We start from the raw sequence: 41,416 nt of genomic DNA, 5'->3' as shown, positions 1-41,416 counted from the left end.
GGAGCGCCCTTGAGGGACCGGCCCGCCACGAAGAGACGATGAGACCGGCGGGAAACCACCAAACCCTCCCCGATCCGGATCACGGGCACCCCGCCCCACCCGCCTGCGCATCGCCGCCGCCCCTTCCGAACCGCCCCGCCCGCCCCCCGCCCCCGCAGCCCCCCCCACACCCGTCAAATGCCGTGGCTGAGGCCCGTCGTGGGGTCGTGGTGGATCAGGGTGGGCAGGTTCGGGTGGTACCGGGTGGTTTCGCCGGTGAGCAGCACGCGGCGTCCGCAGGCCGTGCCCACCTCGGTCAGGAAGCGCAGCACGGCCGCCACGTCGGCTCCGTCGACGACGTCGTCCGGCCACAGGGAGAACTCGATCTCCTCCTCGTCGTAGGGCAGCGCGCAGAACCACACGCCGTCGAACCGGGCGCGGAAGGCGAAGTTCGTTCCCTGCCCCTCCGGTTCGTCCCACTGGGCGCGGAAGAGGTCGGCCACGGCGGGCCGTACCGGATCGAGCTGGGCGTACGGATGCTCCACCTCGGTCACGTCGGCCACGGACCGCAGGTGGTCGAGGACCGCGATCCAGTCAGCGCGTTCGACGTCGAGGACCCGGATGTCGCGCAGGCTGCCGTCGACCAGGAAGACGTCGCACATCCACGGCTCGGGAAGGCACCGCGCACGGGCCTCGTGTCCGTGGACACGGCGGCAGTCGGCGTGCGACGCGTCCGATCCCCCGCTCCCGCGACGGTCCTGCGCCTCAACGTCCCCCATGCGGGAAGCGTACGTCCGCCCCCGCTCCCCACGCCCCGCTTCCCCCGCTCAACTCCCTACGCCCCGCCCAGCCGTTCCACGAAGCCCGCCACCGCCTCCCGGACGCCCTTCGGGGTCCAGGTCAGGCCCGGGGCGGTGACTTCGAGTTCCGTCATCGCCAGGCCCGGGGGGCCGTCGGGGGACCAGCGGCGGAAGAGGACCGTGCCGGTGTCCTCGGCGAGGCGCAGGCCCGCTTCCGTGAGGCGGTCCGGCTCGTAGGGGAGCCACACCTGGAACTGGTGGGTGTGCGGCACCTCCGGGTTGATCCGGAACCAGGGCAGGCCGGCCTCGGCGAAGCCCTCCCGCAGGGCCTCGGCGACCATCCGGGCCCCGGCGACGTAGGACGGCAGGCGGGGGAGTTCCTCGGCCAGGCCGGCCAGGGCGGACAGGGCCTGCGGGAACTGGCGGAAGATCTGGCCCCCGTACCGGTGGCGCCAGATCCGGGTCTCCTCGACGAAGGCCCGGGAGCCGGCCAGGGCGGCGCCGCTCAGGCCGCCGAGCGACTTGTAGAAGGAGACGTACACGGAGTCGGCGAGCGCCGCGATCTCCGGCAGCGGTCGGCCGAAGTGGACGGTGGTCTCCCACAGCCGGGCTCCGTCGAAGTGGACCACGGCGTCCCGCTCCCGGGCGGCGTCGACCAGCTCCGTCAGCTCCTCCCAGGCGGGCAGCAGGAACCCGGCGTCGCGCAGGGGCAGCTCCAGCATCAGGGTGCCGAAGGGCTCCGGGTGCTCGCGGACCTCGGCGGCGGTGGGCTGGCGGGCCTCCGCCACCGGGTGGACCGTGCGCAGCCCGGAGACGACGGACAGGGCGCCGCCCTCCCAACGCTCCGGGTGGCTCATGGGGTGCAGGGCCACGACCGGGCTCCCGGTGCGGCCGGCCCAGCAACGCAGCGCGATCTGCTGGGCCATCGTTCCGGAGGGGAAGAACGCGGCGTCCTCGGTGCCCAGCAGTTCGGCGACGCGGCGTTCCAGGTCGCCGACGACGCCGTCGCCGTACAGGTCGGCCGGCGCGTCCATGTCGTACGGGGCCTCGGCGAGCCCCGCCAGCAGTTCACCGACCGTGGGCTCCAGCAGGCTGTGCGAGAGGGTCCGGTCGGCCCCCCGCCATGCCGCCAGCAGCCGCTCCCCGCGTTCCGCGTCGTCAGTCATGCCCCTGATCATCGCCGATCGCCCGCCCGCCCCGAGCCCCCGGAGCCGCCCGCCCCCGCCCCCGGGGGCCCGTCCTCGCCGCCGATCGCCCCCGCCCCCCAGGGGCTAGCATGGCGGCGTATCGTCCGGTACCCCCCGCGGACTGGAACGGAAGGCTTTCCCCGCGTGAACGCACCCCATCAGACGGAGTCCCGGGATCCGTCCGACCGCCCCGCCCGGCTCGCCGTCGGCGTCGTCGGCGCAGGTCGTGTCGGCCCCGCCCTGGCCCGGGCCCTCCAGCAGGCCGGGCACCGCCCCGTCGCCGTGTCCGCCGTCTCGGACGCCTCCGTGCGCCGCGCGGAGCGGATGCTGCCCGACGTACCGGTCGTGCCGCCCGCGCAGGTGCTGGAGCGGGCCGACCTGGTCCTGCTGACCGTCCCGGACGACACCCTGCCCGGGCTCGTCGAGGGGCTCGCCGAGACCGGGGCCGTCCGGCCCGGCCAGCTCCTCGTGCACACCTCCGGCCGGTACGGGACCTCCGTGCTGGACCCGGCCCGCCGGGCGGGCGCCCTGCCGCTGGCCCTGCACCCCGCGATGACGTTCACCGGCACCGAGGTCGACGTGCAGCGCCTGGCGGGCTGCTCCTTCGGCGTGACCGCCCCCGACGAGCTGCGGCTCGCCGCGGAGGCCCTGGTCATCGAGATGGGCGGGGAACCCGAGTGGATCGCGGAGGGCGACCGTCCGCTGTACCACGCGGCCCTCGCCCTCGGCGCGAACCACCTGGTCACCCTGGTCGCCCAGTCGATGGAGCTGCTGAGCAAGGCGGGCGTCGAACACCCCGACCGGATGCTCGGCCCGCTGCTCGGCGCGGCCCTCGACAACGCGCTGCGCTCCGGTGACGCCGCCCTCACCGGGCCCGTCGCCCGAGGAGACGCCGGTACCGTCGCCGCGCACGTCTCGGAGCTGCGCAAGCACGCCCCGGCCACCGTCGCCGGCTACCTGGCGATGGCCCGCACCACCGCCGACCGGGCCCTCGCGCACGGACTGCTCAAGCCCGAGCTCGCCGAGGACCTGCTGGGCGTCCTCGCGGACACCGGCGCAGGCCCCGGGACCGGCCCCGGGGACGCCGCCGAACCGGAGGGTGACGAGCGATGACCGGCCCGCTCCTGCTGAACACCGCCGCAGAGCTCGACGCGCTTCCCCGGACCGGCCGCCGCGCCGTCGTCATGACCATGGGCGCCCTGCACGAGGGCCACGCCACGTTGATCCGTACCGCCCGCGAGGAAGCCGGCCCGCGGGGGCAGGTCGTGGTCACCGTCTTCGTGAACCCGCTCCAGTTCGGCGCGAACGAGGACCTCGACCGCTACCCCCGCACCCTCGACGCCGACCTCGTGATCTGCGGGGAGGCCGGAGCGGACGCCGTCTTCGCGCCCGCCGTCGACGAGGTCTACCCGGGCGGCGCCCCGCAGGTGCGGGTGGCGGCCGGACCCATGGGGGAGCGCCTCGAAGGGGCCACCCGCCCCGGCCACTTCGACGGCATGCTCACCGTCGTCGCGAAGCTGCTCCACCTCACCCGCCCCGACCTGGCCCTCTTCGGCCAGAAGGACGCCCAGCAACTGGCCCTGATCCGGCGCATGGTGACCGACCTGAACTTCCCCGTGGAGGTGGCCGGCGTACCGACCGTCCGCGAGGACGACGGTCTCGCGCTGTCGTCCCGCAACCGCTACCTCTCCGCCGAGGAGCGGCGTACGGCCCTGTCCCTGTCCCGGGCCCTGTTCGCGGGCCGCGACCGGCTCGCCGCCCAGGCCGCGCTGCGCGCCCGCGCCGAGGCCGCCCCGGCGAGCGACGAGCGGGCGACCGCCCTGGCCCGGCTCGGCGAGATCCGCGCCTCCGCCGACGCGCACGCCGTGTCGGCGGCGCGCTCCGGACTGCCGGACGCGGTACGGGCGGCGGCCCGCCACATCCTGGAGGAGGCGGGCCGGCACGAGCCGCCGCTGGTGCTGGACTACCTGGCGCTGGTGGACCCCCAGGACTTCGCCGACGTCGGCCACGGCTTCACCGGACGGGCCGTGCTGGCCGTCGCGGCGAAGGTCGGCACGACCCGGCTGATCGACAACATCCCATTGGAATTCGGAGCACACGCGTGAGCACCACAGGCAGAGGCCCTGCGCACAGCAGCGGCACCGGAACCGGCATACGACTGCACGCCCCGGCGCCCGGCTGGGCCGTCGAAGCGGACGTCGTGGTCGTCGGATCCGGTGTCGCGGGGCTGACCGCGGCGCTGCGCTGCGCCGCCGCGGGCCGCCGTACGGTCGTGGTGACCAAGGCACGGCTCGACGACGGCTCCACCCGCTGGGCGCAGGGCGGCATCGCCGCGGCGCTCGGCGACGGCGACACCCCCGAGCAGCACCTGGACGACACCCTGGTCGCGGGCGCGGGCCTGTGCGACGAGGCGGCCGTCCGGCTCCTCGTCACCGAGGGTCCCGACGCGGTGCGCCGGCTGATCGCGACCGGAGCCGTCTTCGACACCTCGGCGGAGACCGGCGAGATAGAGCTGACCCGTGAGGGCGGCCACCACCGGCGCCGCATCGCGCACGCGGGCGGCGATGCCACCGGCGCCGAGATCTCCCGGGCCCTGGTCGAGGCGGTCCACGCCGCCGGCATCGAGACCGTCGAGAACGCGCTGGTCCTGGACCTGCTCCAGGACGCCGAGGGCCGTACGGCCGGCGTCACCCTGCACGTGATGGGCGAGGGCCAGCACGACGGCGTCGGCGCCGTCCACGCGCCGGCCGTGATCCTCGCGACCGGCGGCATGGGCCAGGTCTTCTCCGCCACCACCAACCCGTCGGTCTCCACGGGCGACGGCGTGGCCCTCGCCCTGCGCGCGGGCGCCGAGGTCTCCGACCTCGAATTCGTGCAGTTCCACCCGACCGTGCTGTTCCTCGGCGCGGACGCCGAGGGCCAGCAGCCCCTGGTGTCGGAGGCGGTCCGCGGCGAGGGCGCCCACCTCGTCGACGCGGACGGCGTGCGCTTCATGACCGGGCAGCACGAGCTGGCCGAGCTGGCCCCGCGCGACATCGTCGCCAAGGGCATCATGCGCCGCATGCAGGAGCAGGGCGTCCAGCACATGTACCTCGATGCCCGGCACTTCGGCGCCGAGATGTGGGAGCAGCGCTTCCCGACGATCCTGGCCGCCTGCCGGTCCCACGGCATCGACCCGGTGACGGAGCCCATCCCGGTCGCGCCGGCCGCGCACTACGCCTCCGGCGGCGTACGGACGGACCTCCAGGGCCGCACCACGGTCCCCGGCCTGTACGCGTGCGGCGAGGTGGCCTGCACGGGCGTGCACGGCGCGAACCGGCTGGCCTCGAACTCCCTCCTGGAGGGGCTGGTCTTCGCCGAGCGGATCGCCGACGACATCGTCGCCCGCACGCCGTCCGGCAGCCGCCCCGAGACCCCGGCGCCCGCCACCGGCCCCCTCCAGCCGGCCGAGGCGCGCCACGAGGTCCAGCGGATCATGACGGACGGCGCGGGCGTGCTCCGCTCCGCCGCCTCGCTGGCCGCGGCCGCCGAGGCCCTGGAGACCCTGTACGCGAGGGCGCTGGGCGAGCTGGAGAGCCACGGCAAGACGGCTGTACCGGGGGTGGAGACCTGGGAGGCGACGAACCTGCTGTGCGTGGCGCGGGTCCTGGTCGCCGCCGCCCAGCGGCGCGCGGAGACCCGCGGCTGCCACTGGCGCGAGGACCACCCCGACCGCGACGACGCCGACTGGCGCCGCCACCTCGTGGTGCGACTGTCGGCGACGCGCAAGCGCGCCCTGGTCGTCACCCCCACCGACTCGGCGGACTTCCCGTCCGTCGACGTCCCCCTCAACCCCCCGAGCATGGAGCAGTGACGTGAGCACCCCCGAACTTCCCCTGATCGACCAGAACGAAGGCGGCTGCGGCGACGACTGCGGCTGCGGCGAGGGCGAGGAGTCCGGCCTGGACCCGGCGCTGGCGCAGCTCCTGGAGGACGCGGGCCTGGACCCGATCGAGGTCGAGGACATCGCGCACATGGCGCTGTCGGAGGACCTGGACGGCGGCGTCGACGTCACCACCGTCGCCACCGTCCCCGAAGAGGCCGAGGCGATCGCCGACTTCGTGGCCCGCGAGGACGGCGTCGTGGCGGGCCTGCGCATCGCCGAGGCCGTGTTCTCCGTCGTCTGCACGGAGTCCTTCGAGGTCGAGCGGCACGCCGAGGACGGCGACCGGGTCGCGAAGGGCGACGTACTGCTGTCCGTGCGCGCCCGCACCCGTGACCTGCTGACCGCCGAGCGCAGCGCCCTGAACATCCTGTGCCGGCTGTCGGGCATCGCGACGGCCACGCGCCGCTGGGCGGACGTCCTGGAGGGCACCGACGCGAAGGTCCGCGACACCCGCAAGACCACGCCGGGCCTGCGCTCCCTGGAGAAGTACGCGGTCCGCTGCGGCGGCGGCGTCAACCACCGCATGTCGCTGTCGGACGCGGCGCTGGTCAAGGACAACCACGTGATCGCCGCCGGTGGCATCGCGCAGGCCTTCAAGGCCGTCCGCGAGGCCTTCCCGGAGGTGCCGGTCGAGGTCGAGGCCGACACGATGGACCAGGTCCGCGAGGTCGTGGACGCGGGCGCCGACCTGATCCTGCTGGACAACTTCACCGTCGAGCAGACGAAGGAGGCCGTCGCCTTCGTCGCGGGCCGCGCCACCCTGGAGTCCTCGGGGCGGCTCACCCTGGAGACCGCCCGCGGCTACGCGGAGACCGGCGTGGACTACCTGGCGGTCGGCGGCCTGACGCACTCCTCGCCGATCCTGGACATCGGGCTCGACCTGCGCGAGGCGGTGTAAGCGGTGCTCCTCACCATCGACGTGGGCAACACCCACACGGTCCTGGGCCTGTTCGACGGTGACGAGATCGTCGAGCACTGGCGCATCTCGACCGACCCGCGCAGGACGGCCGACGAGCTGGCCGTCCTGATGCAGGGCCTGATGGGGATGCACCCGATGCTCGGCACCGAGCTGGGCGACGGCATCCACGGCATCGCGATCTGCGCGACCGTGCCCTCCGTCCTGCACGAGCTGCGCGAGGTCACCCGCCGCTACTACGGCGACGTCCCGGCGGTGCTGGTGGAGCCCGGTACGAAGACGGGCGTGCCGATCCTGATGGACAACCCGAAGGAGGTCGGCGCGGACCGCATCGTGAACGCGGTCGCCGCCGCCGAGCTGTACGGGGGCCCGGCGATCGTCGTCGACTTCGGTACGGCGACCACCTTCGACGCGGTGTCCGCGAAGGGCGAGTACGTGGGCGGGGTGATCTCCCCGGGCATCGAGATCTCGATGGAGGCGCTCGGCGTGCGCGGGGCGCAACTGCGCAAGATCGAGCTGGCCCGGCCGCGGAACGTCATCGGCAAGTCCACGGTCGAGGCGATGCAGTCGGGCGTGGTCTACGGGTTCGCGGGCCAGGTCGACGGGATCGTCGCCCGGATGTCCAAGGAGCTCGCGGGCCCGGGCGGCGACCCGGACGACGTGCGCGTCATCGCCACCGGCGGGCTCGCCCCGATCGTCCTCGGCGAGTCCTCGGTGATCGACGACCACGAGCCGTGGCTGACGCTGATCGGCCTGCGGCTGGTGTACGAGCGCAACGCGCCCAAGTTCGCCTGACGCGCGGTTCCCGCGCCGCGCCGGCGCGCGTGCCCGACGGCCCCCGCCCACCCGGTCGGGGGCCGTCGCGTGTCCGGCCCCCGGCGCCGCCCCCACCCCGGTCAGGTCGATCGGCTTCGAACCGTCGGCTTCGAACCGTCGGCTTCGAACCGTCGGCTTCGATCCGACGGGTCGGCCCGGGCGGCGTCGTCGGACGCACGGGCTCCCGCTCCCGAGGTGACCGATCCGCGCCGACCCCGCGGCGGGGCCCTTCATACGGCGTTGGTAATTTTTGCGCTGTGATTTTGGCGGAAATGGCCGGAGTGCGACTCGGGCGGGGATAGCGTGCCGGTCGAGAACCCCCTGACCCTCGTCCACGGCGGAGGAGACACGATGACCGAGAACGCCGCCCGGCCTGCCTGGCAGAAGTCGTCCTACTGCGGCGACGGGGACGCCTGCGTCTACGTCGCGGCCGCCCCCGGGAGGCTCGTACGGGTCGCCGACCGGGCCGACCCCGCGCACCTCGTGATGGCCACCACGCATGCCGCCTGGGCCGATTTCCTGCACTCGGTGAAGACCCCCGACTGAGAGCCGCCCGGGAACGGGCGGGCGATCGCCGGAGGACGGTTCGAGGGCCGCGTGAGGCGCCGGAATGCGGCGCCGTCGGCGCCTCACCGCTGCCCACCGGCATCCGCACCGGCGCCCACCGGCATCCGCACCGGCGCCTCACCGGCATACCCGCCGGTGCCCTGCCGGGTTCCCGCAGCGGTCCCGCAGCGATCCCGCCGCGGTTCCCGCCGCGCCGAAATTCCCCACCCTGGGGGGATTTTGTCCGATTAGCGCGTATCTTCGGCGCATGCCCACGCCCTACGGATCCCGCGGCGGCATGGCGTTCGGCGCCGCCGAGCTGCTCGTGCTCAGGCGCCTCCTCGCCCACGCCCTCCAGCCCACCTCGGCCCCCCTGACGGCCGCCGAGGTCCAGGATTGCCTGCGCCTCGCGGCGTCGGTGGACGACGCGGTAGCGGAGGCGGGCCGGCTCAGAGCCTTCCTGCTGGCCGATCTGGCCCGCTACCGGGACGCCCTTCCCGGCAGCCTCCCCGGCTACCTGGAACTGCTCCAGGACGCCCTGGCCGCCGGGTACGAGCCGGTCCCCGACGACCTCGCGGCCCTGCGCGCCCTGCGCGGCAACCCCGTCGCGGCCGCGGTCCTCGCCCGGGCCCGGACCGTCGCGGAGCGCTCCGTACGCCGTCGCCTGTCGGCCGCCGCGCCCGCACCCCGCACCCGACTGCTGGCCCTGGCCGGCGGCCGCGACGAGGCCCGCCCGGCCGGCGACCCGACCCCCGGGCAGCCCCGCTCCGCCGGGGCCCCGACCTCGGGGCAGCCCCAGCCGAAGCCGACCCCGGACCGCAAGCCCGAGGAGCCGCGCCCCGGGCAGCCGGCGCGGCCCGTCCCGACACCCGGCGAGGTCTTCCCGCCGCGCCGCAAGCCGACCCCGCCGCCGGCGGCCGGACGCGCCGTCGGCTAGGTCGCGACCGGCGAGGGGCCGTGGGCCCCTGCGCCGCGCGACGCACCGCTCCGGACACCGCCACCCGGCACACCTTTCCGGTCACGGCACTGGCTACGCTGGGGGCATGGACTACGTATCCGCGCTCGTGCCCCCCGTCGTGATGGCCGCGTTCTTCATCGCTCTCGTCGTGACGATCGTGAAGAGCCAGGGCGGTGCCAACAAGAACAAGGAAGACGCCGCCGTCGACGCCGTGATCGCCCGCGCCGAGGCCGCCCAGCAGCCGCAGAAGTAGCGGCGCGACCAGGGGCGCACACAGGGGCGCGTGCAAGGGCCCGCACAAGGGCGCGACCGGCGGCGCGCGCGACCGCGGCGGGCGCCCCGACCGCGGCCGTCGAACCGGTTGGCCGCGCGTTGCCCGACGAATGGTCGGGCAATTCGGTCGATTCCGCACTATCGTGCTGTTGTGCCTCGCCCCTTGGGAGAACTCGAAGACGCAGTCATGACGCGGGTGTGGCAATGGAACCGCCCCGTCACCGTTCGGGAAGTCCTGGAAGACCTCCAGCAGGAACGGTCCATCGCGTACACCACGGTCATGACGGTTATGGACAATCTCCATCAGAAGGGCTGGGTCCGCCGGGAAGCCGAAGGCCGCGCCTATCGATATACGGCGGTCTCCACCCGCGCCGCCTACTCGGCCGCACTGATGAACGAAGCCTGGTCGACCAGTGACAGCCCGGCCGCCGCTCTCGTCGCCTTCTTCGGCATGATGTCCCAGGAACAGCGCGAAGCCCTCCGCGACGCCATGCGCGTAGTTCAGCACGACGATCCGGGGACTCCCGCGGATCCCGAGCCCGCCCCCGCCGAACCGGAAGGGGAGTCCGGCGCGCACGAACCCGAGCCGGGGCGATAGCGTCCGGGTATGGGAGAGCTTTCCGCCGCAGACGCGAAAACAGTGACCATCCGCCGCGCGCGCACCCGTGATGTTCCGGCGCTGCGCCGCCTGCTCGACCAGTACGTGCAGCAGCGGATCCTCCTCGACAAAGCCCCGGTGGTCCTTTACGAGGACATCCAGGAGTTCTGGGTCGCGGAACGCGACGACGACGGTCAGGTCGTGGGGTGCGGGGCTCTCCACGTCATGTGGGAAGACCTCGCGGAAGTACGCACACTCGCCGTCGACCGCGAGTTGAAGGGCGTCGGCGTAGGACATCAGGTGCTCGCCAAGTTGTTGGAGACGGCCCGTCGGCTCGGGGTGAGCCGGGTATTCTGCCTGACCTTCGAAGTGGACTTCTTCGCGAAGCACGGCTTCGTCGAGATCGGCGAGACCCCGGTCGAGACCGATGTCTACATCGAGCTCCTGCGTTCCTATGACGAGGGTGTCGCCGAGTTCCTCGGTCTCGAACGAGTGAAGCCGAACACCTTGGGCAACAGTCGGATGCTTCTCCACCTGTGAACGATCACGACGGCTTTTTCAGGGCCCCGACGCCCTGTGGCCTATGTCCGAATCGCGCACGTTTCCCGCCTTGTTGCGCTCCTGAACCTCTCGCCGGGGGTTTGTGTTTTCCTGGCAAAAGCGGTTTCCTTTCCGCGTACTGCATTTTCGATGAAAGGAAATCCGGTGGCACAGAAGGTTCAGGTCCTTCTTGTCGACGACCTCGACGGTGGCGAGGCGGACGAGACCGTGACGTTCGCTCTGGATGGCAAGACCTACGAGATCGACCTCACCACCGCCAACGCTGAAAAGCTCCGCGGGCTGCTCGACCCGTACACCAAGAGCGGCCGCCGCACCGGCGGACGCGCGTCCGCCGGCCGTACGAAGGGCCGCGCCGCGGCTTCGTCCGGCAGCCCGGACACCGCCGAGATCCGCGCATGGGCGAAGGCCAAGGGTCTCAGCGTGAACGATCGAGGCCGCGTTCCGGCCGAGATCCGAGAGGCCTACGAAGCCAGGGGCTGAGGCGTACGCCGCCACAGGCGGGCGCGGTGGCATTCCGTCGCCGCCGCGGCCACCAGTCGTACGAGTCCGGGACCGGAGCTCCGTTCGGGACCGGGTAGGGACGGCAGCGATGCCTCGCACCCCAGCTCGGGGGGCCGCAGCCACACGGCGGCCCCCCGAGGGCTTTGCGACCACCCCGGCGGTACGGGAGCGGTGATCCTGCCCCCGATGCCCACGGCGTCGAGGTCGAGGGGCACCCCGCCCCACTCCAGCCAGTCGAGCAGCGCCTCCAACTCCTCGGCGGACCCCGGAGCGACCAGGAAGCGCATCCTGCGCCCCATCAACGCCACCGGACCGGTGGGGACGGGCCTGCGCAGCACCTCGGCCCCGGCATCCGCCGGCAGCTCCAGCACGTCGAACCGGACACCGGTGACGAGCTGTGCGGGAGACCCGCCGGCCGGCTTCCAACCGAGGACGCCCTCGTACCAGTGGGACCACGCTGCGTGGAGGTCGTGCTCGGGCGGGACACGGGGCGGCGGCACGCCGACGGAACCGACGGGGCCGGCGGAACTGACGGAGCTCGCGGAGCTGACGGCCATGCCCGAGCAACTCCGCGGAACGCTCCGGGGTTACGCAGTGCGGCGGAAACAATGCGGAACGTAAACGTCCGCAGAGTGGAGTCCCACATTCGGGACACAAGCGTGTTCGCCCGTAGCGGAGGGAACGGTGCCCACCGGCATGGAGTGTCAGTCCTTACGGGTAAGACATTCCTAGTGGATCGGGGCGACACGCTGATTTGGGCGGCTTCCGTTCGCCATCGGCGTACACCTGTGATGGGTATCTGCCTGGCCTGCGGGAACATCGTCTCGCAGGATCGGGTTGGAGCAGTAGTCGGCTCTTACAGCCGGTTTTCCTCACCGATGTGGGGGTGAGCCGTGGACGGATGTCGGCAGTTGGAATGAGCTGTCCCGCCTCACGGGACTAGCATGCGGTAGGACAGGGCGGGGACCGACCCCGAACTGCCCGACCGCTCTGAGGAGCGATAAACGATGTTCGAGAGGTTCACCGACCGCGCGCGGCGGGTTGTCGTCCTGGCTCAGGAAGAAGCCCGGATGCTCAACCACAACTACATCGGCACCGAGCACATCCTCCTGGGCTTGATCCACGAGGGTGAGGGTGTCGCCGCTAAGGCCCTGGAGAGCCTCGGGATTTCGCTCGAGGCTGTTCGCCAGCAGGTTGAGGAGATCATCGGTCAGGGGCAGCAGGCCCCGTCCGGCCACATCCCCTTCACCCCGCGGGCGAAGAAGGTCCTGGAGCTTTCGCTCCGCGAGGCCCTCCAGCTCGGCCACAACTACATCGGCACCGAGCACATCCTGCTCGGCCTGATCCGCGAGGGCGAGGGCGTCGCCGCCCAGGTCCTCGTGAAGCTGGGAGCCGATCTCAACAGGGTCCGGCAGCAGGTCATCCAGCTGCTTTCCGGCTACACCGGAGGCGGCAAGGAGTCGGCCACGGCAGGCGGCCCGGCCGAGGGAACCCCCTCGACCTCGCTCGTCCTCGACCAGTTCGGCCGCAACCTCACGCAGGCCGCTCGTGAATCCAAGCTCGACCCGGTCATCGGGCGCGAGAAGGAGATCGAGCGGGTCATGCAGGTGCTGTCCCGCCGGACCAAGAACAACCCGGTCCTCATCGGCGAGCCCGGCGTCGGCAAGACCGCCGTCGTCGAGGGCCTGGCCCAGGCGATCGTCAAGGGCGAGGTGCCCGAGACCCTCAAGGACAAGCACCTCTACACCCTCGACCTGGGTGCGCTGGTGGCGGGTTCCCGCTACCGCGGTGACTTCGAGGAGCGCCTGAAGAAGGTCCTCAAGGAGATCCGCACCCGCGGCGACATCATCCTGTTCATCGACGAGCTCCACACCCTCGTGGGTGCGGGCGCCGCCGAGGGCGCGATCGACGCCGCGAGCATCCTGAAGCCCATGCTGGCCCGTGGTGAGCTCCAGACCATCGGTGCCACCACGCTCGACGAGTACCGCAAGCACCTCGAGAAGGACGCGGCCCTCGAGCGCCGCTTCCAGCCGATCCAGGTGGCGGAGCCTTCCCTCCCCCACACGATCGAGATCCTCAAGGGCCTGCGCGACCGCTACGAGGCCCACCACCGCGTCTCCATCACGGACGAGGCCCTCGTCCAGGCGGCGACGCTGGCGGACCGGTACATCTCGGACCGCTTCCTGCCGGACAAGGCGATCGACCTGATCGACGAGGCCGGCTCCCGGATGCGCATCCGTCGGATGACCGCGCCGCCGGACCTCCGCGAGTTCGACGAGAAGATCGCGGGCGTGCGCCGCGACAAGGAGTCGGCCATCGACTCCCAGGACTTCGAGAAGGCGGCTTCGCTCCGTGATTCGGAGAAGCAGCTGCTCGCCGCGAAGGCCAAGCGCGAGAAGGAATGGAAGGCCGGCGACATGGACGTCGTCGCCGAGGTCGACGGCGAGCTCATCGCCGAAGTCCTCGCGACCGCGACCGGCATTCCCGTCTTCAAGCTCACGGAGGAGGAGTCCTCCCGCCTCCTGCGCATGGAGGACGAGCTCCACCGTCGCGTCATCGGCCAGAAGGACGCCATCAAGGCGCTCTCCCAGGCCATCCGCCGTACCCGTGCGGGTCTGAAGGACCCGAAGCGTCCCGGTGGCTCGTTCATCTTCGCCGGCCCGTCCGGTGTCGGTAAGACCGAGCTCTCCAAGACGCTCGCCGAATTCCTCTTCGGCGACGAGGACGCGCTGATCTCCCTCGACATGTCGGAGTTCAGCGAGAAGCACACGGTTTCGCGTCTCTTCGGTTCGCCCCCCGGCTACGTGGGCTACGAAGAGGGCGGCCAGCTGACCGAGAAGGTCCGCCGGAAGCCGTTCTCCGTCGTCCTCTTCGACGAGGTCGAGAAGGCGCACCCGGATATCTTCAATTCCCTTCTCCAGATCCTGGAGGACGGTCGTCTGACCGACTCCCAGGGCCGGGTCGTGGACTTCAAGAACACGGTCATCATCATGACGACCAACCTGGGTACGCGGGACATCTCGAAGGGCTTCAACCTGGGCTTCGCCGCCCAGGGCGACGTCAAGACCGGTTACGACCGGATGAAGGCAAAGGTCAACGAAGAGCTCAAGCAGCACTTCCGGCCCGAGTTCCTCAACCGTGTCGACGACACGGTCGTCTTCCACCAGCTCACGCAGGAAGACATCATCCAGATCGTCGACCTGATGATCGCCAAGGTGGACGAGCGTCTCAAGGACCGCGACATGGGCATCGAGCTCAGCGGTGACGCGAAGATGCTCCTGGCCAAGCGTGGCTACGACCCGATCATGGGTGCGCGCCCGCTGCGCCGGACCATTCAGCGCGAGATCGAGGACCTGCTGTCGGAGAAGATCCTCTTCGGTGAGCTGCGTCCCGGTCACATCGTGGTCGTCGGCGTGGAGGGTGAGGGCGAGGAAGCCAAGTTCACCTTCCGCGGCGAGGAGAAGTCGGCGCTGCCCGACCTCCCCCCGATCGAGGCGACGGGCTCCGGCCCGGACCTCTCCAAGGGTGCGTAGGCGCTAGCCGCTGGTTGGCAGGACAAGGGGCGGCCCCGGGACTTCACAGTCCCGGGGCCGCCCCTTTTCCGTTGCGGGGGCAGGCTCCGGGGTCCTGCCCGCCCCGGGCGGGCCCGGCCCGGCCTCCGGCGTGGGCCCCCGGGCCGTCCCGGCTCTCGCGGTGGCCTGCGGCCGTGGTCAGGGGCCGCTCCCCCCCCCGCCTCATCCCTGCGCCCCCGGAGCGGGCTCCGTCCCGGCCCTGTGTGGGCGCCTGGCCCCGGCGCTGGTGCGGGCCCTGTCCGAGCCTTGGTGTGGGCCCAGCACCGGCCCTGGGGTGGAGCCCCGTCCCGGCCGGCGCCGGGGTCCTCGCGCAGTTCCTTCACCAGGGCCCGGCCTTGGCGGGGAGCCCCGCACCGGGCCGGGGGTCGGGGGAGTGGGTGTGGGCAGGGTGGGCAAGGGGGTGGACAGGGCGTGGGGGAAGGGGTGTTGGTCGTGGTGACCCGGGTCTCAGTGGGGGGTGGGGGCCGGTGACAAGCCGCACAGAACAAATCGGACCTACTAGGACCTCTCGTAGATTTTGACGTCCCTTTTGTCCACCTCCAGGCCCAGCCTGGGAGGCGTCAACAGGAAGCTTGTCCTCCGGTTCGCTACGAGTCCGGGTAGTAACGGGGACGTTTGGGGAAGTCCGGGGGCTCGGGTTACCAAGGTGGAGCAAGCCCGGCACCGACGGCTTCACGCCGCAGAGCCGGGTCCTTTCTTGCCCGATTCACTTCCTTGTCCCCGGCCCCGGAGGTCTCCACATGTCCGCGAACCGCGTCAGCACCCGTCGTACCCGTCTCGCCGTCGTCGCCACCGGACTCGGTGCGGTGCTGGCTCTCGGGGCCGGAGCGAACGCGGCCTTCGCCGACACGGCGCCGGCCGCCGTCTCCGGCACCGCCGAACTGGTCGCCGTCCAGGCCCAGGCGCAGGCCAAGGCCGCCGCCAAGGCCGCCGGTGGCAAGAACACCACCTGGAAGAAGCCGGTCAAGCGCTACACGCTCTCCGCGACCTACGGCAAGGGCGGCAGCATGTGGTCGCACAAGCACTCCGGCCAGGACTTCGCCGTCCCCGTCGGCACCCCGGTGGCCGCCGCTGCCGCCGGCACCGTCGTGAAGGCCGGCCCGAACGGTGGCGGCGACGGCCCCGCCTACGGCAACGCCATCGTGATCAAGCACGCGAACAACAAGTACTCCCAGTACGCGCACCTGTCGAAGATCCAGGTCAAGGTCGGCCAGAAGGTCGGCGCCGACCAGCGGATCGCGCTGTCCGGCAACACCGGCAACTCCAGCGGCCCGCACCTGCACTTCGAGATCCGCACCACCCCGAACTACGGCTCGGCCATCAACCCGGTGACCTTCCTGCGCAACGCCGGCGTCAGCCTCTAAGGGATCGTCGACGCCGCGCCCGCCCCAGGGGCCGTACGGGCTCCGGGGGGCGCATGCCGGCAGGGGATCAGATCAGCCACGCGTGCGTCGGCTTGGTCCTCTTGTCGAGCTTGTTGTTCTTCAGCCCCGTGATCTGCTCCTGGCCCAGGGCCTGGCCGAAGACCCGGATGTGGTCGAGCGGCCCGTCCCACGCCGCGCTCCAGATGCCGTGGTGGCGCGCCCGGCCCAGCTGGAGCGGCCCGGGGCCCGCCCAGATGCCCGAGACCTGCGCCTGGCCGACCATCTTGTCGTCCACCCAGAGCGCGATCGTCTTCTTCTCCGCGTCGTACGTGCCCGTCAGCAGGGCCCAGTTCCGGACGGTCTCCACGTTGTCCGCGACGACCTGCTGCGCCGTCGCCGCCTGGCCCTTGTCGCCGGTCTGCACGCGGAACACCCAGGCCTTCTTGCCGTTGACGACCTCGAAGCCCAGCTCGAACGAGTACGAGACCCCGTCGCCCTGGCTCACCGCCATCCGGGAACCGGTCTCGGCCACGTTGTAGGCACGGGTCGAGACGGTGAAGCTCTTCGTGACGTCCACGGCCGCCTCGGCGCCCTGGGCGTACGAGTCGTCCGTGCCCTTGAACCTGACCTCGGTCCGCTTGGAGAGTTCACCCAGCGAGGCGCCGGGGCCCAGGGCGATGCCCATCCGACCGTTGCGGTCGCGCAGCAGGTTCGGCTCGCCGGCCACCGTGGGGGAGTCGTCCTCCGGGGTCTTCGACTCGGGGGGCTCCGAGGACTGCTCCGAAGGGCTCGGTGAGCCCGAGGCCGCCGCCGTCGGCTTGTCCGTGGGTTCCCCGGACCCCTTGAGTAGGAAGAACGCCGTACCCGCGGCCACCAGCACCACGGCCAGCGACCCGATCCCGACGGTCAACAGCCGCCGCTTGCGCTGCTGCGCCTCGCTGCGGTCGGCCATCGCCTGCCAGTCCGGCTGCGAGGACGAGGCGAAGGACTCCGGCGCGGGTCCCGGCCCCGGACCGAACGGCTCCGCCGGCGGGAACGGTTCCGCGGGCGCGAACGGCTCCGCCGGCGGGAACACCCCCAGCGGCCGGCCCGGCTGCGGCTGCCCCTGCGGGGGCTCCTGCTGGTACGGATTCGGCTGCGCGGGCCCCGGCACGCCGGAACCGGGCTGCCCCGAGCCCGGCCGGCCGCCGTACCCGCCGGGTATCCCCTGCGGGAATCCGTAGCCGCCGCCGCTCCCGGCGGCGGGGTCGGGCTGGGGGCTGTGCGGGCGATCCGTACCGTCAGTCATGGCACGGATGCTAAAACATCGCCGCGACCGAACGAACGGCCGATGGTTCCGATCCGGTCGCGATCCGCCCGGGCCCGCGCGGACCCAGGGGCGCTCCGGCGCCCCAACTCACCCCGGCAGCTTGATGATCGGGAAACTCCCCGTCGCCGTCGGCGCGTGCTCCGGCAGCCACAACACCGCCACCGCGCCCGCCGACGCCCCCTCGCCGTCGGCGCCGCCCGGCGCCGCGACGTTGCGGAACGTCAGCCGGGCACCCAACACCCGCGCCTGGCCCTCCGCGATGGTCAGGCCCAGCCCGTGCCCGACGCCCGCCCGGTCCGTCGACCCGGTCCGGAAACGGCTCGGGCCCTCCCGGAGCAGGGCCTCGGGGAAGCCCGGCCCGTGGTCCCGGACGCGCACGACGCGGCCCTCGATGTCGACCTGGATCGGCGGTTGCCCGTACCGCGCGGCGTTGGCCAGCAGGTTGCCGAGGATCCGCTCCAGCCGGCGCGGGTCGGTGCTGACGATCTCGTCCGCGACGATCCGTACGCCCGCCTCGGGCATGAGCGACGTCACCCGCCGACTCACGAACTCGCCCAGCGCCACGTCCTGGAGCTCGGCCCGCTCGGACGCGCTGTCCAGCCGGGCCACCTCCAACACGTCCTCGACCAACGCCCGCATGGCCTGTGCCCGGTCCCGTACGAGCTCCGTCGGCCGGCCCGGAGGCAGTAGTTCCGCCGCGGTGAGCAGGCCCGTGACCGGGGTCCGCAGCTCGTGCGCGATGTCCGCGGTGACCCGCCGTTCCGCCTCCAACCGCTGCTGGAGGGCGTCCGCCATGGCGTCCACGGCCCGCGCGAGGTCGTCCGTCTCGTCCCGTACGACGCCACCGACGGCGTCCCGCACCCGGACCTCGGGGTCCCCGTGCGCCACGCGCTGCGCGGCGGCCGCCGCCTTGCGCAGGCGGCGCGAGATCTGGCCGCCGATGAGCACGCCGAGCGCCGAGCCGCCGATGACGACGGAGAGGGAGCCGACCACGAGGGCCTGGTCCAGGTCGCGCACCATGTTGGCGCTCTCCCGGAAGGGGTGGTGCAGGGAGAGCACCTGCCCGTTGCCGAGCGGGACGGCGGCCCACACCTCGGGCGCCTTGCGCGGGTGCTCCTGCACGTAGGTGCCGCGTCGACCCGAACGGGCCTTCTCCCGCAGCTGCGGGGGCAGTTCGGGGTCGTTGAGCTTGGCCCCCCAGATGGGCTTGCGGCCCATGTCGGCGTTGCGCGTGGCGATGTACTGGACGCGTTCCAGTTCGGCGTCGCGGGCGCTCTCCAGCATCGACACGCGGGCAGCACTGTGCACGACCAGGCTCAGCGCGACCGCGGTGAGGGCGCCCACGGCGGCGATGGCGAGTGTGATCTTCCAGCGGATCCCCGTACGGAGGGTGAAGCGCCTCATGCCTTCAGCTTGTATCCGAAGCCCCGGACCGTCTCGATCCGGTCCTGACCGATCTTGGTGCGCAGTCGTTGGACGTGGACGTCCACGACGCGGGTGTCGCCGCCCCAGTCGTAGTCCCAGACGCGTTCCAGCAGCCGGTCGCGGGAGAGCACGGTGCCGGGCGCGGAGGAGAACTCCAGCAGCAGCCGCATCTCGGTCGGCGTCAGGGCCACGGCGGCGCCCGCCCTGCGGACCTCCATGCCCTCGGTGTCGACCTCCAGGTCGCCGAAGGAGAGCACGCCCCGCTCCCCGGCAGCCCCCTCGCCGCCGCCCTGGCCGCCGTTCTGCGGTCCGCCGGCGTGCCCGAAGCGGCGCAATACGGCGCGGATGCGGGCGACGAGCACGGAGCCGTCGAAGGGCTTGGTGACGTAGTCGTCGGCGCCCGCCTCCAGCCCGAGGACGACGTCGATGGAGTCGGCGCGCGCCGACAGCATGATCACGGGGACGGTGGACTCGTCGCGGATGCGGCGGCACAGGCTCACGCCGTCCATCCCCGGGACCATCACGTCCAGCAGGGCGATGTCGGGCCGGTCGGCCCGGAAGGACTCCAGTCCGGACAGCCCGTCGGGCATGGCGGTGACCACGAACCCGTCGCGCTCCAGCGCCAGGGTCGTGGCCTCGCGGATGACGTCGTCGTCCTCCACGAACAGCACATGGGTCTCGGCCATGCCCAGCCTCACTTCAGTTCTTCTGCGTCAGGGCCGGTGCGGGCTGTCCGCCGCCGTCGACCACGTTGCTGTACTCCGTGTGCACACGGTCCTGCTCGGTGAACTTCTCCCCGTTCCAGCGGTACGTGATCACGTCCTCGCCGGAGGGGTAGGCCAGGGCGTCGCCCTTGCCGTAGACCTGTTTGATGAGCATCAGGTCGCCCCGGTCGATCTCCGCGTAGACGGGGGACTGTTCGTCCGTGAACACATTCTCGTACTTCCCGCCGTCGGCCCGGTACACGTACGAGCCGAGCCCGAGGGCGTCCGCGCACGACAGGACGTTGACGACGACGTCCACGGAGCCGCCGCCGGTGACCTTCCCGTAGCTCACGTCGATCGGGTACTCCTTGCCCGTGCAGGGCTTCAGGTCCCGTTTGACGGCCGGGCTGACCTTGGGGTCCGCCTTGAGGAGGGCCACCGCGTCGACCTTCTTGAGGGGGCTGCCGGACGCCGAGGCGGGCGCGTTGCCGGGCGGGACGGGGGCGGTGTCCGCGCCCTCGGAGGGCCGGGCCGTCCTGGCCACCTGGTCCGTGTGGGCGGGGCCGCCGTCGCGCAGCCCGCTGCCGCCGGTGGAGCAACCGACCGCGAACAGCACGGTGCCGACGAGGACGACCGTCCCCGCCGACACCAGTACGAGCGGCCCCCTCCCGGCGCGGGCCGGGGGGGAGCCTCTGTCACTCAGGTCTTGGCCGTTCAGGCCGCGCACCGCTCCCGCCCCTCGTACCGGCTGGTGTGGTCGCCGCGTTCGAGCGCGCGCATGTCCAGGTCACGGCTCTCCAGCTCCTGCCGGAGCCGGGCCAGTGCGCGGTGCAGGGTGCTCTTCACGGTTCCCGTCGACATCCCGAGCGCCGCGGCCGTCTCCTCGGTGCTCATCTGCTCCCAGTGTCGCAGGACGACCACACTGCGCTGCTTGGGCGCGAGCACCTTGAGGATGTCCATGAGGAGGGCGCGGTCGGCGCGCTGGTCGGAGCCGTCCTCGACGGACGCGTCGGGGAGCTGCTCGGTGGGTACCTCGTCGAGCTTGCGGGCCCGCCACCACTCGGTCCGGGTGTTGATCATGACGCGGCGCAGGTAGGCGTCGGCCAGGGACTTGTCGGCGATGCCGTCCCAGCGGCCGTAGGTGCGCACGAGGGCCGTCTGCAGGAGGTCCTGGGCGTCCGTGGGGTCCGGGACCAGGCGCCGGGCACTGCGCAGCAGCGCGTCCTGCCGGGTGCGTACGTACTCCTCGAAACCGAGCACCTCGCCGTGCGCCATCTCTGACCGCCTCCGCTGCCGTCCAACCGTCTCCGCCGTCTTACGGATCCGAAGGTACGGAGGGGTTGTCACGGCACTGTGCGGGTGAGCCTTCGGTGGACGCACGGACAGCCGTAGGTTGTGTAACAGTGCCGTTGAGCTGCGGTTTCCCGGCTCGAAGCGGAATGGTTGAGTCAGCTACGAGCCGGGTTCGAGGAGTGCGCGACCGCCGCGGATTCAGCTCTGCGGCAACCGGTACATGCCCTGCGCGAGCGGCTCCACCAGTCCGTCGGAGACCAGTCCGTCCAGCGCCCGGGCCCGTTGCACCGGTTCGTCCCAGACGGTGTCGAGGACCGCCTGCGGAACCGCGCCGACCGCCTCGCGCAGGACCGCCAGCAGTTTGCCGCGCACCTGCCGGTCGGTGCCGGCGTACGTCTGCCCGCGCCGCGGCGGACCGTCGTGCGCGGGCTTCCCGGCGAGCCGCCACGCGCACAGTCCCGCCACTGGGCAGCGGACGCAGTCCGGGCTCTTGGCGGTGCACACCAGGGCGCCCAGCTCCATGGAGGCGGCCGCCCAGCGGGCCGCCGTCCCCTCGTCCTCGGGCAGCAGGGCGCGGGCGAGGCGGCGTTCGGCGGCGGTGGTGGCGTTCGGCGGGTACTCGACCCCGGTCGCGGTGCGGGCGAACACCCGGCGCACGTTGGTGTCCAGCACCGCGTGCCGCTGCCCGTACGCGAAGGAGGCCACGGCGGCGGCCGTGTACTCGCCGATCCCGGGCAGCGCCAGCAGCTGCGCGTGCTCGCGCGGTACGTCGCCGCCGTGCCGTTCCGTTATCGCGACGGCCGCGCCGTGCAGGCGCAGGGCCCGTCGGGGGTAGCCGAGCCGCCCCCAGGCGCGGACGGCCTCGCCGGGGGCCTCGGCGGCCAGCGCGGCCGGCCGGGGCCACCGGGCGAGCCACTGCTCGTACACCGGCAGGACCCGGCTGACGGGTGTCTGCTGGAGCATGAACTCGCTGACCATGACCCCCCAGGGGCCGGCTTCGGGCCGGCGCCAGGGCAGGTCGCGGGCGTGCTCGTCGAACCACGCGATGACGGGGGAGTGCAGCGCGTGGGAGACGTCGGGGGAAGGAGTGGTGGATGCAGTCATGGCAGACGGCATCCTGGCACGTTTCGGGCTCAGCGCGCCGGGCCCGGCCCGGTGAACCAGACGGCCACGGGGGCTCGGCTCGCCCGTACGGCGGCCACGAGCCGACTCATCACACCGGCCAGGGCGACCATCAGCAGGGCGCCGAGCGAGACGCCCAGCAGCAGGCCCATCGCCACGTCGTGCGGGTAGTGCACCCCGACGAAGACCCGGGAGAAGGCCATCAGCACGGCCAGCGGCAGCGTCCACACGGCCAGCCGGCGCGCGGCCATGGCCAGGCCCACGGCCGCCCCGCCCGCGATGGCGGAGTGGTTGCTCGGGAAGGACCAGTCGCCGTAGGGCGGGCAGGCGATCAGTGAGGCGGCGGCCCCGGCGACGGCGCGGCAGGGCCGTTCCTCGTCGACGGTCGACTTGACGGTCTCGGAGGCGACGTAGGTGAGGGCGGTGACGAGCGGCGCCAGGACGGCGAGCGCCACGGTCCGGTCGTCGTGCCCGCGCGAACGCCACCAGACGGCTATGAAGAGCACACCGAAGAGCAGGAGCCCGTATTTGGTCTCGGCCTCGAACGCCGACTGCACCCAGGGGGGCGTGTCTCGGGCGAAGTCGGTGATGTCGCGGTAGAGGTCGGAACTGTCCATGGTCACAGACCGTACTCAAGGCCGGATCATGGTCGCATCAGACCCTTGGCCGGAACTTTGCGATCCGCTCTGCTCCCGCAGGATGATCATCGGCAAAACCTGCCGGTTGTGCGGCATGGGGGGCGCTGATCGCGGCGCGAGTTCTCGTAAGGTTCGGTGCGTGGGATCTATGCGCAATCCGGTCGGGCCGCTCCCCTCTTCCATCTACTGGCGACGGAGGGCCGTGTTGGCGTCCGTTGTGGCGCTCCTCGCCCTCCTCGCCGTATGGACCGTCAGTTCCGGCGCGGGCAAGTCGAGTACGAACGGCAAGGGCGGGGACGGCTCCGGCCCGCAGGGCACGATCACGGCGGGTCCGTCCCCGTCGGGTCCGGCGATCAGTCAGGCCCCGGGCGGACGCGTCGAGTCGAGCGCGGGCTCCGGCACGGGCTCCGGCGCCGACGGCGGCGCGGGCAGCGCCGGCAAGAACGGCGAGCCCGGCGGCGGCAACGGCTCGGGCGGCAGCGCCGGTTCGGCCGGCTCCGCGGGGTCGGCCGGCTCGGGCGGCGCCGGTGGCGGGGCGCAGGTGCCGGCGGACTCCCCGCTGCCCACCTGCCCGGCGCCTTCGCTGCGGTGGGAGGTCAAGAGCGTCAAGAACGAGTACGAGACGAACGAGAAGCCCCGTCTCGAACTGCTCGTCCGCAACACCTCCGGCAGCACCTGCAAGGTCGGACTCGGCCCGAAGCAGGCGGTCCTGACGATCATCCAGTCCACCGGCGCCAAGGCCGTCTGGTCCTCCGGCGACTGTCCGACGGGCGCCGCCGACGTGTTCTTCCGGGTGCCGGCGCAGGGCGAGACGAAGCAGTCCCTGGAATGGGACCGCAAGTTCAGCGCCGCGGACCAGTGCCAGACGCCGCCGGCGGGCAGCGCGACCCCCGGCACCTACATGGTCGAGGTCAAGGCCCCGGGCATGCCGGTGGCGCAGGCGTCCTTCGTCCTGAAGCAGGACTGAAGCAGGACTGACGGGGGCGCCTCGGCGGCGCCTGGGGCGTCGAGGGGGTCAGACGTAGCGTTCGAGGATGGAGGACTCCGCGAGGCGCGACAGGCCCTCGCGGACGCTCCGGGCGCGGGCCTCGCCGACGCCGTCCACCGTCTGGAGGTCGTCGACGCTCGCCGCGAGCAGCTTCTGCAGCCCGCCGAAGTGCTCCACCAGCCGCTCGATGATCGCCCCCGGCAGCCTCGGCACCTTCGCCAGCAGCCGGTAGCCGCGCGGCGAGACCGCCGAGTCCAGGGTCTCGGGGGAGCCCGTGTAGCCGAGGGCCCGCGCCACGATCGCCAGTTCCAGCAGCTCCGGGTGCGTCAGCGCGTCCAGCGCCGGGAGCGCCTCCTCCACCGTGCGGGAACGCTTCGCCGTCGGTTCCGGGACGTAGTCGCGGATCACCAGCTCCCGCTCCTGCTCGATACCGACCGTCAGCTCGTCCAGCTGGAGCGACAGCAGTCGCCCGTCCGTGCCCAGTTCGACCACGTACTCGGCGATCTCGGTCGCGATCCGGCGGACCATTTCCAGCCGCTGGGCGACCGCGGTCACGTCGCGGACCGTCACCAGGTCCTCGATCTCCAGCGCGGAGAGCGTTCCGGCGACCTCGTCGAGGCGCAGTTTGTACCGTTCCAGCGTGGCCAGGGCCTGGTTCGCCCGCGACAGGATCGCCCCGGACTCCTCCAGGACGCGCCGCTCGCCGTCCACGTAGAGCGCGATCAGGCGCATCGACTGCGACACCGACACGACGGGGAACCCGCACTGCTTGGACACGCGGTCCGCCGTGCGGTGCCGGGTGCCCGTCTCCTCGGTGTGGATCGACGCGTCCGGCACCAGCTGCACGCCGGCCCGCAGGATCTTGGTGATGTCCTTGTCGAGGATGAGCGCGCCGTCGAGCTTGCAGAGCTCGCGCAGCCGCGTCGCGGTGAACTCCACGTCCAGCACGAAACCGCCGGTGCACATCGCCTCGACGGACTTGTCCATGCCGAGGACGATGAGCCCGCCCGTGTTGCCGCGGACGATCCGCTCCAGGCCGTCACGCAAGGGCTGACCAGGTGCGACCGCGCTCAGCGAGGCGCGCATCATGGCCTCCTGCTTGGAGCTCGCGCCCGACTTGCCGGATGCTGCTGCCCCGTCCTTGGCTGCCACTGCACTCCTCCGGTCGCGGGTCGTACCGCCCCGCGCCACGGGCACGAGGGCGTGCGGACGGCCGGGCGGACCAGCGCAAAGTCTACCGGCGCGGGCTGTGCGCCCGCCGTGCCTTGGCCCGTACCCGTGCCGCGGATGCCTTCGCACGGCCCCTGACCTGCTGCCCCGCCGGTTGGCGGACCCTGGGATTCCGCTCCGGGTCGGTGTTCGGGGGCCATCGGCCGGCGGGGCCGCGCTACTCCGCCCCGCGCTCCTTGGCCGACGTACGGGAACGGCCGCGCGGCAGCGCCCGCAGCGCCTCGCCCATGTCCGCGACCTCCGTCACCTTCATGCCCGCCGGAACCTTGCCCGGGTCCGCCGGCACCAGCGCGTGCGTGAAGCCCAGCCGGTGCGCCTCCGCGAGCCGGCGCTGCACGCCGGTCACCCGCCGCACCTCACCCGCGAGGCCCACCTCGCCGATCGCCACCAGGTTCTTCGGCAACGGCACGTCACTGGCGGCCGAGGCCAGCGCCAGTGCGATCGCCAGGTCCGCGGCCGGCTCGGTCAGCTTCACCCCGCCGACGGTCGCGCTGTAGATGTCCCGCTTGCCCAGCGCGGTGATCCGGCCGCGCTGCTCCAGCACCGCCAGCATCATCGAGACGCGCGAGGTCTCCAGCCCGGACGTGGTCCGGCGGGGGGAGGGGATCTGCGAGTCGACGGTCAGCGCCTGCACCTCGGCGACCAGCGGACGCTTGCCCTCCAGGGTCACCGTCAAACAGGTCCCGGGCACCGCCTCGGCGCGCCGGGTGAGGAAGAGGCCGCTCGGGTCGGCGAGCCCGGTGATGCCCTCGTCGTGCAGCTCGAAGCAGCCGACCTCGTCGGTGGCGCCGTACCGGTTCTTCACGCCGCGCACCAGGCGCAGCCGCGCGTGCCGGTCGCCCTCGAAGCTCAGCACCACGTCGACCAGGTGCTCCAGCAGGCGGGGGCCCGCGATGGCCCCGTCCTTGGTGACGTGGCCGACGAGGATCGTGGACATGCCCCGTTCCTTGGAGGCCCGGATCAGCGCCCCGGCCACCTCGCGCACCTGGGCCATGCCGCCGGGCGCGCCGTCGATCTCGGGGGAGGCGATGGTCTGCACGGAGTCCAGGACCAGCAGGGAGGGCTTCACGGCGTCGAGGTGGCCCAACACCGCCGACAGATCGGTCTCGGCGGCGAGGTAGAGGTGGTCGCTGAGGGCGTTGATCCGGTCGGCCCGCAGCCGCACCTGGCTCGCCGACTCCTCACCGGTGACGTACAGGGTGCGGTGGTCCCCGTTGGCCGCCTTCGCCGCGACGTCGAGCAGCAGCGTCGACTTGCCGACGCCCGGCTCCCCGGCCAGCAGGACGACGGCCCCGGGAACGAGGCCGCCGCCGAGCACGCGGTCCAACTCGTCGACCCCGGTGCTGCGGGCCGTCGCCGTCCGGCCGTCGACCTGACCGATCGGCAGCGCGGGCGAGGACACGCGCCCGGCCGCGGTGGTCCGTACGGCGGGGGCGCCGCCCATCTCCTCGACCGTCCCCCAGGCCTGGCACTCCGGGCAGCGCCCGAGCCATTTCGCGGTCGTGTAGCCGCACTCGGTGCAGCGGTAGGACGGCCGGTCCTTGGCGGATGAACGAGCGGTGCGGGCAGCCATGCGCCCACGGTAGCGGCAGGCACCGACAACGCCGGGCGGAGCCGGTCGTCAGGGCGGCTGTCAGCGCAGTGGCGATCTGTTCACCCGTAAGGACTAAAACTGCTGAAGGCTTCCGGGCCGTCACCGGCGCGCCGCCTACGGTCGCCAGGTGAACAGCAGCAACCAGCGACACCCCGCATCGCGCACCGGCGCACACCGGGCGCACGGGCGCACGCCCGCCGCGGGACCGACGGGGAGCGCGCGCGCCCCTGCCGACGGGGCTGCCGAGTGGCCCGAGGGGACGGGTCCCGAGCGGACGGGCGCGGCCGGTGCCCCGGACGCCGTCGTCGAGCAGCCGGTCCCACCGACCCCACCGACCCCGGCGACCCCGGCGACTTCACCGCCGGAGCCGACCCAGCCGCCGCCCTTCCGTCACGAGCCCTACCTGGACGGCCTGTTCACGTACTGCCTGTCGGTGCTCTGCGACCACGACGCCGCCACCGACGTACTCGGTGACGTTCTCGCCGTCGCCCAACGGCACCCCGGGCGCTGCCCGGACGAGGGGGAACGGCGTGCCTGGCTGTACGCCCTCGCCCGCTGGGCCTGCCTGCGCCGGCTCGCCGAGCAGCGGCGCGCACGCCAAGGGGCGCATTCCGCTCGGCGTGCGCCGGAGCACGGTGACCCCGCCCATGCGCCGGAGGAGCGGCGCGGGCTCGACGTCAGCGCGTACCGCCGTACGGAACTGGCCCGGCTCGCCTGGCCCGAAGCCGCCGGCACCACCCCCGAACAACGCGAGGCCCTCGAACTCGCCGTCCGTCACCGCCTCGGCGTCCCCGAACTCGCCTCCGTCCTCGGCACCGCCCCCGCGGCGGCCCGGGAACTGTTGTCCGGGGCCGCCTGCGAGGTCGAACGCACCCGCGCCGCTCTCGCCGTCGTCGAGACGGGGAACTGCCCGGTCGTGTCCCGGCTCACCGGCGACGACGGCGACGGGGGCGACGGCAACGTGCTCCTGTCCAGCTCCCTGCGTGCCGAACTGGTCCGCCACGTGGACGACTGCCCGCGCTGTCGCCGCGCCGCCGAACGCGTCGGCGCGGGCGCGCCCTGGCCCGGCACCGGCGGCGTCAACGCCGCGCTCCCGCTCGTCCCGGCCCCCCGCCCCGCCGTCCACGCCGCCATGCTGCGCTCCGGACGCCGCCGGGGCGGCCGCCCCGGCCCGCGGTTCGACCGGACCGGCTTCCCCATGGACCCCAAGGACCGCGCGGCCCGCCGCGACCGGCTCCGGGCCCGGGCCGTGACCACCACCGTCGTCGCGACCGTCGTCGCCGCGCCGGTCATCGCGCTGTGGGCCGCGTACCGCGGTGCGCCCAGCACGGGCGAACCCGTCGGGGGCGAGGGCACCCGGATCTCCGCCAGCGAGTCCGACATTCCGCTGCCGTACGCCGACGGCCGCACGCTCACCGCCTACGAGAACACCGGCAACACCGCCCACACCACCGGCGAGCCCGGCTTCGCCCCGGGCGCCGCCGGCCCCGACGTCTCCGTCGAAGTCATCAGCGTCGGCCAGCCCCCGACCCCGGAAGCGGCCGGTCCGGGCAGCCCCGGCCGGCTCACCGCGTCCGCCACGACCCGGGGATCCGTCACCCTGCTCACCCTCACCGCCTCGGGCGGCAGCCCCGTCGACTGGCGGCTCTGGTCCGACGCCCCGTGGCTGCGGGCGAGCCGGACGGCGGGCACGATGCGGCCCGGAGAATCGGTCACCCTGCGGATCACGGTGGACGCCGCCGCCCAGCCCGTCGGCGCCTGGAGCGCCCGGGTCGGGGTGGACCCGGCCGGCGCGGTCGTCTCCATCCAGGGTCGGGGCCGCCCGGCCCCCGCCCCGGAGCCCCCGCCGGCGCCCGCACCGACCCCGACGCCCACCCCGGAGCCGACCCCGACGCCCACGCCGACGCCGACCCCCACACCGACGCCGACCCCGACGGACCCCGGCACCCCGACCCCGACGCCGGAACCCACCTCAGGAGGAACGGTTTCCCCCGACCCGGGCCCGGCGCCGTCCGGGGGGTAGCGGGCCGGTCGGTGCCCGTCGTGAGGCCGGGCCCGGCGTCGGGCCGGCTGCCGTGCCGGGGCGTGGGTCGGGCCGGCAGCCGTGCCGGGCCGGGGCGTGGGTCAGGCCGGGTCCGCCGGGTGCGGGGCCATCGGCAGCAGGGACGCCAGCCGCGCCTCGCAGAGGGCGACGAGGGCGTCGTACCCCTCCTTGCCCATGAGCTCCGTCAGCTCCGGCCGGTACGACACGTACACCGGATCGCCCGCGCCGTGCGCCGACGTCGCCGACGTGCACCACCAGTGCAGGTCGTGGCCGCCCGGGCCCCAACCGCGCCGGTCGTACTCACCGATCGACACCTGGAGGATCCGGGTGTCGTCCGGCCGGTCGATCCAGTCGTACGTGCGCCGGATCGGCAGCTGCCAGCACACGTCCGGCTTCGTCTCCAGCGGCTCCTGGCCGCTCTTGAGCGCCAGGATGTGCAGGGAGCAGCCCGCGCCCGCCGGGAACCCGGGCCGGTTCAGGAAGATGCAGGCGCCGTCCCAGCGGCGGGTCTGCTTCTCCCCGTCGTCGTCGAACTGCGTCCAGCCGCTCTCGCTGCCGACGTCGTGGAACTGCCACACCTCCGGTGTGAGCCGGGCGACGTGCTCCGCGACGCGCTTCTCGTCGTCCTCGTCCGAGAAGTGCGCGCCGAGCGTGCAGCAGCCGTCGGAGGCGCGGCCCGGCTGGATGCCCTGGCAGCCGCTGCCGAAGATGCAGGTCCAGCGCGAGGTCAGCCAGGTCAGATCGCAGCGGAAGACCTGCTCGTCGTCCGCCGGATCGGGGAATTCCACCCAGGCCCGGGGGAAGTCCAGGCCCTTCTCGTCAGGCTCCTTGCCCTTGTCCTTCTTCGACCGGGTCTTGTTGGCCTTCTTCGTATTTGGCACAAACCCCAGCCTAAGCGCCCCTTACTCCACCCCTACGCCTTCCGCCCAGTAGCGTTTCTCGTATGAGACTCGGTGTCCTTGACGTGGGTTCGAACACGATTCATCTGCTGGTGGTGGACGCGCACCCCGGCGCGCGCCCCCTGCCCGCGCACTCGCACAAGGTGCAACTGCGGCTGGCGGAACTCCTCGACGAGCACGGCGCGGTCGGCCCGGAGGGCGTCGACCGGCTCGTCACGGTGATCGGCGACGCCGTGCAGGCCGCCGAGGACAAGGGCTGCGAGGACCTGCTGCCCTTCGCGACCAGTGCGGTGCGCGAGGCCACCAACGCGGACGAGGTCCTCGCCCGCGTCAAGGCCGAGACCGGCATCGACCTCCCCGTCCTCAGCGGCGAGGACGAGGCGCGCCTGACCTTCCTGGCCGTCCGGCGTTGGTTCGGCTGGTCCGCCGGCAAGCTCCTGGTCCTGGACATCGGCGGCGGCTCCCTGGAGATCGCCTTCGGCATCGACGAGGACCCCGACAAGGCCGTCTCCCTCCCCCTCGGCGCCGGCCGGCTCACCGCCGCCTGGCTCCCCGGCGACCCGCCGGACCCGGCGGACGTGAAGGCCCTGCGCAGACACGTACGGGCCCAGATCGCCCGTACCGTCGGCGAGTTCAGCCGCTCCGGCCTGCCGGACCACGTCGTGGCCACGTCGAAGACCTTCAAGCAACTGGCCCGCATCGCGGGCGCGGCCCGGGAGGCCGACGGCCTCTACATCCAGCGCGACCTGACCCGGAAGTCGCTGGTCGAATGGGTCCCGCGACTCGCGGCGATGACCACCCTGGAACGCACGGCCCTCCCCGGAGTCTCGGATGGCCGCGCCTCCCAGCTCCTGGCCGGCGCCCTGGTGGCGGAAGCCACGATGGACCTCTTCGGCGTGGACGAACTGGAAATCTGCCCCTGGGCCCTCCGCGAGGGCGTCATCCTCCGAAGGCTGGACCACCTGCCGTAGCGGGGGCGGGGTCGGTGTCGGTTCTGATGGCTCCCGCCCCCCAACCCCGCCCCACCCCGCCCCCGACCCCCTCGGGCCGGGGCCCCGTAACCTGTCCCCGTGGCAGAACCAGTCCGGATCCCGAAAGTCGCGCTCTCCACGGCCTCCGTCTACCCGGAGTCCACGGCGACCGCCTTCGAGATCGCCGCGCGCCTCGGGTACGACGGCGTCGAGGTCATGGTCTGGACGGACCCGGTCAGTCAGGACGTCGACGCGCTGCGCCGGCTGTCCGACCACCACCAGGTGCCGATCCTGGCCATCCACGCCCCCTGCCTGCTGATCACCCAGCGCGTGTGGTCGACCGATCCGTGGATCAAGCTCCAGCGGGCCCAGGCGGCGGCCGAGCGGCTCGGGGCGTCGACCGTGGTCGTGCACCCGCCGTTCCGGTGGCAGCGGCAGTACTCGCGGGACTTCGTCACCGGTATCTGGCGGATGGCGGACGAGACGGACGTCCGGTTCGCCGTGGAGAACATGTACCCGTGGCGCTACCGGGACCGCGAGATGCTCGCCTACGCCCCGGAGTGGGACGTCACCAAGGACGACTACCGGCACTTCACCGTCGACCTCTCCCACACCGCGACCGCCCGTACGGACGCCAACGCCATGATCGACCGGATGGGCGACCGGCTCGCCCACATCCACCTCGCCGACGGCAACGGATCGGCGAAGGACGAGCACCTGGTGCCCGGCCGGGGCAGCCAGCCCTGCGCGGAGCTGCTGGCCGGCCTGGCCCGTACGTCCTTCGACGGGCACATCGTCATCGAGGTCAACACGCGGCGGGCGATGTCCTCCGCCGAGCGCGAGGCCGACCTCGCCGAGGCGTTGGCCTTCACCCGGCTGCACCTCGCGGACCCGGCGCGGCGCCGATGACCGAGCCCGTGAAGCGGCGTCGCGGTCCCGGCCGGCCCCGGCAGGACGAGGTCGGGGACGGCCCCGGCACCCAGGAGGTCATCCGGCTCGCGGCCCGGGAGGTGTTCGCGGAGCGCGGCTACGACAAGACGTCCGTACGCGGCGTCGCGAAGGTGGCCGGCGTGGACCCGGCGCTGGTGCACCACTACTTCGGCAGCAAGGACGAGCTGTTCGCCGCCGCGATCGAGGTGAGCATGGAGCCCGCCCTGGTCGTCCCGGCGGTGCTCGGCGAGGGCCCGGACGGCATCGGGGAGCGGCTCGCCCGCTACTTCCTCGGGGTGTGGGAGAACCCGGTCACCCGGGCCCCGATGCTCGCCGTGATGCGGTCGGCCCTCACCCACGAGGCGGCGGCGAAGGTCCTGCGCGGGTTGATCCTGCGCCGGGTCCTGGAGCGGGTCGCCGCCGATCTGGACGTGCCCGAGCCCACCTTCCGGGCCGAGCTGGCCGCCTCGCACATGGTCGGGATCGCGATCCTGCGCTACGTCGTCCAGGTCGAGCCGCTGGCGTCGGCGGACCCGGAGGACATCGTGGCGCTCGTGGCGCCGACGCTCCAGCGGTACCTGACCGAAGAATGAGCCGCGCGTCCCGACATTCGGACAGCCTGTCCGTATCGCGGGCGACAGGCGTAGCCTCGTAACTGATTCATATCTACAGTCGCGGCCGAGTCCGTCGGGCCGGCCGCACTCATGGGGAGTGAACCCGATGCCCGAGCTGAGGTCCCGCACCGTCACCCACGGCCGCAACATGGCAGGCGCACGTGCGCTGATGCGCGCGTCGGGCGTAGCGAGCGAGGACATCGGCAAGCCGATCATCGCGGTCGCCAACTCCTTCACCGAGTTCGTCCCGGGCCACACCCACCTTGCGCCCGTCGGCCGGATCGTCTCCGACGCCATCCGCGAGGCCGGTGCCATCCCGCGCGAGTTCAACACCATCGCGGTCGACGACGGCATCGCCATGGGACACGCCGGGATGCTGTATTCGCTGCCCTCGCGCGACCTGATCGCCGACTCGGTGGAGTACATGGTCGAGGCGCACTGCGCCGACGCGCTGATCTGCATCTCCAACTGCGACAAGATCACCCCCGGCATGCTGATGGCCGCGCTGCGCCTCAACATCCCGGTCGTGTTCGTGTCGGGCGGCCCGATGGAGGCCGGTCAGGCCACCCTCGTCGACGGCACCGTCCGCAAGCTCGACCTGATCGACGCCATGGTCGACGCCTCCAACGAGAACGTCTCCGACGAGGACGTCCTGCGCATCGAGGAGAACGCCTGTCCGACGTGTGGTTCGTGTTCGGGCATGTTCACCGCCAACTCGATGAACTGCCTCGCCGAGGCCATCGGCCTGGCCCTCCCGGGCAACGGCTCGGTCCTCGCCACGCACACCGCCCGCCGCGCCCTGTACGAGGACGCCGGCCGCACGGTCGTGGAGATCACCAAGCGCTATTACGAGGGCGACGACGCGTCCGTCCTGCCCCGCAACATCGCGAGCCGGCAGGCCTTCGAGAACGCCATGGCCCTCGACATCGCGATGGGCGGCTCCACGAACACGATCCTGCACCTGCTGGCCGCGGCGCAGGAGGCGGGCCTCGAGTACGACCTGACCGACATCGACGAGGTGTCGCGCCGCGTCCCGTGCCTGTCGAAGGTCGCCCCGAACGTGGCGCCCGGCGGCACGTACTACATGGAGGACATCCACCGGGCAGGTGGCATCCCCGCCATCCTGGGCGAGCTGCACCGCGGCGGGCTGCTCAACAAGGACGTCACCTCCGTCCACTCGGACAACCTGGAGGACTGGCTCGCCGAGTGGGACGCCCGCTCCGGCACCGCCTCCGACATCGCGATGGAGCTGTGGCACGCGGCCCCCGGCTGCAAGCGCTCGGCCACCGCCTTCTCGCAGTCCGAGCGCTGGGAGACCCTCGACCTCGACGCGGAGGGCGGCTGCATCCGTTCGGTGGAGCACGCCTACTCCAAGGACGGCGGTCTCGCCGTCCTGCGCGGCAACATCGCGGCCGACGGCTGCGTCGTGAAGACGGCCGGCGTCGACGAGTCGATCTGGACCTTCGAGGGCCCGGCCGTCGTCTGCGAGTCGCAGGACGAGGCCGTCGACAAGATCCTCCGCAAGGAGATCAAGGCGGGCGACGTCGTCGTCATCCGCTACGAGGGCCCGCGCGGCGGCCCCGGCATGCAGGAGATGCTCTACCCGACGTCCTTCCTCAAGGGCCGCGGCCTCGGCAAGGTCTGCGCGCTCGTCACGGACGGCCGCTTCTCCGGCGGCACCTCGGGCCTGTCCATCGGCCACGCCTCCCCGGAGGCGGCCTCGGGCGGCACCATCGCCGTCGTCGAGGACGGCGACCGGATCCGGATCGACATCCCGAACCGCTCGATCGAACTCCTCGTCGACGACGCCACCCTCGCGGCCCGCCACGAGGCGCTCGGCGGGGTCTACGCCCCGAAGGACCGCGAGCGCAAGGTCTCCGCGGCCCTGCGCGCCTACGCCGCGATGGCCACCAGCGCCGACAAGGGCGCGGTCCGCGACGTCTCCCGCCTGGGCTGACCCCCACCCGCTCCGAACCCCGCCGGGCGCGTCACCACCCGGCGGGGTTCCGCGCGTCCACGGCGAACACGCTCCCGTCGGGCGCGGAGGCGAAGACCCGTCCGTCGGCGACGACGGGGGCGGGGAGGGCGGAGCTGACGGTGCGCTGTCCGGCGGCCATCCGGGGCGGTGTCTGGCCCGTGATCCGGCCGGCCGCCGCGTCGACCGCCAACAGCCGGCCGTCCGAAGCCGTCAGGTAGACCCGGCCTTCGACGGGTACGGGCCGGGAGGCGCTGGCGGCCCCGGTCTCCACCCGCCACAGTTCCTTGCTCGCGTCGACGGCGACGAGCCCGCCCTGTGCCCCGAAGCAGTACACGGTGCCGTCGCCGGCGACGCTCGCCTCCGCTTCGAAGAGCGGCGTCGACAGGGGGACCCGTTGCACGGCGCGGCTCGTCGCGTCCACCCTCACGATGCCGCCCGTGCGGGCTCCCGCGTCGTTGTCGAGCAGGTAGAGCGACCCGCGTGCCGTACCGACGGGGAGCAGCCTTCCGCCGGTCCGGACCTGCCAGCGCACGGTTCCGTTCCCCGCGTCCACCTCGGCGACCTGCGTCGACCTGCCGTCCGGGTCGGGTGTCGCGGAGTAGAACGCGGCCGTGCCCGCCCCGGTCGTCGGGGCGCCCCACCAGCGGGATCCCGTCGCGCCGCGCCGGGTCCAGCGCTGTTCGCCGGTCGCGGCGTCGAGGGCGACCAGGCTCCCGTCGACGGAGACGAGGAGCACGTGTTGTCCCGCCGGTACCACCCGGGTGCCGCCGGAGAGCCGGTGCTGCCAGCGTTCCGCCCCGCTCCGGGGGTCGAGGGCCTTGAGTCGTTCGCTGCCCGGCGGTTCCACGAGGACCAGCCCTCCCGCGTGCACGGGAGCGGCGGCGGCGGCCGACGACTGGCCCGGTGTGCCGGCCGGCACCGACCAGGTGACCGAGCCGTCGGCGGGGTCGAGCCGGGCGGCGGTCAGACCCCGTCCGGAGCAGAAGAGGCCGTCGCCTTGGGCCGAGCAGGCGGCGGTGTGTCCGCCCGGGGACACCGCCCAGGGGGCGAAGGCCTTGCCGGAGGGCGCCGCGGGCGCCGAAGGGGACGGGTCGGGTTGTTCCGCGGGCACGGCGGCGGGTCCGAACCGCAGGTAGAGGCCGGCCGCGCCCGCCACGAGCAGCAGCCCGATCCCACCGGCCAGGAGCTTGCGGCCCCACCGCCCGGCGGCGGGCGGAGTCGCCGACGGTGGGGGGAGCGGGGCGCGCAGGTGGGTGAGTTCGTCCTCGGGCACCGGACGACGCGGCTGCGGTATGAACGAGTGCGTGTCCTCGGCCGTCCGACTGGTCACGGTCCGGATCTCGGCGATCAGCGCGTCGGCGGTCGGCCGCTCCTCGGGATCCTTGGCCAGGCAGCGGGCCACGATGGGGACGAGCCGCGCCGGGAGCTGGGTCAGATCGGGTTCGCTGTGCACCACCTGGTACGCGACGAGGTAGTGGCTGTCGGAGTCGAAGGGCCCGCGCCCGGTCGCCGCGTGCACGAGCACCGCGCCCAGCGCGAACACGTCGGCGGCCGTGCCCACGTCACGGGGCCGCTGGAACTGCTCCGGTGCCATGAACGGCGGCGTCCCGATCAGCTTGCCGGTCTCGGTGTGCAGGTCGCTGTCGGCAGGGCGGGAGATCCCGAAGTCGATGACCCGTACCCCGTCCGGGGCCATCAGGACGTTGCTCGGCTTCAGGTCCCGGTGCACGACCCCGGCCCGGTGGATGTCCCGCAGGGCCTCGGCCAGTCCGGCGGCCAGCCGGGTCAACTCGACGGCGTCCAGCACCCGTTCCCGTACCCGCTCGGACAGCGTCGGCGCGTCGACGAACAGGGTGGCCATCCAGGGCCGCTCGGCATCGGGGTCCGCGTCCACGACGGGCGCGGTGAACGCCCCGCTGACCCGCCGCGCGGCCGCGACCTCCTGCCGGAACCGCGCCCGGAACTCGGGATCCACCGCGTGCTGGGCGTGCACGACCTTGACGGCGAGTTTCAGCCCGGAGCTGGAGGCGGCCAGGTGGACGACGCCCATGCCGCCGGAGCCGAGTACGGATTCGAGCCGGTACTGCCCGGCGTACTCCGGAAACCCCGCGTAGTCCGCACGCCGCGACTGCACCGCTCACCACCCCCGCCGGAGCCTAGTCGATGGCCCGTGGGAACATCCAAGGGCTCGCTCCCCTGCGCGCGTTGCGCAGGGGCACATCCAAGGGGGGATGTTCCACATGTCCGTTGAGAACGATTCCAGCCAGGCGCAGGGCCTCGCCGCCGCCTCCGGTCTCCCGACGTACCCGCTCGCACCCGGCCACCGCGTCAACGTGCGCAACGGTCCGGGAACCAACTACTCGGTCGTCGAGACCCTCCCGCTCGGCGGGTACGTGACGATCCGCTGCCAGTGCCCCGGCACGACGGTCAGCGGTCCGTACGGCACCACGAACCTGTGGGACTGCATCGGCAACAGCCGGTTCGTCTCCGACGCGTACGTGAGGACCGGCACCGACGGCTACGTCGCCGGCCGCTGCGACTGAGCGACCGTCCGGGCCGGCGCCCGGGGCCCGCGTCCCGTCACCCGTCCTGTCACCGGTTCCGTCACCGTCCCGTCACCCGTTCCGCCACGCGAGACGCCCCCGGCCGGCGCACCCCGCCGGGGGATAATCGCTGCTGTGAGCGACGACGAGCAGCGAGACCAGCACCAGGAGCCCGGCCAAGGCGGCACCGGCACCGGCACCGGCCAGGGACGGACCTCCCCGACCGCCGAACCCGCCCCCGGTCCCCGCCCCGAGCCGATCCGGTTCTTCGGGACCACCTGGGTGGACCACGACAACGGCTACGCCCCGCGCCGCGCCGCGGTCGCCGTCGGCGCGCTCGGCGCAGCCGTCGCCGGTGCCTACCTGCTGCGCCTGGCCTACGAGGGCCTGGAGATCGGCAACGTCGGCCCGTTCCTCAGCATCTCCGTCGTCATCCTCTTCGCGATCGCCAGCTCCATCGCCTTCGCCAAGACCTGGGAGTCCTTCAGCCGCCGCGCCGCCCCGTCCTCCGACGAGGCCGCCCTCAAGGGCCTGAAGGCGATCGGTTTCATCGGCTCCCTCGTCGCGTACTTCCTGCGCTGCCTGATCGAGGCCCCCGGCGAGAAGCTGCACCGGGCCGAGTACGAGCGCGCCGTCGCCGAGTTCGCGCGGCGCCGCAGCTCCCGTACGGGCAACCCCGCCGCCCGCCGCCCCAAGCGCAAGAAGTAGCGGCACCTCCGCAGCCCGCCACAACCCGCGTCGCCCGGCCGATTGACGCCCCGGCACCGCCAGGAGCATTATTCATCACATGATGAATAAACCCCCGGAGGGGACCGCGCCCCACACCCCCGCCACTCACACCTCCGCCACCCACACCCCCGCCACTCACACCCCCGCCACTCACACCCCCGCCACTCACACCCCCGCCATCCACGCCCGCGCCCTCACCGTCCGCCGCGGCACCGGCCGCAACCCCCGTACCGTCCTCGACGCCATCGCCTTCGACGTCCCCCGCGGCCGCATCACCGGCCTCCTCGGCCCCTCCGGCTGCGGGAAGTCCACCCTGATGCGCGCCGTCGTCGGCACCCAGGCCCACGTCACCGGCACCCTCGACGTCCTCGGCCGTCCCGCCGGCCACCCCGAACTCCGCGCCCGGATCGGCTACGTCACCCAGGCACCCTCCGTCTACGACGACCTCACCGTCCGGCAGAACCTCGACTACTTCGCCGCCGTCCTCGACCCCGGCCGCGCCGCGGCCGCCCGGCGCGCCGAAGCCGTCACCCGCGCCATCGCCGACGTCGACCTCACCACCCGCGCCGACGCCCTCGCCGGCAACCTCTCCGGAGGCCAGCGCAGCCGCGTCTCCCTCGCCGTCGCGCTCCTCGGCACCCCCGAACTCCTCGTCCTCGACGAACCCACCGTCGGCCTCGACCCCGTCCTGCGCCGCGACCTGTGGAACCTCTTCCACGACCTCACCGCCCGCCGCGGCGCGACGATCCTCGTCTCCTCCCACGTCATGGACGAGGCCGAGCGCTGCCACGACCTGCTCCTCATGCGCGAGGGCCGGATCGTCGCCCAGGACACCCCCGACGCCCTGCGCACCCGCACCGGCTCCGCCACCGTCGAAGAGGGCTTCCTCCGCCTGGTGGACGACGCGGACACCTCCACCCCCGCACCCACCGCCGCACCCACCCCCGCCCCCACCGCCGAAGGAACCCTCCGATGAACGGCGCCCGCACCCTCGCCACCGCCGCCCGCGTCCTGCGCCAGCTCCGCCACGACCCGCGCTCCATCGCGCTGATGCTCCTGGTCCCCGTCCTGATGCTGACCCTGCTGCGCTACGTCTTCGACGGCAGCCCGCAGACCTTCGACACGACGGGCGCGAGCCTCCTCGGGATCTTCCCCCTCATCACCATGTTCCTGATCACCTCGATCGCCACCCTCCGCGAACGCACCTCCGGCACCCTGGAACGCCTCCTCGCGATGCCCCTCGGCAAGGGCGACCTCATCGCCGGCTACGCCCTCGCCTTCGGCGCCGTCGCCGTCGTCCAGTCCCTCCTCGCCACCGGACTCGCCCTCTGGGCCCTCGGCCTCGACGTCATCGGCTCCCCCTGGTTGCTCCTGCTCGTCGCCCTCCTCGACGCCCTCCTCGGCACCGCCCTCGGCCTGTTCGTCTCCGCCTTCGCCGCGTCCGAGTTCCAGGCCGTCCAGTTCATGCCGGCCGTCGTCTTCCCGCAGCTGCTCCTGTGCGGACTCTTCGCGCCCCGCGACACCATGCAGCCCGTCCTCGAAGGCCTCTCCGACGTACTGCCCATGTCCTACGCCGTCGACGGCATGACCCAGGTCCTCACCCACACCGACATGACCACCGCCTTCGTCCGCGACGTCCTCGTCGTCGCCGGCTGCGCCCTGCTCGTCCTCGCCCTCGGCGCGGCCACCCTCCGCCGCCGCACCCCGTAGCCCGGCCCCCACCGCCCACGGACCGGACGCCCACCCCCCGCTCCCCGGCCGGGTGCAAGGATGAACCCGTACGTCCTTACGTTCGTTCGGCGAGGTGAACCCGGCATGACCCAGACAGTCGCAGTCCTCGGTACCGGCAAGATCGGCGAGGCCCTGCTCAGCGGGATGATCCGCGGCGGCCGGCCGGCGGGCAAGCTGCTCGTCACCGCCCGCCGCGCCGAGCGCGCCGAGGAGCTCAGCACCCGCTACGGCGTCGAGGCCGTCAGCAACGCCGAAGCCGCCAAGCGCGCCGACACGCTCATCCTCACCGTCAAGCCGCAGGACATGGGCAAGCTCCTCGAAGAGCTCGCACCGCACATCCCCGCCGACCGCCTGATCATCAGTGGCGCCGCGGGCATCCCCACCTCCTTCTTCGAGGAGCGGCTCGCCCCCGGCACCCCCGTCGTCCGCGTCATGACGAACACCCCCGCCCTCGTCGACGAGGCCATGTCCGTCATCTCGGCCGGCAGCCACGCCACGGCCGCCCACCTCCAGCACACCGAGGAGATCTTCGGCGGCGTCGGCAAGACCCTGCGCGTCCCCGAGTCCCAGCAGGACGCCGCCACCGCCCTCTCCGGCTCCGGGCCCGCCTACTTCTACTACCTCGTCGAAGCCATGACGGACGCCGGCATCCTGCTCGGCCTGCCCCGAGCCCAGGCCCACGACCTGATCGTCCAGGCCGCAATCGGCGCCGCCGTGATGCTCCGCGACAGCGGCGAGCACCCGGTCAAGCTCCGCGAGGCCGTCACCTCCCCGGCCGGTACGACCATCAACGCCATCGTCGAGCTGGAGAAGCACGGCGTACGGGCGGCCCTGATCGCCGCCCTGGAGGCGGCCCGCGACCGCAGCCGCGAACTCGCCTCCGGCAACAGCTGACCCGCCGGGGGGAGGGCGTACGGGATCAGGGGGCCAAAAGCCCGATGGCCTCGTACGCCCGGTCCACCACCGGCCGCGCCAGCGCCCTCGCCCTCCCCGCCCCCTCGCGCAGGACGCGCTCCACCTCGCCGGGGTCGGCGGAGATCTCCGCGTGCCGCTCCCGCAGGGGTCGCAGCAGTTCCACCACGGCGTCGGCGACGTCCCGCTTCAAGGGCCCGTACTGCGCGTACCCCTGCGCGAGCACCGTCGGATCCTCGCCCGTGCAGGCCGCGAGGATGTCGAGGAGGTTCGCCACTCCCGGGCGCGCGGTCCGATCGTGGACCACGCCGTCCGCACCGCTGTCGGTCACGGCCCGCATGACCTTCTTGCGGATCGCCGCCGGCTCGTCGAGCAGGTAGACGATCCCCGCACCGCTCTCGTGGGACTTCCCCATCTTCGAGGTCGGGTCCTGGAGGTCCATGACCCGGGCCGCCACCTGGGGATGCGTGGCCCTGGGCACGGTGAAGGTGTGCCCGTACCGCTGGTTGAACCGCACGGCGAGGTCCCGCGTCAGTTCCACGTGCTGCCGCTGGTCCTCACCGACCGGTACCTCGGCGGTGTCGTACGCCAGGATGTCGGCGGCCATCAGCACGGGATAGGTGAGCAACGAAAGACGTACGCCCTCCCCGGCGTCCTGCGCCTTCACGGCCTTCTCCCGGTACTGGATCATCCGGCGCAGCTCGCCGTCGGAGGCGGTGCACTCCAGTAGGTAGGCGAGCCGGGTGTGTTCGTCCACGTGGCTCTGCACGAACAGCGTGCACTTCTCGGGCCCCAGCCCGGCGGCGAGCAACAGCGTCGCGGCCTGCCTGGTGAGCCGGCGCACCCGCGCCGGATCGTGCTCGACGGTCAGGGCGTGCAGATCGACGACGCAGAACAGCGCGTCGTCGGGCTTCTGGTCGGCGGCGACCCACTGCCGCACGGCCCCCAGGTAGTTCCCCAGGGTCAGGTGTCCGGTCGGCTTGACCCCGCTGAAGATCCTCGTCATGTCCCGCTCTCCCTCTGTGTGGTGTCGTGGCGGCCGCGTCGGGCGACCGAGCCACTCCCGGGAGGGGAGAAACAGGAACGGCCGCCGTGGCGGCGGCCGTGAACGCATGTGTGCTCGCGTGGAAGGTCGGCCGCCGTCAGGCGGCCCACCAGCGAAGGTCGAGCGTGATCGCATGCGTAGTCATACGAGCCACCGTAGCCCGGGGACGGCGTCGGGCGGAGCATTTTCCGCCCATGACCCCGCACCCTGTTGTCCGTCCGCACCCTGCTGTCCCTCCGACCTCAGCCCCCACCGTTCACGCCAGGTCAGCCGGGGGTTGACACACCAGTGCCGGATCCGTAAGGTTCTTCGAGTTGTCCGAAGTGAGCGCCGACCCCGGTCGGTCCCCGGACAGCCATCCCGCACCACACATTCGAACGAACGACTCAAGCTGTCGTCTCGTTTTCATGCGTATTTGCGAATGAGGAATCCGCGTCCCAGGACGCAGCCGCCGATTGGCTTCGGGGGCAGGGAATCCGCTACTGTCTCACTCGTCGGAAGGGCCCAACAGCCCAGAAGGCAAACCCCGCTGACTGGGAGTCAGGCCCGAAAGGTTCTGATAGAGTCTGAATCGCCGGAAAGGGAAAGCGCGAAAGCGCAGGACCTGGAAAGCACCGAGGAAATCGGGCCCGAAAGAGTCTGATAGAGTCGGAAACGCAAGAACAGAACAGAACGAAGCCCGGAGGAAAGCCCGAGAGGGTGAGTACAAAGGAAGCGTCCG

The 41,416-nt window shown here is 72.6% G+C and carries 39 protein-coding genes; 24 read left to right on the top strand and 15 right to left on the bottom strand.

Going from position 1 to position 41,416, the window contains the following annotated elements; genetic code table 11:
• Positions 1-173: 173 nt before the first annotated feature.
• Both ACFY0I_RS39250 and ACFY0I_RS39245 read right to left on the bottom strand, forming a co-directional pair.
• Positions 174-758: a hypothetical protein gene (locus tag ACFY0I_RS39250; RefSeq protein WP_388904569.1), complete on the bottom strand. Its 585-nt coding sequence runs from the start codon at positions 756-758 to the stop codon at positions 174-176.
• Between the two features lie 56 nt (positions 759-814).
• On the bottom strand, positions 815-1,945 hold the full coding sequence (locus ACFY0I_RS39245; RefSeq protein ID WP_388904568.1) for a threonine aldolase family protein: 1,131 nt from the start codon (positions 1,943-1,945) through the stop codon (positions 815-817).
• Positions 1,946-2,110: 165 nt separating this feature from the next.
• On the opposite strand from ACFY0I_RS39245, the gene ACFY0I_RS39240 reads away from it, so the two are divergent.
• The 11 genes from ACFY0I_RS39240 to ACFY0I_RS39190 all read left to right on the top strand — a co-directional run bounded on the left by ACFY0I_RS39240 (position 2,111) and on the right by ACFY0I_RS39190 (position 11,039).
• On the top strand, positions 2,111-3,079 hold the full coding sequence (locus ACFY0I_RS39240) for a Rossmann-like and DUF2520 domain-containing protein (protein ID WP_388904567.1): 969 nt from the start codon (positions 2,111-2,113) through the stop codon (positions 3,077-3,079).
• Positions 3,076-4,071, top strand: a complete 996-nt coding sequence (panC, locus tag ACFY0I_RS39235; RefSeq protein WP_388904565.1) for a pantoate--beta-alanine ligase — start codon at positions 3,076-3,078, stop codon at positions 4,069-4,071. The genes ACFY0I_RS39240 and panC overlap by 4 nt, the downstream gene beginning before the upstream one ends.
• A complete protein-coding gene (locus tag ACFY0I_RS39230; protein ID WP_388904563.1) occupies positions 4,068-5,819 on the top strand; it encodes an L-aspartate oxidase in 1,752 nt (583 codons plus the stop codon). The genes panC and ACFY0I_RS39230 overlap by 4 nt, the downstream gene beginning before the upstream one ends.
• Position 5,820: 1 nt before the next feature.
• Entirely contained in the window at positions 5,821-6,789 is a 969-nt protein-coding gene (gene nadC, locus ACFY0I_RS39225; protein WP_388904562.1) for a carboxylating nicotinate-nucleotide diphosphorylase, read from the top strand.
• A gap of 3 nt (positions 6,790-6,792) precedes the next feature.
• Positions 6,793-7,602: a type III pantothenate kinase gene (locus ACFY0I_RS39220; RefSeq protein WP_388904560.1), complete on the top strand. Its 810-nt coding sequence runs from the start codon at positions 6,793-6,795 to the stop codon at positions 7,600-7,602.
• A 372-nt stretch (positions 7,603-7,974) separates the two neighbouring features.
• Complete coding sequence (locus tag ACFY0I_RS39215; protein ID WP_388904559.1) at positions 7,975-8,169, top strand: DUF397 domain-containing protein; 195 nt, start codon at positions 7,975-7,977, stop codon at positions 8,167-8,169.
• 298 nt (positions 8,170-8,467) lie between these two features.
• The gene (locus ACFY0I_RS39210; RefSeq protein ID WP_388904570.1) at positions 8,468-9,106 is read left to right on the top strand and encodes a hypothetical protein; all 639 of its coding nucleotides are present in this window, start codon (positions 8,468-8,470) and stop codon (positions 9,104-9,106) included.
• 106 nt (positions 9,107-9,212) lie between these two features.
• Positions 9,213-9,380 carry a hypothetical protein gene (locus ACFY0I_RS39205; protein ID WP_362882126.1) on the top strand — a complete coding sequence of 56 codons (168 nt, stop codon included), beginning with the start codon at positions 9,213-9,215 and terminating at the stop codon, positions 9,378-9,380.
• A 171-nt stretch (positions 9,381-9,551) separates the two neighbouring features.
• Positions 9,552-9,998 carry a BlaI/MecI/CopY family transcriptional regulator gene (locus ACFY0I_RS39200; protein WP_388904558.1) on the top strand — a complete coding sequence of 149 codons (447 nt, stop codon included), beginning with the start codon at positions 9,552-9,554 and terminating at the stop codon, positions 9,996-9,998.
• Positions 9,999-10,007: 9 nt separating this feature from the next.
• Positions 10,008-10,538: an amino-acid N-acetyltransferase gene (locus ACFY0I_RS39195; RefSeq protein WP_388904557.1), complete on the top strand. Its 531-nt coding sequence runs from the start codon at positions 10,008-10,010 to the stop codon at positions 10,536-10,538.
• A gap of 165 nt (positions 10,539-10,703) precedes the next feature.
• Complete coding sequence (locus ACFY0I_RS39190; protein WP_388904556.1) at positions 10,704-11,039, top strand: Lsr2 family protein; 336 nt, start codon at positions 10,704-10,706, stop codon at positions 11,037-11,039.
• Here the strand turns inward: ACFY0I_RS39190 and ACFY0I_RS39185 are convergent.
• Complete coding sequence (locus ACFY0I_RS39185; protein ID WP_388904554.1) at positions 11,021-11,617, bottom strand: SCO3374 family protein; 597 nt, start codon at positions 11,615-11,617, stop codon at positions 11,021-11,023. The two genes, ACFY0I_RS39190 and ACFY0I_RS39185, sit on opposite strands and share 19 nt — an antisense overlap.
• Positions 11,618-12,067: 450 nt before the next feature.
• Between ACFY0I_RS39185 and ACFY0I_RS39180 the strand changes: the two genes are divergently transcribed.
• Both ACFY0I_RS39180 and ACFY0I_RS39175 read left to right on the top strand, forming a co-directional pair.
• Complete coding sequence (locus ACFY0I_RS39180) at positions 12,068-14,593, top strand: ATP-dependent Clp protease ATP-binding subunit (protein WP_388904553.1); 2,526 nt, start codon at positions 12,068-12,070, stop codon at positions 14,591-14,593.
• Between the two features lie 779 nt (positions 14,594-15,372).
• Positions 15,373-15,996 carry a M23 family metallopeptidase gene (locus ACFY0I_RS39175; RefSeq protein ID WP_388904551.1) on the top strand — a complete coding sequence of 208 codons (624 nt, stop codon included), beginning with the start codon at positions 15,373-15,375 and terminating at the stop codon, positions 15,994-15,996.
• Positions 15,997-16,063: 67 nt separating this feature from the next.
• Here the strand turns inward: ACFY0I_RS39175 and ACFY0I_RS39170 are convergent, their stop codons facing one another.
• The 7 genes from ACFY0I_RS39170 to ACFY0I_RS39140 form a co-directional block, all read right to left on the bottom strand.
• Positions 16,064-17,284 (bottom strand): LamG-like jellyroll fold domain-containing protein, encoded by a 1,221-nt coding sequence (locus ACFY0I_RS39170; RefSeq protein WP_388904550.1) that lies wholly within the window; start codon positions 17,282-17,284, stop codon positions 16,064-16,066.
• Positions 17,285-17,392: 108 nt separating this feature from the next.
• Entirely contained in the window at positions 17,393-18,709 is a 1,317-nt protein-coding gene (cseC, locus tag ACFY0I_RS39165) for a two-component system sensor histidine kinase CseC (protein WP_388904549.1), read from the bottom strand.
• On the bottom strand, positions 18,706-19,416 hold the full coding sequence (gene cseB, locus ACFY0I_RS39160; RefSeq protein ID WP_388904548.1) for a two-component system response regulator CseB: 711 nt from the start codon (positions 19,414-19,416) through the stop codon (positions 18,706-18,708). The genes cseC and cseB overlap by 4 nt, the downstream gene beginning before the upstream one ends.
• 13 nt (positions 19,417-19,429) lie before the next feature.
• A complete protein-coding gene (locus ACFY0I_RS39155; RefSeq protein ID WP_388904547.1) occupies positions 19,430-20,083 on the bottom strand; it encodes a hypothetical protein in 654 nt (217 codons plus the stop codon).
• A gap of 65 nt (positions 20,084-20,148) precedes the next feature.
• Entirely contained in the window at positions 20,149-20,709 is a 561-nt protein-coding gene (locus ACFY0I_RS39150; protein ID WP_281209186.1) for a SigE family RNA polymerase sigma factor, read from the bottom strand.
• A gap of 216 nt (positions 20,710-20,925) precedes the next feature.
• Positions 20,926-21,831 (bottom strand): A/G-specific adenine glycosylase, encoded by a 906-nt coding sequence (locus tag ACFY0I_RS39145; RefSeq protein WP_281209185.1) that lies wholly within the window; start codon positions 21,829-21,831, stop codon positions 20,926-20,928.
• Positions 21,832-21,860: 29 nt separating this feature from the next.
• Positions 21,861-22,466 (bottom strand): phosphatase PAP2 family protein, encoded by a 606-nt coding sequence (locus ACFY0I_RS39140; RefSeq protein ID WP_388904545.1) that lies wholly within the window; start codon positions 22,464-22,466, stop codon positions 21,861-21,863.
• A 223-nt stretch (positions 22,467-22,689) separates the two neighbouring features.
• Between ACFY0I_RS39140 and ACFY0I_RS39135 the strand changes: the two genes are divergently transcribed.
• On the top strand, positions 22,690-23,454 hold the full coding sequence (locus ACFY0I_RS39135) for a hypothetical protein (protein WP_388904544.1): 765 nt from the start codon (positions 22,690-22,692) through the stop codon (positions 23,452-23,454).
• Positions 23,455-23,502: 48 nt separating this feature from the next.
• On the opposite strand, the gene disA is transcribed toward ACFY0I_RS39135, so the two are convergent.
• Both disA and radA read right to left on the bottom strand, forming a co-directional pair.
• Positions 23,503-24,627, bottom strand: a complete 1,125-nt coding sequence (disA, locus tag ACFY0I_RS39130) for a DNA integrity scanning diadenylate cyclase DisA (RefSeq protein ID WP_281209182.1) — start codon at positions 24,625-24,627, stop codon at positions 23,503-23,505.
• A gap of 235 nt (positions 24,628-24,862) precedes the next feature.
• Positions 24,863-26,278, bottom strand: coding sequence for a DNA repair protein RadA (gene radA, locus ACFY0I_RS39125; RefSeq protein ID WP_388904543.1), 1,416 nt, complete (start codon positions 26,276-26,278; stop codon positions 24,863-24,865).
• A 148-nt stretch (positions 26,279-26,426) separates the two neighbouring features.
• Here radA and ACFY0I_RS39120 point away from each other — a divergent pair, with 148 nt between their 5' ends.
• Entirely contained in the window at positions 26,427-28,322 is a 1,896-nt protein-coding gene (locus ACFY0I_RS39120) for a hypothetical protein (protein WP_388904541.1), read from the top strand.
• 101 nt (positions 28,323-28,423) lie between these two features.
• Here ACFY0I_RS39120 and ACFY0I_RS39115 read toward each other — a convergent pair whose 3' ends face one another.
• Positions 28,424-29,224, bottom strand: coding sequence for a hypothetical protein (locus ACFY0I_RS39115; RefSeq protein WP_388904539.1), 801 nt, complete (start codon positions 29,222-29,224; stop codon positions 28,424-28,426).
• A 62-nt stretch (positions 29,225-29,286) separates the two neighbouring features.
• Here ACFY0I_RS39115 and ACFY0I_RS39110 point away from each other — a divergent pair, with 62 nt between their 5' ends.
• From ACFY0I_RS39110 to ilvD, 4 genes are all read left to right on the top strand, one after another.
• Positions 29,287-30,213 carry a Ppx/GppA family phosphatase gene (locus ACFY0I_RS39110; RefSeq protein WP_388904538.1) on the top strand — a complete coding sequence of 309 codons (927 nt, stop codon included), beginning with the start codon at positions 29,287-29,289 and terminating at the stop codon, positions 30,211-30,213.
• A 99-nt stretch (positions 30,214-30,312) separates the two neighbouring features.
• The gene (locus ACFY0I_RS39105; protein WP_388904537.1) at positions 30,313-31,122 is read left to right on the top strand and encodes a sugar phosphate isomerase/epimerase family protein; all 810 of its coding nucleotides are present in this window, start codon (positions 30,313-30,315) and stop codon (positions 31,120-31,122) included.
• A complete protein-coding gene (locus tag ACFY0I_RS39100) occupies positions 31,119-31,736 on the top strand; it encodes a TetR family transcriptional regulator (protein WP_388904536.1) in 618 nt (205 codons plus the stop codon). The genes ACFY0I_RS39105 and ACFY0I_RS39100 overlap by 4 nt, the downstream gene beginning before the upstream one ends.
• Before the next feature lie 127 nt (positions 31,737-31,863).
• Positions 31,864-33,714: a dihydroxy-acid dehydratase gene (ilvD, locus tag ACFY0I_RS39095; protein WP_388904534.1), complete on the top strand. Its 1,851-nt coding sequence runs from the start codon at positions 31,864-31,866 to the stop codon at positions 33,712-33,714.
• Positions 33,715-33,745: 31 nt separating this feature from the next.
• Here the strand turns inward: ilvD and ACFY0I_RS39090 are convergent, their stop codons facing one another.
• On the bottom strand, positions 33,746-35,869 hold the full coding sequence (locus ACFY0I_RS39090) for a PQQ-binding-like beta-propeller repeat protein (RefSeq protein ID WP_388904532.1): 2,124 nt from the start codon (positions 35,867-35,869) through the stop codon (positions 33,746-33,748).
• A 106-nt stretch (positions 35,870-35,975) separates the two neighbouring features.
• Between ACFY0I_RS39090 and ACFY0I_RS39085 the strand changes: the two genes are divergently transcribed.
• From ACFY0I_RS39085 to proC, 5 genes are all read left to right on the top strand, one after another.
• On the top strand, positions 35,976-36,278 hold the full coding sequence (locus ACFY0I_RS39085; RefSeq protein WP_388904530.1) for a peptidase: 303 nt from the start codon (positions 35,976-35,978) through the stop codon (positions 36,276-36,278).
• Positions 36,279-36,413: 135 nt separating this feature from the next.
• Positions 36,414-36,986 carry a hypothetical protein gene (locus ACFY0I_RS39080; RefSeq protein WP_388904529.1) on the top strand — a complete coding sequence of 191 codons (573 nt, stop codon included), beginning with the start codon at positions 36,414-36,416 and terminating at the stop codon, positions 36,984-36,986.
• A 79-nt stretch (positions 36,987-37,065) separates the two neighbouring features.
• Entirely contained in the window at positions 37,066-37,983 is a 918-nt protein-coding gene (locus tag ACFY0I_RS39075; protein ID WP_388904528.1) for an ABC transporter ATP-binding protein, read from the top strand.
• Entirely contained in the window at positions 37,980-38,717 is a 738-nt protein-coding gene (locus tag ACFY0I_RS39070) for an ABC transporter permease (protein WP_388904527.1), read from the top strand. Before ACFY0I_RS39075 ends, ACFY0I_RS39070 begins: the two co-directional genes overlap by 4 nt.
• Before the next feature lie 105 nt (positions 38,718-38,822).
• Positions 38,823-39,632: a pyrroline-5-carboxylate reductase gene (gene proC, locus ACFY0I_RS39065; RefSeq protein WP_388904525.1), complete on the top strand. Its 810-nt coding sequence runs from the start codon at positions 38,823-38,825 to the stop codon at positions 39,630-39,632.
• A gap of 25 nt (positions 39,633-39,657) precedes the next feature.
• On the opposite strand, the gene trpS is transcribed toward proC, so the two are convergent.
• Positions 39,658-40,656: a tryptophan--tRNA ligase gene (gene trpS / locus ACFY0I_RS39060; protein WP_388904523.1), complete on the bottom strand. Its 999-nt coding sequence runs from the start codon at positions 40,654-40,656 to the stop codon at positions 39,658-39,660.
• Between the last annotated feature and the right edge of the window lie 760 nt (positions 40,657-41,416).

This window comes from Streptomyces sp. NPDC001568 (assembly GCF_042893755.1).
GTDB lineage: Bacteria > Actinomycetota > Actinomycetes > Streptomycetales > Streptomycetaceae > Streptomyces.
This window is presented reverse-complemented; position numbering and strand designations above follow the sequence as displayed.

Coding starts and splice junctions, on each gene's coding strand:
- ACFY0I_RS39145 (WP_281209185.1), bottom strand. CDS start 21,831: ATGACTGCATCCACCACTCCTTCCCCCGACGTCTCCCACGCGCTGCAC.
- ACFY0I_RS39085 (WP_388904530.1), top strand. CDS start 35,976: ATGTCCGTTGAGAACGATTCCAGCCAGGCGCAGGGCCTCGCCGCCGCC.
- ACFY0I_RS39195 (WP_388904557.1), top strand. CDS start 10,008: ATGGGAGAGCTTTCCGCCGCAGACGCGAAAACAGTGACCATCCGCCGC.
- ilvD (WP_388904534.1), top strand. CDS start 31,864: ATGCCCGAGCTGAGGTCCCGCACCGTCACCCACGGCCGCAACATGGCA.
- ACFY0I_RS39170 (WP_388904550.1), bottom strand. CDS start 17,284: ATGACTGACGGTACGGATCGCCCGCACAGCCCCCAGCCCGACCCCGCC.
- cseC (WP_388904549.1), bottom strand. CDS start 18,709: ATGAGGCGCTTCACCCTCCGTACGGGGATCCGCTGGAAGATCACACTC.
- ACFY0I_RS39075 (WP_388904528.1), top strand. CDS start 37,066: ATGATGAATAAACCCCCGGAGGGGACCGCGCCCCACACCCCCGCCACT.
- ACFY0I_RS39070 (WP_388904527.1), top strand. CDS start 37,980: ATGAACGGCGCCCGCACCCTCGCCACCGCCGCCCGCGTCCTGCGCCAG.
- ACFY0I_RS39100 (WP_388904536.1), top strand. CDS start 31,119: ATGACCGAGCCCGTGAAGCGGCGTCGCGGTCCCGGCCGGCCCCGGCAG.
- ACFY0I_RS39215 (WP_388904559.1), top strand. CDS start 7,975: ATGACCGAGAACGCCGCCCGGCCTGCCTGGCAGAAGTCGTCCTACTGC.
- ACFY0I_RS39140 (WP_388904545.1), bottom strand. CDS start 22,466: ATGGACAGTTCCGACCTCTACCGCGACATCACCGACTTCGCCCGAGAC.
- ACFY0I_RS39110 (WP_388904538.1), top strand. CDS start 29,287: ATGAGACTCGGTGTCCTTGACGTGGGTTCGAACACGATTCATCTGCTG.
- ACFY0I_RS39250 (WP_388904569.1), bottom strand. CDS start 758: ATGGGGGACGTTGAGGCGCAGGACCGTCGCGGGAGCGGGGGATCGGAC.
- ACFY0I_RS39150 (WP_281209186.1), bottom strand. CDS start 20,709: ATGGCGCACGGCGAGGTGCTCGGTTTCGAGGAGTACGTACGCACCCGG.
- ACFY0I_RS39180 (WP_388904553.1), top strand. CDS start 12,068: ATGTTCGAGAGGTTCACCGACCGCGCGCGGCGGGTTGTCGTCCTGGCT.
- ACFY0I_RS39245 (WP_388904568.1), bottom strand. CDS start 1,945: ATGACTGACGACGCGGAACGCGGGGAGCGGCTGCTGGCGGCATGGCGG.
- cseB (WP_388904548.1), bottom strand. CDS start 19,416: ATGGCCGAGACCCATGTGCTGTTCGTGGAGGACGACGACGTCATCCGC.
- trpS (WP_388904523.1), bottom strand. CDS start 40,656: ATGACGAGGATCTTCAGCGGGGTCAAGCCGACCGGACACCTGACCCTG.
- ACFY0I_RS39210 (WP_388904570.1), top strand. CDS start 8,468: ATGGCGTTCGGCGCCGCCGAGCTGCTCGTGCTCAGGCGCCTCCTCGCC.
- proC (WP_388904525.1), top strand. CDS start 38,823: ATGACCCAGACAGTCGCAGTCCTCGGTACCGGCAAGATCGGCGAGGCC.
- panC (WP_388904565.1), top strand. CDS start 3,076: ATGACCGGCCCGCTCCTGCTGAACACCGCCGCAGAGCTCGACGCGCTT.
- ACFY0I_RS39205 (WP_362882126.1), top strand. CDS start 9,213: ATGGACTACGTATCCGCGCTCGTGCCCCCCGTCGTGATGGCCGCGTTC.
- ACFY0I_RS39185 (WP_388904554.1), bottom strand. CDS start 11,617: ATGGCCGTCAGCTCCGCGAGCTCCGTCAGTTCCGCCGGCCCCGTCGGT.
- radA (WP_388904543.1), bottom strand. CDS start 26,278: ATGGCTGCCCGCACCGCTCGTTCATCCGCCAAGGACCGGCCGTCCTAC.
- ACFY0I_RS39175 (WP_388904551.1), top strand. CDS start 15,373: ATGTCCGCGAACCGCGTCAGCACCCGTCGTACCCGTCTCGCCGTCGTC.